General features: G+C 66.0%; 35 protein-coding genes and 1 tRNA gene (1 of these 36 only partly in view). 27 read left to right on the top strand and 9 right to left on the bottom strand.

Going from position 1 to position 42,745, the window contains the following annotated elements; translation table 11 throughout:
* The first annotated feature begins 50 nt into the window (after nucleotides 1–50).
* From FHG09_RS15820 to FHG09_RS15800, 6 genes are all read left to right on the top strand, one after another.
* The gene (locus tag FHG09_RS15820) at nucleotides 51–998 is read left to right on the top strand and encodes a metallophosphoesterase (protein WP_152348592.1); all 948 of its coding nucleotides are present in this window, start codon (nucleotides 51–53) and stop codon (nucleotides 996–998) included.
* A 55-nt stretch (nucleotides 999–1,053) separates the two neighbouring features.
* Nucleotides 1,054–3,420, top strand: a complete 2,367-nt coding sequence (locus tag FHG09_RS15815; RefSeq protein ID WP_152348591.1) for a transglycosylase domain-containing protein — start codon at nucleotides 1,054–1,056, stop codon at nucleotides 3,418–3,420.
* A gap of 279 nt (nucleotides 3,421–3,699) precedes the next feature.
* Nucleotides 3,700–3,855, top strand: a complete 156-nt coding sequence (locus tag FHG09_RS19865; protein ID WP_009883339.1) for a hypothetical protein — start codon at nucleotides 3,700–3,702, stop codon at nucleotides 3,853–3,855.
* 82 nt (nucleotides 3,856–3,937) lie between these two features.
* Nucleotides 3,938–4,411, top strand: coding sequence for a RidA family protein (locus tag FHG09_RS15810; RefSeq protein ID WP_152348590.1), 474 nt, complete (start codon nucleotides 3,938–3,940; stop codon nucleotides 4,409–4,411).
* Nucleotides 4,401–5,375 carry a hypothetical protein gene (locus FHG09_RS15805; protein ID WP_152348589.1) on the top strand — a complete coding sequence of 325 codons (975 nt, stop codon included), beginning with the start codon at nucleotides 4,401–4,403 and terminating at the stop codon, nucleotides 5,373–5,375. The genes FHG09_RS15810 and FHG09_RS15805 overlap by 11 nt, the downstream gene beginning before the upstream one ends.
* Complete coding sequence (locus FHG09_RS15800) at nucleotides 5,372–6,139, top strand: MBL fold metallo-hydrolase (RefSeq protein WP_152348588.1); 768 nt, start codon at nucleotides 5,372–5,374, stop codon at nucleotides 6,137–6,139. The genes FHG09_RS15805 and FHG09_RS15800 overlap by 4 nt, the downstream gene beginning before the upstream one ends.
* Before the next feature lie 135 nt (nucleotides 6,140–6,274).
* Here the strand turns inward: FHG09_RS15800 and FHG09_RS15795 are convergent, their stop codons facing one another.
* Nucleotides 6,275–6,952, bottom strand: coding sequence for a Crp/Fnr family transcriptional regulator (locus tag FHG09_RS15795; RefSeq protein ID WP_139907185.1), 678 nt, complete (start codon nucleotides 6,950–6,952; stop codon nucleotides 6,275–6,277).
* Between the two features lie 250 nt (nucleotides 6,953–7,202).
* On the opposite strand from FHG09_RS15795, the gene nth reads away from it, so the two are divergent.
* Both nth and FHG09_RS15785 read left to right on the top strand, forming a co-directional pair.
* Nucleotides 7,203–7,979, top strand: a complete 777-nt coding sequence (gene nth / locus FHG09_RS15790) for an endonuclease III (protein ID WP_152348587.1) — start codon at nucleotides 7,203–7,205, stop codon at nucleotides 7,977–7,979.
* On the top strand, nucleotides 7,976–8,707 hold the full coding sequence (locus FHG09_RS15785; protein ID WP_227492810.1) for an NUDIX hydrolase: 732 nt from the start codon (nucleotides 7,976–7,978) through the stop codon (nucleotides 8,705–8,707). The genes nth and FHG09_RS15785 overlap by 4 nt, the downstream gene beginning before the upstream one ends.
* A gap of 94 nt (nucleotides 8,708–8,801) precedes the next feature.
* On the opposite strand, the gene FHG09_RS15780 is transcribed toward FHG09_RS15785, so the two are convergent.
* Nucleotides 8,802–9,209 (bottom strand): phage holin family protein, encoded by a 408-nt coding sequence (locus FHG09_RS15780; protein ID WP_152348586.1) that lies wholly within the window; start codon nucleotides 9,207–9,209, stop codon nucleotides 8,802–8,804.
* Nucleotides 9,210–9,389: 180 nt separating this feature from the next.
* Nucleotides 9,390–11,327 carry an acetate--CoA ligase gene (gene acs, locus FHG09_RS15775; RefSeq protein WP_152348585.1) on the bottom strand — a complete coding sequence of 646 codons (1,938 nt, stop codon included), beginning with the start codon at nucleotides 11,325–11,327 and terminating at the stop codon, nucleotides 9,390–9,392.
* Nucleotides 11,328–11,664: 337 nt separating this feature from the next.
* Between acs and FHG09_RS15770 the strand changes: the two genes are divergently transcribed.
* The 9 genes from FHG09_RS15770 (at nucleotide 11,665) to FHG09_RS15730 (ending at nucleotide 19,661) form a co-directional block, all read left to right on the top strand.
* Nucleotides 11,665–14,181 carry a hypothetical protein gene (locus FHG09_RS15770; protein ID WP_152348584.1) on the top strand — a complete coding sequence of 839 codons (2,517 nt, stop codon included), beginning with the start codon at nucleotides 11,665–11,667 and terminating at the stop codon, nucleotides 14,179–14,181.
* Nucleotides 14,182–14,424: 243 nt separating this feature from the next.
* Nucleotides 14,425–15,432 (top strand): septum site-determining protein Ssd, encoded by a 1,008-nt coding sequence (gene ssd / locus FHG09_RS15765; RefSeq protein WP_152348583.1) that lies wholly within the window; start codon nucleotides 14,425–14,427, stop codon nucleotides 15,430–15,432.
* A complete protein-coding gene (locus FHG09_RS15760; RefSeq protein WP_152348582.1) occupies nucleotides 15,429–16,601 on the top strand; it encodes a TadA family conjugal transfer-associated ATPase in 1,173 nt (390 codons plus the stop codon). The genes ssd and FHG09_RS15760 overlap by 4 nt, the downstream gene beginning before the upstream one ends.
* The gene (locus FHG09_RS15755; protein ID WP_152348581.1) at nucleotides 16,598–17,293 is read left to right on the top strand and encodes a type II secretion system F family protein; all 696 of its coding nucleotides are present in this window, start codon (nucleotides 16,598–16,600) and stop codon (nucleotides 17,291–17,293) included. The genes FHG09_RS15760 and FHG09_RS15755 overlap by 4 nt, the downstream gene beginning before the upstream one ends.
* A 2-nt stretch (nucleotides 17,294–17,295) precedes the next feature.
* Nucleotides 17,296–17,886, top strand: coding sequence for a type II secretion system F family protein (locus FHG09_RS15750; protein ID WP_152348611.1), 591 nt, complete (start codon nucleotides 17,296–17,298; stop codon nucleotides 17,884–17,886).
* Between the two features lie 41 nt (nucleotides 17,887–17,927).
* Nucleotides 17,928–18,530, top strand: a complete 603-nt coding sequence (locus FHG09_RS15745; protein WP_152348580.1) for a GNAT family N-acetyltransferase — start codon at nucleotides 17,928–17,930, stop codon at nucleotides 18,528–18,530.
* A 178-nt stretch (nucleotides 18,531–18,708) separates the two neighbouring features.
* Nucleotides 18,709–18,954, top strand: coding sequence for a DUF4244 domain-containing protein (locus FHG09_RS15740; protein ID WP_152348579.1), 246 nt, complete (start codon nucleotides 18,709–18,711; stop codon nucleotides 18,952–18,954).
* A 6-nt stretch (nucleotides 18,955–18,960) separates the two neighbouring features.
* Nucleotides 18,961–19,347 carry a TadE family type IV pilus minor pilin gene (locus FHG09_RS15735; protein ID WP_152348578.1) on the top strand — a complete coding sequence of 129 codons (387 nt, stop codon included), beginning with the start codon at nucleotides 18,961–18,963 and terminating at the stop codon, nucleotides 19,345–19,347.
* On the top strand, nucleotides 19,344–19,661 hold the full coding sequence (locus FHG09_RS15730; RefSeq protein ID WP_152348577.1) for an Rv3654c family TadE-like protein: 318 nt from the start codon (nucleotides 19,344–19,346) through the stop codon (nucleotides 19,659–19,661). The genes FHG09_RS15735 and FHG09_RS15730 overlap by 4 nt, the downstream gene beginning before the upstream one ends.
* Nucleotides 19,662–19,687: 26 nt before the next feature.
* Here the strand turns inward: FHG09_RS15730 and FHG09_RS15725 are convergent, their stop codons facing one another.
* Nucleotides 19,688–21,964 carry a DEAD/DEAH box helicase gene (locus FHG09_RS15725; RefSeq protein WP_152348576.1) on the bottom strand — a complete coding sequence of 759 codons (2,277 nt, stop codon included), beginning with the start codon at nucleotides 21,962–21,964 and terminating at the stop codon, nucleotides 19,688–19,690.
* Between the two features lie 34 nt (nucleotides 21,965–21,998).
* Here FHG09_RS15725 and FHG09_RS15720 point away from each other — a divergent pair, with 34 nt between their 5' ends.
* Together FHG09_RS15720 and topA are read left to right on the top strand one after the other, a co-directional pair.
* Nucleotides 21,999–23,651 (top strand): methyltransferase, encoded by a 1,653-nt coding sequence (locus FHG09_RS15720; RefSeq protein WP_227492809.1) that lies wholly within the window; start codon nucleotides 21,999–22,001, stop codon nucleotides 23,649–23,651.
* Nucleotides 23,652–23,819: 168 nt separating this feature from the next.
* A complete protein-coding gene (gene topA / locus FHG09_RS15715; protein WP_152348575.1) occupies nucleotides 23,820–26,666 on the top strand; it encodes a type I DNA topoisomerase in 2,847 nt (948 codons plus the stop codon).
* A gap of 253 nt (nucleotides 26,667–26,919) precedes the next feature.
* Here topA and FHG09_RS15710 read toward each other — a convergent pair whose 3' ends face one another.
* Entirely contained in the window at nucleotides 26,920–27,414 is a 495-nt protein-coding gene (locus FHG09_RS15710) for a GNAT family N-acetyltransferase (protein ID WP_152348574.1), read from the bottom strand.
* Nucleotides 27,415–27,507: 93 nt separating this feature from the next.
* On the bottom strand, nucleotides 27,508–28,242 hold the full coding sequence (locus FHG09_RS15705; RefSeq protein ID WP_407645410.1) for a biotin/lipoate A/B protein ligase family protein: 735 nt from the start codon (nucleotides 28,240–28,242) through the stop codon (nucleotides 27,508–27,510).
* A 130-nt stretch (nucleotides 28,243–28,372) separates the two neighbouring features.
* On the opposite strand from FHG09_RS15705, the gene tmk reads away from it, so the two are divergent.
* Together tmk and FHG09_RS15695 are read left to right on the top strand one after the other, a co-directional pair.
* The gene (gene tmk, locus FHG09_RS15700; RefSeq protein WP_152348573.1) at nucleotides 28,373–31,243 is read left to right on the top strand and encodes a dTMP kinase; all 2,871 of its coding nucleotides are present in this window, start codon (nucleotides 28,373–28,375) and stop codon (nucleotides 31,241–31,243) included.
* Between the two features lies 1 nt (nucleotide 31,244).
* The gene (locus tag FHG09_RS15695; RefSeq protein ID WP_152348572.1) at nucleotides 31,245–32,402 is read left to right on the top strand and encodes a DNA polymerase III subunit delta'; all 1,158 of its coding nucleotides are present in this window, start codon (nucleotides 31,245–31,247) and stop codon (nucleotides 32,400–32,402) included.
* Nucleotides 32,403–32,441: 39 nt separating this feature from the next.
* Here FHG09_RS15695 and FHG09_RS15690 read toward each other — a convergent pair whose 3' ends face one another.
* Nucleotides 32,442–33,560, bottom strand: a complete 1,119-nt coding sequence (locus FHG09_RS15690; RefSeq protein WP_152348571.1) for a M20/M25/M40 family metallo-hydrolase — start codon at nucleotides 33,558–33,560, stop codon at nucleotides 32,442–32,444.
* A 210-nt stretch (nucleotides 33,561–33,770) separates the two neighbouring features.
* On the opposite strand from FHG09_RS15690, the gene FHG09_RS15685 reads away from it, so the two are divergent.
* A tRNA-Thr gene (locus FHG09_RS15685) sits at nucleotides 33,771–33,843 on the top strand.
* 92 nt (nucleotides 33,844–33,935) lie between these two features.
* Here FHG09_RS15685 and FHG09_RS15680 read toward each other — a convergent pair.
* Nucleotides 33,936–34,340: a hypothetical protein gene (locus tag FHG09_RS15680; RefSeq protein WP_152348570.1), complete on the bottom strand. Its 405-nt coding sequence runs from the start codon at nucleotides 34,338–34,340 to the stop codon at nucleotides 33,936–33,938.
* A 284-nt stretch (nucleotides 34,341–34,624) separates the two neighbouring features.
* Here FHG09_RS15680 and FHG09_RS15675 point away from each other — a divergent pair, with 284 nt between their 5' ends.
* The 3 genes from FHG09_RS15675 to FHG09_RS15665 all read left to right on the top strand — a co-directional run bounded on the left by FHG09_RS15675 (nucleotide 34,625) and on the right by FHG09_RS15665 (nucleotide 39,057).
* Nucleotides 34,625–35,833, top strand: coding sequence for an acetyl-CoA C-acetyltransferase (locus tag FHG09_RS15675; protein ID WP_152348569.1), 1,209 nt, complete (start codon nucleotides 34,625–34,627; stop codon nucleotides 35,831–35,833).
* A 1-nt stretch (nucleotide 35,834) separates the two neighbouring features.
* Complete coding sequence (locus tag FHG09_RS15670) at nucleotides 35,835–37,997, top strand: 3-hydroxyacyl-CoA dehydrogenase NAD-binding domain-containing protein (protein ID WP_152348568.1); 2,163 nt, start codon at nucleotides 35,835–35,837, stop codon at nucleotides 37,995–37,997.
* A gap of 139 nt (nucleotides 37,998–38,136) precedes the next feature.
* Entirely contained in the window at nucleotides 38,137–39,057 is a 921-nt protein-coding gene (locus tag FHG09_RS15665) for an NADP-dependent oxidoreductase (RefSeq protein ID WP_152348567.1), read from the top strand.
* Between the two features lie 61 nt (nucleotides 39,058–39,118).
* On the opposite strand, the gene FHG09_RS15660 is transcribed toward FHG09_RS15665, so the two are convergent.
* Complete coding sequence (locus tag FHG09_RS15660) at nucleotides 39,119–39,745, bottom strand: TetR/AcrR family transcriptional regulator (protein ID WP_152348566.1); 627 nt, start codon at nucleotides 39,743–39,745, stop codon at nucleotides 39,119–39,121.
* 134 nt (nucleotides 39,746–39,879) lie between these two features.
* Here FHG09_RS15660 and FHG09_RS15655 point away from each other — a divergent pair, with 134 nt between their 5' ends.
* A complete protein-coding gene (locus FHG09_RS15655) occupies nucleotides 39,880–41,493 on the top strand; it encodes a carboxyl transferase domain-containing protein (protein ID WP_152348565.1) in 1,614 nt (537 codons plus the stop codon).
* A 23-nt stretch (nucleotides 41,494–41,516) separates the two neighbouring features.
* A protein-coding gene (locus FHG09_RS15650) for an acetyl/propionyl/methylcrotonyl-CoA carboxylase subunit alpha (protein WP_152348608.1) crosses the window boundary here: on the top strand, nucleotides 41,517–42,745 show its 5' portion. 793 nt of this gene lie beyond the right edge of the window; 1,229 of the gene's 2,022 nt are visible here — the first part of the coding sequence; the start codon lies at nucleotides 41,517–41,519; its stop codon lies beyond the right edge, outside the window.

The following is a 42,745-nucleotide window of genomic DNA, read 5'->3' as shown; positions in this document are numbered from 1 at the left end:
GGTTGCTGAGCCGCCGTCAGGTAGCTCTGGGAGCGGATAGAGTTGGGGGAATGAAGAAGCGCGCACTCCTCGCCGGTGCTCTTGCCGTCCCCGCGGCCGCCGGAGTCTGGGGCGCGGTCATCGAACCGCACCTCTTCGCCATCCGCCGCCACACCCTGCCGATCCTGCCGGTCGGAGCCGACTCCATCCGGATACTCCACGTCGCCGACCTGCACCTGGCGCCCTGGCAGAAGCACCGTGCCTCCTGGGTCAAAGCACTCACCCGCCTCGAACCCGACCTCGTCGTCAACACCGGCGACACTCTCTCGGCCGACATCGTTCCGAGCGTCCTCGATGTCTTCTCCGGTCTGCTCGACACCCCCGGTGTCTTCGTCCTCGGATCGAATGACTTCTTCTCCCCGCAGGCGAAGAACCCCGCGAAATATCTGCGCTCACCCTCCGAGGTCAAACATCGGGTGGACCCGGACCTCGACGTCAAGGCCCTCATCCGCGGATTCGAAGAACCGGCGTGCGCTTCAGGCACCGCTGCCGGAGGGCAGGGATGGCACTTCCTCGACAACACCGAGGCGACCCTGACGATCAAGGGCACACGCATCCACTTCTCGGGGCTCGGCGACGCCCATATCGACCGTGACCGGACCCGCTGGAGTGGGGGAGACCCAGGCGAGGGCGACCTCGAGCATCCGCGGTTCGACCCCGACGCCGGTCTCAAGGTGGGCGTGACGCACGCCCCGTATTCTCGGACCTTGGAGGCGTTCGCCTCGGCGGGGGCGGACCTCATCATGGCCGGACATACACACGGCGGACAGATCCGTGTGCCCTTCTGGGGTGCACCGGTGACGAACTGCGACCTCGATCGGACACGCGCACGAGGAGTTTTCCCCTACCGGCAGAGCCTCGTCGCGATCTCCGCAGGACTCGGGTTCTCACCGTACTCACCAGTGCGTTTCGCCTGCCGACCGGAGGTCAGCGTCGTGGAACTCGTCGCAAAGGGCTAGTCCGTTCAGCGGTTTCTGAAGATTTGCACAAGGCGAATTCGTTAAACTGGCCAGCATGGTGTCTCCTGAGTCAAACGCCCCTCCCACCAAAATGGGCGCGTTCATGCAGTTCGTGGCCGTCAGCGCGGTGGCGGGCATCGTCGCCGCCGGTCTAGCCATCCCCGGAGTCGGCGTGGCCACAGCCAGTGCGAACAGTGCCGTCGAGATCTTCGATTCTCTTCCCGCCACCTTGGAGATCAAGGACTTGGGCGAGAAGTCGACGATGCTTGCCTCCGACGGTTCCGAGATCGCGGAGTTCTACTGGCAGAACCGTCAGGAGGTGCCGCTGGACAAGATCTCACAGGACATGCAGAACGCGACGATCGCCGTCGAGGACTACCGGTACTTCGAACACGGCGGCGTCGACATCGAGGGCATCGCCCGTGCAGCGGTGCACAATATGGTGTCCTCGACGACTCAGGGCGGATCGACGCTGACGCAGCAGTACGTGAAGAACGTGCTGGCAGAGAACGCGCACGCCGAGGAGAACGAAGAAGGCGTCGCAGCGGCGAAGGAATCCGAAGGCACCGCCGGTTATGCGCGTAAACTGCGCGAGGCCAAGCTCGCTGTCGCGGTTGAGAAGAAGTACGACAAGAAGGAAATCCTCAACCGCTATATGAACATCAACAACTATTCGGGCTCCCCGAACGTCTACGGCGTCGAAGCTGCCGCCTACCGGTACTGGGGAATCCACGCCAAGGATCTCAACATCCAGCAGTCGGCGATGCTCGCCGGAATCGTGCAGAACCCCTCGGCATTCAACCCCCAGCGGTTCCCCGATCAGGTCCTCAAGCGTCGCAACACCGTGCTCGGGCAGATGCTCAAGTACGATCACATCACGCAGAAGGAATACGACAAGGCGGTCAAAACCGACCTCGATCTCGATCTGCACGAGACGCCGAACGGCTGCACTGCGGCCAAGAGCCAGGCGGAGTTCTTCTGCAACTACGTCCAGAACGTCATCATGAATGACGAGACCTTCGGGGAAACGGCCGATGAGCGACTCGCTTTCCTCCAACGAGGCGGACTGACGATCAAGACCAGCCTCAACCCCGATATACAGAAGATCGCCGACAAAGAGGTCAAGAAGCGCGTCCCCGTCGGTGATCCCTCCGGTGCCGGTCACGCCCTGGTGACGATCGAACCCGGCACGGGCGAAGTCATAGCGATGGCGGAGAACCGCGAATACACCGCCGGTGACGTCAAGAGGAAGGACAAGAACAAGAAGACCTCGATCAACTACACCGTTGACAAGAAGCACAACGGCGGCGGCGGTTTCCAGGTCGGCTCGACATGGAAGCCTTTCGTGCTGACGGCCTGGCTGAAGGAAGGCAAGAGCCTCAACACCACCGTCAATGCCACGAAACGCAACTTCCCGGCCAGCTCCTGGAAGTACGACGGCTGCCCGAGCATGGCCGGAGACTGGGACCCGAACAACGCCGGAGACGGTGAAGGCAGGGGCTCGATGACCGCACTCGAGGCGACGAAGAAATCCGTCAACACAGGTTATGCGGCCATGGGCAACCAGATGAACATGTGCGACATCCTGGACACTGCGATGGATCTGGGCATCCGCTACGGCAGCGGTGAGACGTTGGACCACGAAGACAAGTCCGGCTTCATTCAGGCGCTCTCGCCCTCCTCGATCCTCGGTACGACGGAGACCACCCCGATCGCCATGGCTGCGGCGTTTGCGACCTTCGCAAATGAAGGTGAGTTCTGCGGGCCGAAGCCGATCACCGAGATCAAGGATCGCAACGGCAAGAAGCTTGATCTTCCGGGTGAAGGCTGCAAACGAGTACTCTCCAAGGAAGTGGCCAAGGGGGTCGCCTACGCACTGACGCAGACCTTCAACGGCGGCACTACCAGTCAGCTGAAGATCGGCGTTCCTGCCGGTGCGAAGACCGGTACGACGAACTTCGAAGTCGGTCACACTTGGCTGCTCGGCTTCACGAAGACGCTGTCGACGGCAGTCTGGACTGGTGATCCGGGCGGTACTCGCGACTGGCGCACGAATGGCGCGGGCGCCGTCCGCGGCCATGTCTACGGTGCGACCATCTCCGGTAAGACCTGGCAGTCGTACATGAGCCAGGCGGTCAAGGAGACCAAGGGCAACACCGGCTTCCCCAAGCCCAGCAGCAAGTACTTCTCCGGAGGCGGCTCCGGCGGTGGCGGCGGTTCCTCCACCGGCGGCGGAGGCGGCAACGGCGGAGGCGGCAACGGCGGCGGCGGCGGTGGCGGCGGAGGCGGCAACGGCGGCGGTGGCGGCGGCAACTCCGGCAACAGCGGTGGCGGTGGAAACGGCGGCAACGGCGGTGGCGGTGGAAACGGCGGCGGTGACGGCGACGGCGGCGGTGGGGCCCCGGGCCTCGGCGGCAACTGAGCCGATGAAATGCCGCTCGTGACCGGCGGCTGGAACCCACCGGACACCGGGCCGGTGAAGGCGGGGAGGACCAGAGCCTCCCCGCCTTCGCTGTCCCCTCGACCGACGGCACCGCAAGCCGAATCCCAGCGGACCGGCAGTCACGGAACGCAGGTGCCCAGCTTGCCCGGTCTGGGCTAGTGTGGGGAGCGGACCAGCGTCGTCGACCACATCAGGAGAACCCGGCACACCGGATCACCCCGGACAGCCTCGGCGACGCACCTTCAACCGAGGAGAATCATGACCAAGTGGGAATACGTCACCGTGCCGCTCATCGTCCATGCGACGAAGCAGATCCTCGACCAGTGGGGTGAGGACGGATACGAACTCGTGCAGGTCGTTCCCGGCCCGGACAACAACGGGCTCGTGGCCTACCTCAAACGTCCGAAGGAATGACCCGAATCCGGCACCGAGGCGGCTGCTGACCATCCCGGCACCGTCGTCATCCTCCTGACCACCTACGTCGAAAAGAGCAATCATGTCGAAGACCCTTGAGCGTCTTGCCGAACTCGGCCTCGAACTGCCCGAGATCGCCACACCAGCCGGTGCCTACGTTCCCGCACTGCGCACCGGTGACTATGTCTACACCTCCGGCCAGCTGCCCGTCGTCGACGGCAAGCTGCCCGCCACCGGACACCTGGGCACGGACGTCGACCTCGACACCGGCTACCAGCTGGCCCGCACCGCCGGTCTCAACGCCCTGGCCGCGATTGCCGGAGTCATCGGCGACCTCGACAATGTCGTGCGTGTCGTCAAGGTCACCGGCTTCGTCAACTCCGCCGACGACTTCACCCAGCAGCCGGCCGTCATCAACGGCGTATCCGAACTCTTCGGTGAGGTCTTCGGCGACCGTGGGCAGCACGCCCGCAGCGCCGTCGGCGTGAACACCCTGCCGCTGGGCACTCCCGTCGAGGTCGAGGTCATTGTCGAGGTCTCAGGCGATGCCGCTTAGCGGACGCACTCTTCCCGTCTCGTCGGAACTGCGGTGGCTGCTCGACCACTGGCAGTCCGACGGACGGTGGCCCGTCCCCGAAGCCCCACGTCCCACCTCGGCGATCGTGCTGATCCGGGACTCCGCGGACGGATTGGAAGTCTTCATCACCCGGCAGCTCGACGCCCGCGGCGTCGAGGATCGCAATCGGTGGGCATTTCCCACCAGCAGCCTGCGCCCGGGTGATGTGCGGAAGATGCCTTTGGCCGGATGGAATTCGGCCCGGTGCGCACGCGCGCTGAACATCGAGAACAAATCCCGCGCCCTCCACCACTTCTCCGCGGCCGCCCGCATCACGTTCGCCGCGACCGGCATTCTGCTCGCCGAGGATGTCGATCGGGAGATCGTCGCCGCACCGCAGACGGATTGGCACACCACCCGCTCGAGGCTGTTCTCGAACGAAGTGTCCTGGTCGCAGGTCTTACGCGACCGTGACCTGCGACTGCGCCCCGATCTGTGCAAACCGTGGCTGCGCTGGATCAACACACCCACCCAGCTGCACCGATTCGACACCACGTACTTCATCGCCACCGTGCCCTTCGGGCAGGAAGTCGACTTCCTGTCACCGAACGAGACCTCGGCCGGGTGGAAACGCCCCGGGCAGATCCTCGCCGAGGTGGGAGGCGACCCCGACCGCATCGGCGCGGCCGCCCGCATCATCGTCGAAAGCCTCGCCGAGGTCCCGACCGTGGGTGCTGCCATGGCGCAGATCCGCAACGTCCACCCGCTGCGTCCGGAGATCATCGACGACGACGGCGTTTGGAAAGTCGTCATCCACACGGGCAAGGACCCCCACAGCAAAGGCAGCCTGCGCGACCGTGCGGTCGCCGTCGGCGAGACCGACAACGACCAGAGCCCCGGCTTCCTGACATTCGGCGGTGACGACGATGACGAAACGACAGACGAGGAGAACGACGACTCATGAGAATCCGTGCGAAGAATCCGGGTCCGATGACCCTGACCGGAACGAACACCTACGTGCTCACGAGCCAGGATGACAATTCTGCGGTCATCATCGATCCCGGCCCGGAGATGGCCGACCACCGCCGGGCCTTCCTCGCCGAGGTGGCCGACCGTGACCTGACAGCGATCGTTCTCACCCACCAGCACGCCGACCATTCCGAGATGCTCGGAAGCATCGACCAGTGGGCACCCGAGGTGCCCGTGTACGCCGTGCTCGAACGCTTCGCCCGCCACACCGAACCGGTGGCAGACGGCGACGAGATCGCCTTCGGCACCACCCCGGCCGACGTTCTGCGCGTCATCACCACCCCAGGCCACACGAGCGACAGCATCAGCCTCATCCACGCCGGAACCCTCTACAGCGGCGACACGATCCTGGGGGAGGGGACGACGATCGTCACTCACCCCGAAGGATCCCTGCGCGACTACCTGAGCTCCCTCGACCGGTTGAAGGAGCTGCTCGACGACGGTGAGTTCGCAGTCATCGAACCGGCCCACGGTGAGCGCATCGACGCCCCCGCCGAGGTGATCGCCTACTACCGCTCCCACCGACTCGAACGCATCGAGCAGGTCAAGGCGGCATTGGAGAATGGGGTGAGCACCGCCTCGGAGGTGTGCGACATCGTCTACCACGACGTCGACCCGAGCGTGCGGTCGGCGGCCGAACAGATCGTCAAGGCCCAGCTGGCCTACCTCGACGCTCTGCCCGGCGCCGACGACGCCTGAGCGGCATCGGCCTTCACCTCCCGGTAAGCGACCAGGACTTTGAGGCGCGCATGAAAGACGCCCCAGCCGGATCAGCTGGGGCGCCTCTCATCGCGGCGTCCAGGAGGCCACAGCGGCCGGAGGTCGCTGGGAGGATCAGCGGGCGCGGTTGCGCATACGGTCCATGTCGAGGATGACGACGGAGCGAGCCTCGAGGCGGATGAACCCACGGGCGGCGAAGTCGGCCAGCGCCTTGTTCACGGTCTCACGAGAGGCACCGACGAGCTGAGCGAGCTCTTCCTGCGTGAGGTCGTGAGCGACGAGCACACCGTCGGGAGCCGGCTTCGAGAAGCGGGCTGCCAGATCGAGCAGAGCCTTGGCGACACGGCCGGGCACATCGGAGAACACGAGGTCGCCGACGGTCTCGTTCGTGCGGCGCAGACGCTGAGCGAGAGCCTTGAGCAGGTTCATCGCAGCCTGCGGGCGATCGTTGAGCCAGGTGGTGAGGTCCTCGTGCTTGAGGCTGAGCAGCTCCGACTGGGACACAGCGGTGACAGAGGTCGAGCGTGGGCCCGGATCGAAGAGACTGAGCTCGCCGATGATCTCGCCGGGACCGACCACGGACAGCAGGTTCTCACGGCCGTCGGAGGACTCACGACCGATCTTGAGCTTGCCCGAGGAGACGATGTAGAGCTCATCGCCGGCATCGCCCTCATGGAAGAGCACGGTTCCCCGACGGAGACTCCGCGGGTTCATGAACTTCATCAATGCACTGGTGGCTTCATCGTCCAGACCTGCGAAGAGCGTCGCGCCCCGCACCACTTCAATATCCACTGGTTCCTCCTTGTCGTAATAATCACACATAAATCTACCTGGTCATCTGCATCGATACCAGCAAAGACGCGGGAGTGTGGCCCATCAGTATCAAAACCTCTCCCGCATCGCCCAACACGGCTCCCGCCCGCACCATTCCCGCAGACCGCCAGATCCGACCGTGCGGACACGAAACGAACGCGCGAGCCCGAATCGAGGGTGTGACCGGCATGACTGCGGAATGACGGGGCACGGATTAGGATGGTGAGTCGTGTTGACTGTGGCAGAGAAGAGCGCGCGGAAGTTCGCGAAGGAGACCCCGCTGGGTCGGACCCGCCGGGCACGGAAGATCCATCGCATCCTCGCCGAGGTGTATCCGAACGCGAAGTGCGAACTCGATTTCGAGACCCCGTTCCAGCTGCTCATCGCCACCGTCCTGTCCGCCCAGACCACCGACATCCGCGTCAACTCGGTCACCCCGGGCCTCTTCGCGGCCTTCCCCGACGCGCACGCCTTGGCCGTGGCCAACCTCATCGAGGTCGAGGAGCACATCCGCTCCACCGGGTTCTACCGTGCGAAGGCCCGCAACATCGTCAAGCTCGCGAACGAACTCGTCGACGAGTACGACGGCGAGGTGCCGAACACACTGGACAAGCTCGTCAAGCTCGCTGGAGTCGGCCGCAAGACCGCGAATGTCGTCCTCGGCAACGCCTTCGACACCCCCGGACTGACCGTCGACACCCATATGGGTCGGCTGGCCCGCCGCTTCGGGTGGACCGAGGAGACCGACGCGGTCAAGGCCGAACATGAGATCGCGGCCCTGTTCCCGAAGAAGGACCTCACCATGCTCTCGCATCGGGTGATCTTCCACGGTCGTCGCATCTGTCATTCCCGCAGGCCCGCCTGCGGAGCCTGCCCCCTGACCGAGCTGTGCCCCTCCTTCGGGATCGGCGAACTCGACCCGGACAAGGCCCGCGCCATGCTCCGTTTCGAAATGGCACCCTTGGCCACCCCCGCCGAGGAGGCCGCCTCCGAGGACGGACAGTGAGCACCGGAATCCCGAACATTCCACCGGAATCGGCGACGATCGCCGATGGTGCCCTGCGCGGTCAGCTCGAAGACCTCGCCACTTCGCACGGTTCCCCAATGTGGCTGCGCCGGCAGAAGGGATCGGCAGAGGAGACGGTCCGTGACGCCGCCGTGCTCATGCTCTTCGGACGTGGGGGAGAAGTCCGCACCGAGGCGGGACGGGCAGAGAAGTCGCGGCTGGCCCAACTCGGTGTCGCCGATGTCGACATCGTGCTGCTGCAGCGGGCTGCGACCCTGCGCCATCACCCCGGTCAGGTCGCCTTCCCCGGAGGCGGACGTGACCCCGAAGACGATTCCATGGCGGCCGCCGCACTGCGCGAAGCCGAGGAAGAAGCAGGAATCCCCCCGGACACCGTCGAAGTGCTCGGCGAGATGGACCCGCTCTATATCCCCGTCTCGAAGTTCGAGGTCACTCCGGTGGTCGGCTATTGGCGTCAGCCGGGCCGAGTCCAGGTGATGGATCAGCGGGAGTCGTACTCCGTCTACCGAGTGGCCATCGCCGATCTCGTCGCCCCGGCCAATCGCGGGACATTCGCCCGCCCCGATCTGAAGATCTCAACTCCGGCCTTCGACGTCGGAGTCCTCAAGGTGTGGGGCTTCACCGCCGGCATCCTCGATTTCGCTCTCGAGCATCTAGGCTGGGCCGGGGGCTGGGACACGAAAGCCCCGATCGCCATCGACTTCTGAACCATCGACGTCTGAGGCAGAGACGAAGGCGGCGCCGGACATATCGTCCGGCGCCGCCTTCGCATCTGCCGTGGTTCTCAGAATCGGAGAAGTGTCAGTACCTGGGTCCCGAGGGGTTCTTCACCGCGCGTTTGATGGACGCCACCAGCGATTTGGCTGAACCGATCGCGGTGCCCGGAACCGGATTGCCCTTCTTGAACAGGGGGAGGGCGACAAGAACGAGGACGATCGCGATGACGGCGAGGATGCCGAAGACGATGAGGAAGCTGCCCCACCACGGCCAACCCAGCCCCTCATGGAATGCGGCAGCACCGGCGAAGATCACCATGAACGAGGACAGGAAGAGCAGGAAGAGAGCGACAACGGCCAGTCCTGCTCCGATGCCCAGGTTCTTCGCGCCGGCAGTGGCTTCGGCCTTGGCCAGGGCAATCTCTTCTTCGGCGATCGCTTTGGAATCGTCGCTGATGCCTTTGATCAGTTCGCTGATGGACCGTTCGGCCATGAGAGCTCCTAAATCGAGAACGAGGACAATCTAAGTTTAAGAGTAGTCTGAACGCGCCCTGCGGCCAAAGGCGAATCGGCGGAGAACCGGGAAAACCCGGCGGATCCGGACGACGGCCGCTATGCGGCAGGGTCGTCTGTCACCGACGGGTCATCCGAGCTCGGCCTCAGGGTGTGAGGTTCAGGCGCCTGAGACGGACTTTTCGATCTGGTCCATCACCGAGGAGTCGGCGAGAGTCGTCGTATTGCCGACCTCGCGGTTCTCGGCGACATCCTTGAGCAGGCGGCGCATGATCTTGCCCGAACGGGTCTTGGGCAGATCCGTGACGATGTGGACCTTCTTCGGCTTCGCGATGGGGCCGATGTCCTTGCCCACATGCTGACGCAGCTCCTCGGCGGTCTCGGGAGAGTCCTCGACGCCATTGGAGACGATGACGAATGCGACGACGGCCTGACCGGAAGTGTCGTCGGCGGCACCGACGACCGCCGCCTCGGCGACCTTGGAATGGGCGACGAGGGAGGATTCGATCTCCGCGGTGGACAGGCGGTGGCCGGACACATTCATCACATCGTCGACCCGGCCGAGGAACCAGATGTCCCCGTCCTCATCGCGGCGCGCACCGTCACCGGCGAAGTACGTGCCCTCGAAACGCGACCAGTAGGTCTCCTTGAAGCGCTCCGGGTCTTTCCAGATTCCGCGCAGCATGGCGGGCCAGGGCCGGCGGATGACGAGCAGTCCGCCTTCGGGGCCGGCCGGGTTCTCGCCCGAATCATCGACGACGTCGACGGAGATGCCGGGAATCGGACGCTGAGAGGAACCGGGCTTGGTCGAGAGCACACCGGGCATGGGCGCGATCATGTGGGCACCGGTCTCGGTCTGCCACCAGGTGTCGACGATCGGGCAGCGCTCGCCGCCGACGACGCGGTGGTACCAGCGCCAGGCCTCGGGGTTGATCGGTTCGCCGACGCTGCCGAGCAGGCGCAGACTGGACAGGTCGTACTTCGCGGGGATCTCCTCGCCCCACTTCATGAACGTGCGGATCGCCGTCGGTGCGGCGTAGAGGATCGTGGCCTTGTACTTCTCGATGATCTCCCACCAGCGGCCCTGGTGCGGGGTGTCAGGGGTGCCTTCGTAGACGATCTGAGTTGTTCCGGCGGCCAGCGGACCGTAGGTGACATAGGAGTGGCCGGTGACCCAGCCGACGTCGGCGGTGCACCAGAAGACGTCCGTCTCAGGCTTGATGTCGAAGACGGCCTTCATCGAGTACAGCACCTGAGTGAGGTAGCCGCCGGAGGTGTGGAGGATGCCCTTGGGCTTGCCGGTCGTGCCGGAGGTGTAGAGGATGAACAGCGGGTTCTCCGAGTCGAAGAACTCGCATTCGTGCTTGTCGCTGGCCTGGCCGACAGAGTCCTGCCACCACTGGTCGCGGCCGTCGACCCAGTCGACGTCCTGACCGGTGCGCTTGACGACGAGGACGTGCTCGACCGGGGTGCCGCCCTGGGTGAGCGCTTCGTCGACGGCCGGTTTGAGGCTCGTGGGCTTGGCGCGACGGTAGCTGCCGTCGGCGGTGATGACCACGCGGGCTTCGGCGTCGATGATGCGCGAGCGCAGGGCGTCGGAGGAGAAGCCGCCGAAGACGACCGAATGTGCCGCGCCGAGGCGGGCGCAGGCGAGCATCGAGATCACCGCTTCGGGGATCATCGGCAGGTAGATGGCGACCCGGTCGCCGCTTTTGACGCCGAGGTCGGTCAGCGTGTTCGCCGCCTTCGACACCTCGGCGAGGAGTTCGGCATAGGTGAAGACGCGGGAGTCGCCCGGTTCGCCTTCGAAATTGATGGCCACCCGGTCGCCGTTGCCGGCGAGGACATGTCGGTCGAGGCAGTTATAGGCGACATTGAGCTTTCCGCCGACGAACCATTCGGCGAACGGCGGGTTCGTCCAATCGAGGACTTCGCCGAAGTCTTCGTGCCAGTCGACGAGCTCACGGGACTGTTCTGCCCAGAAGCCCAGGTAGTCGGCTTCGGCGCGTTCGTACTCATCAGCCTTGATGTTGGCGGCGGCCGCGAACTGCTCAGGTGGGGCAAACGTCTCGGTGTGCTCGGCAGCGGTTTCGGTCATGCTTTCCCTCCGACTTCCTTGGTGGATCGAAAATTCTAGTTGCACTGTATACCGCTGATCGCCGGCAGCGGAGAGCAGTTTCAATCGATGAACGGGGTGATCGAGGGTAGCCATGACGCATCTGTCGTGGTATAGGTCACACGATTTCGATGATGTTGACGACAACGATGGGCCGCCTCGGCGGGAGCCGGATGGGTTCTCGACGTGCCTGAGAATGCGCATATGAGTGCACAGGGGCCCTGTGTTCTGCAAGGATGGGGTCAGAGTCTGTCGGGATCCGTCCCGCGCGGACACGGAAACACTGTTACCTTTTCCCCGAGATCGACTGGAGTCAGCGATGAGTTCGCCGCAGCATCCAACCGGGTCCGGGCCACAGCCGTGGCAGGATCAGCCCCCGCAGTACCCGGGCCAGAACGCGCAGCACCCCGGTGGGCAGCCCCCGGCCTACGGCTCGGGACCGGGGCAGTTCGGTTCGGCTCCCGGACCGGCCTATGGTTCCGCACCGGGGCCCTACGGCTCGGCACCCGGTCAGCCAGTCGCAGCACAGGGGCCCTACGGGTCTGCCCCGGGACAGTACGGGTCGGGGCCCGGCCCCTACGGGTCTGCGCCGGGCCAGTTCGGCTCGGCTCCGGGACCGTATGGTTCGGCACCTGGCCAATTCGGGCAGGCACCTGCACCGAAGCAGAAGACCGGGCCGGGAATCCTCGGACCGCTGACTCTGCGTGACCTCTTCCTTCTCTTCGCCGGTCTGCTCGCCTTCATCGCACTGTTCGTGCCTTACCGCGGTTACAGCTACGGCTTCGGACGCGAGACCACCACTCTGTGGCACTGGAACGTCGCGGACATGGGCGCGCTCGTGTTCGCGGTGCTCACGATCCTGCTCATCGTGGCGGCAGTGCTCGTCAACAAGCTCGGCAACAGCCGACTGCGGGTCGGATCCCTCAGCCTCGACCAGTTCATCTCCGTGCTCTCTGCGATCGCCTTCACCTATGGGTTCATCGACCTGCTCACCTCGGCGGTCTACTGGCATGTGGGCTCCTACCTGACGTTCTTCGCCGCGCTCATCGCGTTCTTCGCCGGAGTGTTCACGATGCTGCCGTTCTTCGCCAAGGAATTCGCCGGACGCGAGGACATCGAAACCCATCCGAAGGCTCGCCCCGTCACCAAGCACACCCCGCATCCGGCACCCGTCGCGAATGTGCCCGGTGCCGGCGGTCCGGGCGCCGGTGCACCCGGCTTCGCGCCCTATGGCTCGGCCGGTGCGGGTCAGTCGGGGCCCGGTCAGCCGGATGCCGGCCATTTCGGTCAGCCGGGTGGACCGGCACAGTCCGGTCAGCCGGCTCAGTTCGGCGCGCCCGCACAGCCGGGTCAGCCTGCACAGGCTGATCAGTCGCGTGCCGAGCAGTTCGGTCAGCCCAGCCCCTACGCTCCGCCGGAGGAGCAGGCAGCCGGGCGTTCGGCCAGCTCCTTCGCCGCACCTGCCGCTGCCGGCACTTCGGCGGAGGCGGCCTCACCGGTGCCCCAGGCCGAGACCTCGGACCAGCCCTCGGCTGACGGGCCGGTGCACAGCACCGGTGAGGGACAGACCTATCTGGGCCGTCGCGATTCCGAGGCCCCGCAGCATTCGCAGAGCGAACCGACTCAGTCATTCGGCGTCGGAGCCGGCGGGTCCCAAGCTGATGCGCTCGGCGACCAGCCCACCCGGGCCGACGGCCGGCCCGCCGAGTCGAATGCCCAAGCGGCTGAATCCGACGCCCCGTCCGCCGAATCCGACGACAAGTCAGGTGCAGCGGCCGCCGCTGCTGGTGCCGGAGTGATCGGCGCCGGGGCTGCCGGTGTCGCCGCTGCGCACTCGGACTCCGAACGTCGCCGTGGTCGTCATGCCGCTCCCGAGTCGGAGACCGGTGCGGAACCGACCGGCACCGCGTCGGCTCCGCAGAACGATGAGGCGGATGAGGACGCGTCTGCGGACAAAGCCGCGGCCGCCTCGGCGACGGAAGACGAAGCTCTGACGGTTGTGCCACCGACCGAGAGCAGCGACCTGGTCTCCAAGGTCAATGCGAAGTCCTCGGACACGAACGCCGTCGAAGGCGCGAACACCGGTGCGGACTCGGACGCGAAGCGCTCAATCGATGTCGATCAGGCGTCGGCAGGCGGCGCACCCGAGGATGCGCGTTCGAACGCTTCGCCATCAGACTCCTCGCCATCGACGGATGGATCCGCTGCACAGGGTTCGAACGACGATGCGAACGTCCGCTCCACCGACGCCACCGTCGTCAGCACTCCGGCAGACGGACAGGTCGTGGCAGGCGACGAGTCCACAGCCGACGACCAGCCCACGACCGACGACAGGGCGGCTGCGGATGACGACGAGCAGGCGACCGCTGTGATGGAGCCGGCCACCCGTGCGGAGCGGACCACCGCTGCCGAAAGCGAGGAGCCGACTCAGTACGTTCCCGTCGCCGACTACGCCAACCGGCCGGAGACCGACGGGGGCGCAGGCCGATCGAACGACGAGACCATGGCGCAGACGGCCGTCGACAGCCAGCCGGTGCCCGCCGACGCCGGGCAGAACCGGCCCGACGGTGCGCAGAACGACGGTCGGACCGCCGATCAGGACAATGGTCAGGAACAGAACCAGGATGGTGGGCGCCCCATCATCCAGGCATTCTGGTTCGCTGTTCCCGAACCGCGCGAAGCCGTGGACGAGACCACCGGAATGCCGGTGTTCACGATCTACCCCGGCGACTGGTACCTCAGCCTCGAGGACAACGGCTCCTGGTTCAAGGTCCGTGCCTCTGACGGCAGCACCACAGGTATTCTGCGCAATATCGAAGGAATCCAGCGCGGCTGATTCGGCCTGCATCCACTCGTACGCCAACCCTGTGGACAGAACCCGGCCGATCCGGTGCCCACCGGCACCACGCCATGCGACCGGCCGATGGGGCCGCTACGGCTGACCTGGACGGAGGCCGCATACTGCCGCTTGGGGCGTCTCCTGTGACTCAACCTCACAGGGGGCGCCCCTTCGTCGTCCCCTCCACAGGGCAGTGCCCGGGTCTGGCCGGTGACCGCCTGCCGGGAACAGGCTCGACGCATGCAGGTAGCCCTCATCACCGACCTCGGCGCGATCACCGAAGAATGCGCCCGAGTGGCCGAAAGCATCGGCATCTCACTCACCGTTCTGCCTCCCGACTCCGGAGGCTGGCAGTCCGCATCGCTCATCCTCCTCGGCGAGGATGTCCGCGAAGCCCCCGCCACCGACCGGGCAGACAAGATCCTCGTCGTCCTCGACGATGACGAACCCTCCTCGACCTGGGCGAAAGCCGCCCACCTCGGCGTCGACCAGCTCGCCGTGCTGCCCGCCGCCGCGGAATGGCTCAGCGGGCGGATGATCTCCGCCGTCGAACCGCCGACAGCTCCCGGAACCACGGTCGGCGTCGTCGCCGGATGCGGCGGGGCCGGTGCCTCCGTGCTCGCATGCGCACTCGCCCGACGGGCCGGAGCCGATCACAGCACCGTCCTCGTCGACGCCGACCCGCTCGGCGGGGGACTCGACCTCGTCCTCGGCGCCGAACAGGTGCCCGGACCCCGATGGACCGACCTCAGCGCCTCCCGCGGACAGCTGCGCCCCTCCACCCTGGCCGACGCACTGCCCCGCCACGACGGACTCGCCCTGCTGTCGTGGGGCCGAGACGACACCGTCGACCTCGACCCGGACGTCTTCGACGACTTCCTCGCCGCGGCCGGTCAAGCCTTCGACCTCGTCATCGTCGACCTGCCCCGCCACGCCCCACCGCAGTGGACCAGGCGCTGCCATCATGTCCTCCTCGTCTCACCGGCCCGGGTCCGGTCCGCCGTCGCTTCCTCCCAAGTCGCCAAACGCCTCTCCCACGCCCACCCTGATGTGCGCCTCGTCGTCCGCGAAACCGGGGCAGGCGGCCTCGACGCCGACCTCCTCGCCGACTCAATCGGACTGAGCCTGGCCGGGAGCATCCGTGATGACCGGGGACTGTCCGCCGCCGTCGACCGCGGAGAGGGCATACCGGGAGGAGCGCACCTCGGCCGCCTCGTCGACCGATTGCTGGGGGAGTGGGTGGAATGAGCGAATGGCTCGACGCCTCGCTGGTCGCCGACGTCCGCAAAACGCTGCTCGACAAACCGGGACCGGTGACCACGGCCGCCGTCGCCGAGGCGGTCCAACGCACCGGGCGCGTCCTCGGCTCCTCCGCCCTGCTCGAACTCGTCACCCGGCTGTCCGCGCAGCTGTCCGGGGCGGGCCCCCTGCAGTCCGTGCTCGAGGTGCCCGGCACCACGGACGTGTTCGTCAATGGGCCGCGTGAGATCTTCGCCGACACCGGCGACGGACCCCAGCTGCTCGACCTGTCACTAGGGTCCGAAGAGGAGGTGCGGTCATTGGCGGTGCGATTGGCCGCCCTCGGCGGGCGCCGCCTCGACGATTCGAGTCCCTATGTCGATGTGCGCCTGCCCGACGGGGTGCGGATGAACGCGATCGTCCCTCCGATCTCCGGAGAGACGACCACGATCAGCTTCCGCGTGCCCAAACGCTCCGGGTTCCCGTTCTCCCAACTCTGCGCCGAAGGCTTCGTCCCCGATGAGATCAGCCCCCTCATCGCCGAGGCGGTCACCTCGCGGGCGAACATCCTCATCTCCGGCGGGACGGGCACGGGAAAGACCGTGCTCCTCGGCGCTCTGCTGTCGCTGGTCGAGCCGATCCAGCGCATCGTCATCGTCGAGGACTCCCGCGAACTCATCGTCACCCACCCGCACACCGTCCAGCTCGCCTCCCGCCAGGCCAACGTCGAAGGCGGCGGCGAAGTGACGCTGACCGATCTCGTCCGCAACGCCCTGCGGATGCGGCCCGACCGCCTCGTCGTCGGGGAATGCCGCGGCGCAGAGGTCCGGGACATGCTCACCGCGCTCAACACCGGTCATGAGGGCGGGTGCGCGACCATCCACGCGAATACCGCCGATGCCGTGCCCAGCCGGGTGGCCGCGCTCGGGGCGCTGGCGAAGATGAGCCCGGACGCCGTGTATTCGCAGTTCTCCACTGCCATCGACCTCGTCATCCACCTGCGCCGGACCGGCTCCGAGCGGGGAATCACCGAATTGGCGATCCCGACGAGGACCGGAGCCGAGGGGGTGGTCATGGAACCGGTGTGGGGCCGCCCGTCACCTTCGACGACGGGCACCGTCAACCGCCGTGCCCTGGCCCGGTTCGAAGCCGTGCTCGAACAGAAGTCCGCACAATGATCGTCCTCACCGCCGCCCTCATCGCAGCCGGGATCATCCTCGCCGCACCCTCGGACCCCGGGGCCAGGCTGCGTGAACTCCTGCACCGTGCCGAGGGCGGCGAACCGGTGCGGAAGGGAATGCGCGCCTTCTTGCGCCGAGGCGGCCACACCACCGATGACCAAGCCGAACGGCTGTGGGCGATCGCCGCCGTGGAGCACTGCGCCCACCTGCTCAAAGTGGGGATGACCCCGCAGGCGGTGATGGCCACGCTGAGCCGCCACAATGACGCACTGGCCCCGATCTCACGCGCGATCTCGTTGGGTGAGGAACCCGGACGGGCCATCGCCACCCGCAGCCGCACACTGTCGGAGACCGCCGCACAGGTGCTGTCCGGAATGGCCGCCGTCTGGACGGTGTCCGAACGCTCCGGAGCCCCCGCCGCAGAGATGATCCTGCGCTATGCCGCGGCTCAGAGAGATGCGCTCGACGCCGAACGCGAACGCCGCATCGCCATGGCCGGACCGAAGTCGACGGTGCGAGTGCTCAGCTGGCTGCCGCTCATCGGCGTCGGTCTCGGCCTGCTCATCGGAGTCAGACCACTGGAACTCATCACCGGGCTGCCGGGACAGCTGAGCATCGGTCTCGGCCTCCTCCTGTACGGGGCCGGCCGATGGTGGATGCGGACGATGATGCTGCGAGCACAGGGGTGACGATGCTTCCCGTGCTCATCGGTGCCTGCGTCGGACTCGGCGTACTGCTGTGGTCCGGGTCGACCCGCGGGAGACTGCAGAACCTCCTCGGCGAGGCCGGGACCGACCCCACCGGCACCGAGGCGGCCGCCCCGGAGGCCGGGACGCCGGGGTCGTCGGCGGCGGGGGCAGTGGCCGATGATCAGCTGGCCTTCGACCTCGACCTCGTGGCGATCTGCCTGACGTCGGGGCTGCCGATCCCCGTGGCTCTGACCCTGACCGCCGAGGCGACCGACGACCGATCGGGCCTGCAGAGGATCGCTCGAGCGATGACGATCGGAGGACGCAGACTCGCTGCCGACGACCGGCTGCTGCCGGTGCTCGAGATCTTCGAATTCTCCGAACACACCGGTGTCGGCCCGGCACCTCTCATCGAGTCCGTGGCCGAGGAACTGCGCGCGTCCTCCCGCAGGCGTCGGCAGGAAGCCGCCGCCTCATTGGGCGTCCAGCTGGTGCTGCCCTTGGGCATGTGCATCCTGCCGGCGTTCCTGCTGCTCTCCGTGGTCCCGGTCGTCATCTCCCTGCTCTCCGACCTCACGACCGTGTTCTTCTGAAGCCTCCTGCAGGGTTCGGCCTCGTCCGATAGGCTCGACGCATGGCACCGGTCACACCCTTCAACCAGCTGTCCAATGTCGAACAAGCCGAGGACTACGCCGAGAACCTCTTCGTCGGCCGCTCCGTGCGACTGCGCCCGTTGAGGGAGGAAGATCTGCCTTACCTCGAACAGTGGTGGTTCGATCCCTCGATCGTCGTCCTGCAGAATCACACGGTTCTGCCGCGGCCGGAAGGGGGTGTGTCCGAGCAGTTCTCCCAGTGGAGCGCGAACACCTCGAGCGAAGCAGTCGGCTTCAGCATCGAGCTGACCGAAACCGCAGAGTTCGTCGGCCATGTCACCCTCTACGGACGCAATCCCATCAACCAGTCCGCAACTCTGGCCATCGTCCTCGGCCCCGAATTCCACGGCCGCGGCTACGGTTCGGATGCGGTGCGTCTGGCCGTGAAGTACGGGTTCCTCCAATTGGGACTCAACCGCATCGAGCTGCAGACCTGGGCGTTCAACACCCGTGGGATCGCTTCTTATACGAAGGCCGGGTTCGTCGAAGAAGGCCGTCGTCGTGAGGCCGTGTTCTTCAACGGCCGCCGCCACGACGAAGTGATCATGGCCATCCTCAGAGACGACTGGGCCAGCAACAGCTGAGGCACCGACTCACACGCCGTTTCCTGTGGACGGCGTCTCCACTCGCACACGGTGAGCCTGTGGACGCAGAACCCGTTTCCACAGGCCCGATTTCGACCCTGGACACGACAGTGCGCTCACTCCCAGGCTGAAGGTCCGCTCGCAGAGTGCGAACGGGTCTGCTGCCAAGGAGGAGAGCATGGCCACCACATCACCGCCCCCGGAGATCGAGGATCCACCGACCGGGCAGATCGAACCGGTCGACGACCACAGTGCGATCGAACAGTTCTGGGAATCGGACACCGGAGCGACCACCGCCGAATACGCGATCACCACACTGGCCGCATGCGGATTCGCCGCACTGCTCGTCGTCGTCCTCAAATCCGAACCGATCAAGGAACTCATCACCGGGGTCATCTCCTCGGCGCTCGGATTGGGAAGCTGAACCGCCATGGCCAGCGGACGCTCCCGTCAGCGGCAGCGAGGCTGGGACCGTGACGCCGGGACGGCAACGGCAGAGTTCGCCGTCGTCATGCCCGCCGTTCTGCTCCTCATCGTGCTGCTCGCGGGAGCCGCCGCGGTCGGCTTCTCACAGCTGCGAGCCTTCGACGCGGCACGGTCCGCGGCCCGGGAGATCGCCCGCGGCGAGCCCCAAGCCGCAGTCGTGTCCGAAGCGAAGAAGCACGCAGGTGACTCTTCATCGGTTCGAGTCCGAGCCGACGGCGGGTATTCGGTCGTCACCGTCACCATCGAACTGCCTGCCGCGATCTTCTTCCTCGACACCGTCGATGCGAACGCCACCGCCCGGTTCGAGGGAGACCGGACAGGACCGCCATGACGAACATCGTCGTGGGGCTGTGCTCGATCGTGCTCGTCCTCGTCACCGCCATCGGCACCCTCGGCCAAGCCTTCGTCGCCCACAGTCGGGCGCAGAGTGCCGCGGACCTGGCGGCGCTCGCCGCTGCGGACGCCGTTCGCGGACTGGCCACCGGCGAACCGTGCGAGGTTGCCGAGGAGGTGGCGAAACGCAACGGCGGTCACCTCAAGGACTGCCGTGCCTCGCTGAGCGAACAATCCGCCTATGTCGTCATCGAAGTCGACATCCCAGGGCCCCTGCCGAAGGTCAGAGAGGAGGCCGTCGCCGGGAAGTGAAACCCGGGCCGCCGTCCGGACGGCTGCTATCTGAGCACGGTGCGCAGCAGCCGCAGCGCCGCGTCCTTCTCCAGGGGTTCGTTCCCGTTGCCGCACTTCGGCGACTGCACACACGACGGGCACCCGTCGATGCACTCGCATGCGGCAATGGCGTCCCGGGTCGCACCCAACCACTCTTCGATGACTTCACTGCCGCGTTCGGCGAAACCGGCACCACCGGCCAGACCGTCATAGACGAACACCGTCGCCAGTCCGGTGTCGGCATGCAGCGCCGTCGACACACCACCGATATCCCACCGGTCACAGCCGGCGAAGAGCGGCAGCAGGCCGATCGAAGCATGTTCGGCGGCGTGGACGGCTCCGGGCAGGTCACCGGAGACGACCTCGGCTTCGTCGAGGACGCTCTGCGGGATCGTCCACCACACGGCCTTCGTCCGCAGAGTGCGTTCCGGCAGGTCGAGTTCGTGTTCGGCGATGATCGCTCCACCTCGCTTGGCCCGCATCCGGTAGGCCACGACCTGGTCCTTGACGTCGACGGTGCCGCTGCACACCGTCGCCCCGGAGAGCAGAACCCGCTGGGCCTCCGTGTCGACGATCGAGATCTCCGTCTGCGAGCGCGGCTGAGTCGTGTAGTCGACCTCGGCACGTTCGACGGCGACGATCCGGTCCTCGAGGTCGAGATCGAGGACGGTGAAATCGATGCCCTGATGCGTATACACCGCTCCTGGATGGGCGCCCGTATGGGCTCCTGATTCGTCGACCGTGCCCAGCAGAGTGCCGGTGCTCGCTTCGACCAGGCTGAACTGTCCGCCACCGGAACCGCGGATATCGGAGAGATCGGCCGCGGGCTGATCCTTGGCCCAGAACCATCCGGTCGGTCGTGCCCGCAGCAGTCTTCGCTCCACGAGGTCGTCGATGAGCTCACGCGAATCGTCCGGAAAGTGCACGAGGTCGGCCGACTTCAGAGGCACCTCGGCGGCGGCCGCACACAGGTGGCCGGAGAGCACATGCGGGTTGCCCGGGTGGATGACGCCGGCGTCGACCGGGGAGTCGAAGATGACTTCGGGATGATGGACGACGAACGTGTCGAGCGGATCATCACGGGCGATGAACACAGCCATCCACCGCTGTCCGGCTCTCCCGGCCCGTCCCGCCTGCTGCCACAGAGATGCCAGAGTTCCCGGCCAGCCGGAGATGATGACGAGGTCGAGGCCCGAGATGTCGATGCCCAACTCCAGGGCGTTCGTCGACGCCACAGCCAGCAGCTGACCCGAGCGCAGAGCGGTCTCGAGCATGCGTCGCTCCTCGGCCAGATACCCGCCCCGGTAAGCGGCGACCTTCCCCGTCAGGCTCTCATCGACCTGTCCCACCTGGTCACGGACCGTCTGCGCGAGCGCCTCGGTGCCGCGGCGGGAGGCGATGAACGTGATCGATCGAAAGCCGGCGCACATCGAATCGGTGATGACATCGGCGGCTTCGACCAGACCGCTGCGCCGATCCCCGCCCGGAGACACCGGCGGCTCCCATAGGGCGAAGCTGCCGGACGCCCGTGGGGACGAATCCTCGGTCACCGCATGCGCGGGCCGCCCGGTCAGCTTCGCGAAGGCCACATCCGGGTCTGCCATCGTCGCCGAGGCACCGATGACCACCGGTGCCGCACCGTAGTGGGCGGCGATGCGCAGCAGTCGGCGGAGGATGAGTGCGACATGGGACCCGAAGACTCCGCGGTACCGGTGGGCTTCGTCGATGACGATGAAACGCAGATTCTTGAACATCCGGGCGAAGCGCTCATGCTGGGGCAGAATGCTGCGGTGGAGCATGTCCGGGTTGGTGAAGACGATGTTCGCATGCCGCCTCGCCCAGTCCTTCGAGACCTGCGAGGTGTCCCCGTCATAGCCGGCCGGACGCATGCCCTGAACGACGAACCTCTCGAGTTTGGCCAGCTGATCGGCGGCCAGGGCCTTCGTCGGAGCGATGTAGATCGCCGAGGCGCTGCGCAGCTTCCCGCGAGTCGACTGGATCGCTTCGAGCACCGGCAGCCAGAACCCTAACGATTTGCCCGACGCGGTGGGAGTGGCGATGACGACGTCGGAACCGTCCCTGGCCGTCTGCGCCGCCTCGAGCTGGTGCTGCCACAGGGCGTCGACTCCGATGGAATGGCACGCATGCTTGAGCTCCTCATCGATCCAGTCCGGCCACTCGGCGTCCCGTTCGAAGCGCTGCGGGATGTCGCGGACATGGACGATCCGCTCATCCCGGGCACCGAAACCGGTGACGATGTCGAGAAGAGCGGAGGAGGCCATGAGTCAATTATGGCGCAGTCGTTAGGATTCTTCTGTGACTGATCAGCCGTTGGCCCACCTGGGCGAGACCCTCTACCGTGCCGGATACACCGAACCGCGACTGCGCCAGTTCTGGGGCAGCTCGACCTCGGAGGCGCTGCTGCGCAACAACGCAGCCCCCGCCATCCACCACTGCACCCGGGCGCTCGCCGACCAGTCCGCCACCGCCGCAGACCGGGCAATCGCCTGTGCGGCGCTGCTCTTCCACTTCCACCGCACCGTCCCGGTCACCGAGATCCGTACCCTGTTGGGGGAGTCCTTCGACACCGCCGCCGAGGCGGGGCTGATCATCGCCACCGACGATGAGGCGATCGCCCCATTCGCCCTGACTCCCTATGCCCTTCCGGTCGGGGTCCCGCGTGGCTTCCGTCCCGGGGACGAGAACCTCTACCTCGTGGCCGACCACGGCACCCTGACCACCCCGGATGTCCTCGACGGCGAGTTCGTGCTCGGACTCGGCGGGGCCGGCCGCACCCTGGTGTCCATCACCCCACGTGACCACGTCGGTGTGGCCGCAGACATCGGCACCGGCTGCGGAATCCAAGCCCTGCTGCTGGCCCGCCACTGTGACCGGGTCATTGCCACCGACATCTCCCACCGGGCCCTGCACCTGGCCGAACTCTCGGCCGGACTCAACGGTGTGACGACGATCGAGTTCCGGCACGGCTCTCTCCTCGAACCCCTCAGCGGACCCGTGGATCTGCTCGTGTCGAATCCGCCGTTCGTCATCACCCCGCGCAGCACGGACACCACCTTCGAATATCGGGACGGCGGCATGATCGGGGACGAACTCGTCCGGGAGCTGTTCGCCCAGATTCCGGCGAACCTCACCCCGGGAGGACGCAGCGTCTGTCTCGGAAACTGGGAGGCCGCCTCGGCGAAGGACGAGGGGCCGGAGACCTGGGTCAGCGAAGACGACACGTCGGTATTCGTCATCGAACGCGAAGCACTCGACCCCACCGCCTACGCAGAGACGTGGATCCGCGACGGCGGGATCGTCCGTGCCAGCTCCGCCTGGAACGAGGCAGTGGCCGCATGGCTCGATGACTTCGCCACCAGAGCTGTGGACGAAATCGTGTTCGGGTACGTGCTCATGAGCCGTTCCGATAACGATGTGCCAACGATTGGCTCCGAGGACTCCGCGGTCGGTGCGCCCACACCCGACCACAGAGTCTCGGGGGCGGCCGCCGGAGTGTTCAAGTCCCGGGTGAGAGTCACCTCGGCGCCGGCGAACAATCCGCGCGGACTCGCCGAGTTCCTCACCACGATCGTCGCGATCCGGTCCTGGCTGGCCGCGGCCGGGCCCGAGGAGATCGCCGCGACCGCTTTCACCCGCTCACCCGACCTCGTCGAACATCGCCATTTCGTTCCCGGACAACCGGAACCCAGCTCGATCACCCTGGAGCAGGGCATCGGTTTCGGGCAGATCTTCGACCTCGATACGGCGTTGGCCGGGTTCGTGTCCGTCGCGGATGGGACACTGACCCTGCGGCAGACGGCCGGAGCATTGGCCCAGCTTCTCGAGGTCGACCCCACAGCACTGGAAGACCAACTCGTCGCCCAGGTCAGAGCCTTGTGCGCCGCGGGTGCACTGCTGCCCGACGGCGGTTGCCTCGAGAGCTCGACGACTCGGACGACTGTGGACTAGGGATAGGATCGGAAACCGCTGACGCCGTGTCCGAGCCGAGATCGGACCAGGTCGGGGCAGTGTCCGGGTCGCATGGCCCGATGAGGAACGTGTCAGTTCAACAGTGTTACATTGGGCCGGATCGTCCGTTGCAGCGGGCAGCTGATGCCGTGAGAGGAATGTGAAAGCGTGACCACAACCGAGAAGAAGCCCCGTCGCCTCGTCATCGTCGAGTCTCCGACGAAGGCGCGAACGATTGTGGGATACCTCGGCGACGGTTATGACGTCGAGGCCTCCGTCGGCCACATCCGCGACCTGCCCACCCCCTCGGAGCTGCCCGCCGATATGAAGAAGGGGCCGTACGGAAAGTTCGCCGTCGACGTCGACAACAACTTCGACCCCTACTATCGGATCGATCCGGGCAAGAAGAAGAAAGTCACCGAACTCAAGCGTCTGCTCAAGGACGCCGACGAACTCTATCTGGCAACGGATGAGGACCGCGAGGGAGAGGCCATCGCCTGGCACCTGCTCGAAGTCCTCAAACCGAAGATCCCCGTCAAGCGCATGGTCTTCCACGAGATCACGCCCGAGGCGATCGACCGTGCCCTGGAGAACACCCGCGAGATCGACAGCTCGCTCGTCGACGCGCAGGAGACCCGCCGCATCCTCGACCGTCTCTACGGCTACGAGGTCTCACCCGTGCTGTGGCGCAAGATCCGTGCCGGACTCTCCGCAGGCCGTGTCCAGTCCGTGGCCACTCGCCTCGTCGTCGAACGCGAACGTGAACGCATGGCCTTCGTGCCCGCCGACTACTGGGACCTCGACGTCGACCTCGGACTGCCGGACGGGACGAACCCGTTCGCGGCGAACCTCACCACTGTCGACGGGTCCCGTGTGGCCACCGGCCGTGACTTCAACGACAAAGGTGAGCTGAAGAACACCTCGGCGACGATCGTCGACCAGGCTCGCGCGGAATCCCTGGCCACAGAGCTCAGTGGCACCGCCAAAGATGCCCTGACGGTGACCGCGGTGGAGTCGAAGCCGTACTCCCGCCGCCCGGCCGCCCCGTTCACGACCTCGACCCTGCAGCAGGAGGCCGGACGCAAACTGCGCATGAGCGCCCGTCAGGCGATGCGCACCGCACAGTCACTGTACGAGCACGGCTACATCACCTATATGCGCACCGACTCCTCGGCGCTGTCGGGTCAGGCCATCTCCGCCGCCCGCAAGCAGGTCACCGAACTCTACGGCCCCGAATTCGTTCCGCAGTCGCCGCGTCAGTACGCGAGCAAGCAGAAGTCGGCGCAGGAGGCCCACGAGGCAATCCGTCCCGCCGGCGACTCCTTCCGCACCCCGGCACAGGTGTCCAAGCAGCTCAATGGGGACGAATTCCGTCTCTACGACCTCATCTGGAAGCGCACCGTCGCCAGCCAGATGGCCGATGCGAAGGGAAAGACCGCGACCATCAAGGTCAGTGCCGCACTCGCTGACGGGCATGAGGCCGGATTCAGCGCCAGCGGCACCGTCATCACCTTCCGCGGATTCCTCGCCGCCTATGAAGAGGGCCAGGATGCGTCCCGCTATGACACGAAGTCCGGCGAGTCGCGGCTGCCGCAGGTCGAAGAGGGCCAGTCGCTGTCGGTCGTCAAGGCCGAAGCCGATGGCCACACCACTGCTCCGCCGCCGCGCTTCACCGAAGCCAGCCTGGTCAAGCAGCTCGAGGAGCTCGGCATCGGCCGTCCCTCGACCTATGCGGCGACGATCTCGGTCATTCAGGACCGCGGTTATGTGACCACTCGCGGCAATGCGCTCGTGCCCAGCTGGTTGGCGTTCTCCGTCGTCCGACTGCTCGAGGAGCATTTCACCGGTCTGGTCGACTATGCCTTCACCGCCGACCTCGAATCCGAACTCGACCGGATCGCGATGGGCGAAGAGGACCGCAACGACTGGTTGGCCGGCTTCTACTTCGGCGACAAGGGCCAGGACCGTGAAGGTCTCAAGGCGATCGTCGACGACCTCGGCGATATCGATGCCCGTGAGGTCAACACCGTTGCCATCAGCGAGGGCGTGAACCTGCGCGTGGGCCGATACGGTCCCTACCTCGAAGTCACCTCCGAGAAGGAAGGCGAGGACCCGAAGCGGGTCTCCGTACCCGACGATCTGGCACCCGATGAGCTGACGGCGGCGAAAGCGGCCGAACTCATCGAATCCCAGGGCGACGGTGACCGTGAGCTCGGTGTCGACCCGGAGACCGGACACACCATCGTGGCGAAGAACGGCCGCTTCGGCCCCTACGTCTCCGAGGTTCTTCCCGAGCCCGAAGAGAAGCCGAAGCGAGGCGCCAAGAAGCCCAAGCCGCGCACCGGCTCCCTGTTCAAGTCGATGGATCTGAACTCGATCGACCTCGAGACCGCGCTCAAGCTGCTCAGTCTGCCGCGTGTGGTCGGTCAGGACGAAGAGGGCACCGACATCACCGCGCAGAACGGACGCTACGGACCGTACCTGAAGAAGGGCACGGACTCACGGTCCCTGACTGACGAGGAGCAGATCTTCAACATCACCCTCGACGAGGCACTGAAGATCTACTCCGAGCCGAAGCAGCGCGGGGGCCGTCGTGCCGCGGCTCCGCTGAAGGAACTCGGTGAGGATCCCGAGACGAAGAAGCCCGTCGTCGTCAAGGACGGTCGCTTCGGACCCTATGTCACCGATGGTGAGACGAATGCGACCCTGCGCAAGGACGACTCCGTCGAAGCCGTGACCCTCGAACGCGCGGCCACCCTGCTGGCCGAGAAGCGGGCGAAGGGACCGGCGAAGAAGAAGACGACGACGCGCAAGGCACCGGCGAAGAAGGCACCCGCCAAGAAGACGACGGCTGCCAAGACGACGGCCGCGAAGAAGACCACCGCGTCCAAGTCCACGGCGTCGAAGACCGCCGCTGCGAAGACGAGGGCTTCCAAGTCGACTGCGTCGAAGGCCACGGCGTCAAAGACGACAGCGGCGAAGAAGACGAGCACGGCCAAACCGAAGACTCCTTGAGTCGACAGCCGCCGAGCCCGCGGCGTTCACCTGTCACTGCTTTCGCCACCTGCCTGATGCTCCAGGCCGGGGGCGAAAGTCGTTTCTTCTCCTGTGGCCAGTGATACCTCGTGGCCCGTGATTTTTAGGTCGATCCACGGTGATCTCTCGACGTCGAAAACACCGTGGATCGACCCCACAATCGCCGTTTGCCGACACCGGCCACGTACTCCAGTGCTTCTGGGACGAGGTCAGCAGTGCCTCAGGGGCGAGATCAGCCGCGCGACGAATCTGCGAAGTCGGTGAGCGCCTGGCCGTCAAGACGGTAAGTCTCCCATTCGTCCTGCGGCTTCGCACTCAGCGATTCGTAGAACCCGATCGACGGGGTGTTCCATTTGAGCACGCACCATTCGAGCCGCGTCAGTCCGCGCTCCTGGCAGATCTGCGCCAGCCGACCGAGCAGCGCCTTTCCGGCTCCCGAGCCGCGATGTTCGGGCAAGACGAAGAGGTCCTCGAGCCAGATGCCGTTCCTGCCCGTCCATGTCGAGAACGAATGGAACCAGATCGCAATGCCGATGACCTCGCCGCCCGCCTCGGCCACGAGACCGAACGTATTCGCATGACCATCGTCGGGGAACATCACTGCCGCGAAATCCGCCTCGGTGGCCTCCACCGCATCCGGTTCCTTCTCATAGACAGCCAGTGCGTGAACAAGCCTCAGGATGTCGGGCAGATCAGAGCGTTCTGCTTCACGAATGGTGACGGTCATGGTGTGTGCTCCCAAAGTCGTTCGGTCAAAGGAATTCAGTCTCCGCGGTTCGCGCGCTGTCCCGGCCTGTGCCGTCCACAGCTTTCGCCGACCTCACAGCCGGTGCCTGTCCGCGTGGGCGGACACCTCGGTCAGCTCCTCGGCGGTGGGGGACAGAGGCGTATGCGGATTCGCGTCGGAGTAGAAGGCGGCGAACGCCTCGGCGACGGAATCGATCGTCACTTCGGGATGGATCTCGCTGATCGATCCGCCTGTCGACGGATCCCAGTCGATTCCGAGAGCGGCTTCGACATCGGTGAGCACCGCGCGGATCGGATCCGGATCCGCGACGACGACGGACGACGAGAACAGCCAGGCACCGGAGACCACGCGCTGAGCGGTGCCGATCGCCTTGATCCGCCCGGCCACGTTGACGCTGTGCTCACCGGGACAGTATTCGCCGGGAATCTCACCGAGACGGGCATCGATGCCCAGCCCTCGCAGCACCTCGACATAGTCCTGTCCGAAACCGGTGAACCGGGCATTGGTGTTCGTGATGAATGAATCACTCGGTTCGATGTGATCGATGACCAGCGAACCCGGATGATACGCCGCCGCACGCCCGCCGAGGCTGCGCAGGGCAGGCGTGAAACCGTGGTCCCGTGCCGCTTCGACGGCGATGGCGAAACCGGGCAGGAAACGATCCCGGGCTCCGAACGCCAGAGTCGGGGCCGGCCGGTACATCCGCAGGGTCGCCCCGCGCCGTCCGGCCTTGACCGAATCGAGGAGGACGCGGGCGAACGCCAGTTCCTCCACAGGTCCCAAGCCGTCTGCGGCCACCGTGGTCATTGCCGGTCTGTCAGTGTGCACGAGTCCAAGGGTAGAGGATCGGCATGCTCCGACGGGGGCCGGGTTGTCGCAGATCGCACTCCTTTCCAAGAGATATGTCAGTCGGGGCAGATAGTGTAGGGCTGTGAGCATGTTGACGACTACAGGACACCGACTGCCCGGAGCCCCCGGCCGTTTGGTCACCGAGACCGCCGCCTGGGGCGCCCTGATCGCGCTCGTCGCGATCAGCTACGTCGTGGCAGGGACCAGCGGACTCGTCGCGACGGTGGGCGGACGTGCCTTCACCGCCATGGGGGAGTCCATCAGCGCAGGAGGATTCGACAATCAATTGGGCAGCCTGTCGCTGCTCATCGTCTTCGCCCTCTCCTGTGCCGGCCTCTTCATCCCCGCAAAGGTCTTCGCCTCCCGACCGCCCGCGGTGCGCAAGACCGCCCTGAGCATCTCCGCGATCATCGAAGCCGCACTTCTCATCGTCCTCAGCCTCGCACCCAGCGCCTGGCTGACCTGGATCGCAGCCCTGTTCCTCGGTGCCGTGGTGGGTCTGCTCATGAGCATCAACCCGTTCCGACACGAAAAGCCGTGGCGCCGCGTCGGCATTCCCGCAGCCGTCCTCGTCTTCGTCTCCTGCGCCTTCCAGATCCTCGGCGGATCCACTGCCGGCACTCAATCGCTCGGTTGGGTGACTCTGCTGGTGGGCATCGGCATGGCCGCCGGATCCGTCATCATCTTCCTCACCCCCGAACGCGCCCTGCACGCGGAGTCCGCGTCGACCGGCCAGTTCCCCGAGCTCAAAGCCCGGGTTGCCCGTCCCGCCGAGGCGATTGCGAACCCGTGGGTGTGCATCGGCCTCTTCGCCGTCCTGGGTGCCACCTTCATGCTCGCTCAGCCGACCGCGGTCGGTCACGGCTACGGTCAGGCCGGCTTCGCACTCATCATCGCCTGCTGCCTCGTCGGCTGGGCCATCGGATTCGAGATGGGACCGACCTTCGCCCCCGGAATGTCCCGTCCGCGCGTGTCCACCTTCGCTCTGCTCGTCTCGGGCGTGCTGCTGCTGGCCACCGGCGGAATCAACGAACTCTCCGGCAAGGTCGTGCTCTCGGCCGCGATCGCGTTCCTCGTCGGCATCGGCGTGCGCGCTCAGCCCTACGACTTCTCCCGCCGCTACGGTGCCGTCGCCGGGGCCGGCCTGGCACTGGTGATCAACGCACTCGACCTCGGCGGCACGGTCGAAGTCGGAGCGACCCCCGACTGGGTGCTGGCACCCAGCGACGTGGCGTTCCTCATCTTCGGCATCGCCGCCCTCATCGCCGGAATCATCGGGCTCTTCACCTTCGATCCGCACAGACTGCAGGGACTGTCGGTCGACATCGTCCACGGATTCCGCCCACCCAGCCAGCCCGAGACCGCAGCCGGCGGACTCGGCAATTCGGCCGAACGCCTCGGCTCCGGGTTCTTCATCGCCATCGAGGGCGGGGACGGTTCCGGCAAGTCCACACAGATCAAACGCATCTCCGCCGCCCTGGCCGATGACGGCTATCACGTGGAATCCACCCGCGAACCCGGCGGCACCGAACTGGGGACGAAGATCCGTTCCGTCCTCTTCGACTCGGATCCGCCGAGTCCGCGGACCGAAGCGCTGCTCTTCGCCGCCGACCGCGCCCATCATGTGGCCTCCCTGGTCGATCCCGGCCTCGACGCCGGAAACATCGTCATCACCGACCGGTACATCGATTCGACGATCGCCTATCAGTCGGCCGGTCGCAGCTTCGACGAGAAGACGATCCTCGCGCTGAGCCGGTGGGCCACCCAGGGGCTCGTGCCGAACCTGACGATCGTCCTCGACATCGAACCTGAGGTTGCGGCGGAGCGGATGGGCAAGCGCGACGAAAGCAACTACCTCGACGAGGAGAACCAGCAGTTCCACCAGCGGGTTCGCCAGACCTACCTGTCCCGTGCGCACAAGGAACTCGACCGGTACGTCGTCCTCGACGCATCGATCGACGCCGATGAGCTCACCGAGCAGATCCTCGCCGCCATCCGCGCCCGCCTTCCGCAGACCCTGGTCAAACGCGACACCGGCACCGAGGCGGCTCCCGCCTCCGCATCGAACGCTGAGTCCGACAGCGGTCCGGAACGGGGTTCTGTACCGATCGCGGCCGTGGCCGCCGGGGACTTGCCCGAAGAGGGCACTTCGGGGGCAGCCGCGGACAGCGGCGAAGACCTCTCCGATGACAGGTCCGCAGCTGCGGTCGATGACCGCGAATCTGAAGACGACGCAGTCGTCGGCAGCGCCGCGACTGCCGAAGAAGCCGCCGAGGACACAGATGACGGTGGTGCGAGCGGCGATGACGCGGTGCATAAGCGCGGACCGCGTTTCGTTCCCGCTTCCGGCGATCGCTTCGTCCCGTCTGCCGTCTCCGACGCAGAGGCTGAGATCTCGGGCACCGTCCCCACCGAACGCGTCGACCTCGGCGCCGATCTGCGGGAGAAACCGGCCGACTTCGCGAATGACCGGGGGCCCGGCGACAGGGGCGATGACTCGGGATTCGGCGGGGTCGACGAGGACGCGGCGACCACGGTGCTGTCGGACCGCGGACACACCTCGGAAGCGATCATCGATGACAGCGACGATGCCGACGGAGTGCCGACGAACCGAATCACCACGGACGAAGACGCGGAGACCCGAATCGTCAATCGAGTCGATCCCGAAGAAGCCGAAACGCGGGTGGTGCACCGGGCCGACTCGACTGACGAGACCGCTGCGGATGATTCGGCCGGCCTGAGCGTCGAATCGGCGGATGAGGGCTCGGCAGACGAGTCAGCCGACGGCTCGGGCGATGCCGGTGACGCAGAGACCACGGTTCTGCCGGCCCGCAGCGCACGAGAGATGAGCCGTGAGCGGCTGCAGGCCCAGGCGGAGATCGAACGTCAGGCTCGGGAGCGTCTGCGCAGACAACGCGAACGCAGCAACCGCCGCTTCACCAACCCGGAGGATTCCTGAAGTGAGCGTCTTCGACGGACTCGTCGGCCAGGATGACGTCATCACCCAGCTCGGCTATGCCTTGGACAATCCGGCTGCGATGACCCACGCGTGGCTGTTCACCGGCCCGCCCGGTTCGGGCCGGTCGAATGCGGCTCGTGCCTTCGCCGCCGCCCTCATCTCCGGGGGTACGGAATCGAACGATGTGACCGCTCGGGTGCTGTCGGGCCATCACGAGTCTCTGACGATCATGTCGACTCAGAAGTCGGTCATCTCGATCGAAGAGGTCCGTGAACTCGTGTCCAAGGCACAAGCCTCGCCGGTGAACTCGAAATGGCGTGTCGTCATCATCGAAGACGCCGACCGGATGATGGAGCGGACCGCGAACGTGCTCCTCAAAGCCATCGAAGAGCCGCCTCCGGGAACCGTGTGGCTGCTGTGTGCGCCGAGCCCGATCGACGTGCTCACCACCATCCGGTCGCGGTGTCGTCCGGTGCGACTGCGCATCCCCTCCAGGGACGCCGTGGCGCAGCTGCTGATGCAACGTGACAACGTAGATGAGGATCGTGCCCGATGGGCCGCGGCCGTGGCCCAGAACCACATCGGGCGCGCGAAATACCTGGCGCTCAATGAGTCGGCCGATGCCGAACGCAGACAGATCCTCGCCATCCCCGGCAAACTCACCTCGGTGGGGGCGACGATCCGCTTGGCCGGTCGCATCGTCGACGCCGCAGCGGAGACCGCGAAATCACGTGTCGAAGAACGCAATGCCGCAGAACGCACGCAGCTTCTGACCACTCTGGGTGTCGAAGGGGAGAAGGCGATCCCGCCCTCGGCCAGAGCGCAGATCAGGAAGCTCGAGGAGGAGCAGAAACGTCGCTCGGTGCGAGCCCGCAACGATGAGCTCGATCGGATCTTCCTCGAACTCATGAGTCTCTATCGCGACATCCTCTTGTATCAGCTGGGGATTCGAGACGGGTGGATCAACGCCGGCGAGGTCGATCTCATCGCCGAGCAGGCGAACCGAGACGGCCCCGACACCACACTGCTGCGCATCGACGCCATCACCGAGGCCCGGCAGCGCCTGCAGACGAACATGTCGCCGGTGCTCATCGTCGAGGCGGCCTTCGTGCTGCTGTCGAATCCGTGGCTGCAGGAAGACCGCACCGGCGCGATCTGAGAACCGACGGTCGAGCGCGCCGGGGGAGTGGCCGAGTGCTCAGCCGTCGCCGAGAAGCTCTGAGACGAGTGCCGCGGTGAGTTCGATGCGGCGGGGAATCCAGATCTGCAGAGCGTGTTCGGTCCGGGCGTGGGATCCTCCGCCGACGGTGCCGAGGCCGTCAAGGGTCGGAGTTCCGACTCCGGCGGTGAAGTTGCCGTCCGACCCTCCGCCGACAGCGACCGACCGCAGCGGGGGATGTCCGAGTCGACCGGCCAGTCGTTGGGCACGGGCGTAGAGGCCCATCGCCATGTCCTCTTCGAGGGGAGCACGGTTGATTCCGCCCTTGAGCTCGATCTTCGCGCCGGCGACTGTGGGCGTCAGAGCGCGTAGGGCGTCATCGATGCGCACCTGTTCATCCGCCGAGGCGGCTCTGGAGTCGATGCCGACAACGGCTTTGGCAGGCACAGTGTTCGTGGTCGATCCGCTGGTCATCACGGTCGGGACGACGGAGGTCCCAACCGAGGGTTTGTGCAGTGCGGCGATCTCAATGACCTGGTTGGCCACTTCGATGGTGGAGTTGATGCCCTTCTCCGGCTCGACTCCGGCATGCGATGCCAGACCGGTGACTGCGAGCTGGTAGATCGCAACACCCTTGCGAGCGATCTTGACAGCACCGTCGGCGGCGCCGCTCTCGAACACGAGAGCGGCTCTAGCCCCGCGTGCTTCGTCTTCGATGATCTGCCGGGAGCCCGGGGAACCGAGCTCTTCATCCGCGGTGATGAGGAGGCTGACACCGTCGAGAGTGCCGAGTTCGGCGCGGACCTTCGCCAGCGCGTAGACGGCGATGAGCAGTCCGCCCTTCATATCGTCCGTCCCGGGTCCGCGAACCACTCCGTCCCTGACCGAGTACGGGAAGTCTGCGAGCGTTCCCGTCGGCCAGACGGTGTCGTGGTGGCCGATGAGCACGACCTTGCGCGGGCCGTTGCCGAAGCGCCACAGGACATGCGGGTGGCCGTTGGTTTCGATGAGGCGAGGTGCCGCCCCGAGCATTCCGGTGCCGATGCGCGAGACGAGCCGGGCGCTGCGGGCCAGTGAAGGGAGGTCGTTGGAGAACGACTCGCATTCGATGAGCGCCTGGAAATCACTCATGAAGTCGTCGGAGTCGAACTCTGCCATGGATGTCTCTCCCTCTCGCCTGTGCATCAAATGTCATTTCAAGGTTAACGGGTGCCGGTTCGCGGCCCGACGGCACCCGGTCGACGACGCGTGAGGGGCTCGGTCATCGCCTGTAGAACAGGGAGTGACGAAGCTCTCTGGCGGAACCGCAGAGAAGCGCATTCTTCGTTTTGACCCCTGGCAGAGAAGTTGGCTAGAGTTGATTCGGTTGCCGCCTTAGCTCAGTCGGCAGAGCGATTCACTCGTAATGAATAGGTCGCGGGTTCGATTCCCGCAGGCGGCTCGGCAACAGCCCCTCTGATCATCAGAAATGATGATCAGAGGGGCATTTTGCATCCGTCGAGTCTGCGCCGAGGACGCGAGACCCTCAGACGCTCAGCGCTTCTTCACGGGCTTGAACGACGTCGAGCACTTCCACGTCGTCTTGCCTTTCTTTGCGGTGACGGTCACGGAAACCTTCTTGCCCGGTGTCGCCCCGGAAATGTAGTACTTCAGAGAGGCCTTGCCCTTCTTCGATGCGGTGGCCTTCTTTTTCGTCTTCGTCGTCTTGTAGTGAGCGATGGTCTCAACCTTGGCCTTCGATCCGACCTTCGAGACGTTGACATAGGTGTTCGAGTACTGGCGCGGCTTCGAGTTCGACATCTTCACCGCGCACTTCTTCGTCGCAGCCTCGGCAGGAGCCGCGTCGACGGCGATGGGGCCGGCGAGAAGGCCGACGGCCAGAGTGAGTGCCAAGAGTTTCGAGCCCGTCTTCGTGCGGGCAGGGGTGGTCAAGGACATGATTCTCCAAGGGGATCAGAACTGATGAGTCGAGCTATCTTAACCACTCCTGCTGTCTCCGAGCGCTGCCGAAACGACTCCGCCGAAGATCTGTTACCAGTTCGAAGGTCGGAGGAGGCGATCACCTCACCCGTGCCACTTCGGTCCACGGCCGTGCCATGCCCCGGACGGGGCCAGCGTGTGTTGCTCGTCACCAGAAACTGATACACAATGGAACGTGCGAATGTTACTGAACGATCGATCAGATCTTGTGGTCGGTCTTCCACCCAGACTGTGAGGAACACATGAGCGAAGCGTTCATCTATGACGCAGTGCGCACCCCACGCGGTAAGAACCGCGGAGGTGCGCTGCACAGCGTCAAACCCATCGATCTCGTGACCGGGCTCATCGACGCAATTCGTGAGCGCAACCCCGATCTCGACGACAAGGCCATCGACGACATGGTCCTCGGCGTCGTCTCGCCTGTCGGTGAACAGGGCGGGGACATCGCCCGAACTGCGGCGCTCGTGGCGGGACTCGACGAGTCCGTTGCCGGTGTCCAGGTCAACCGTTTCTGCGCCTCCGGGCTCGAAGCGGTCAACCTCGCCGCGCAGAAGGTCGGCAGCGGTTTCGAGAGCCTCGTCCTCGCCGGCGGCGTCGAGTCGATGTCGCGCGTACCGCTGGGATCCGATGGCGGAGCGTGGGCGCAGGACCCGACGACGAACTACGACACATACTTCGTTCCCCAGGGCATCGGTGCCGATCTCATTGCCACCACCGAAGGCTTCTCTCGCACTGACGTCGACGCCTTTGCCGCCGAGTCTCAGGCCCGTGCCGCGACTGCCTGGGAGAACGGGTACTTCGAGAAGTCGATCATCCCCGTCAAGGACATCAACGGAGTGACTCTCCTCGACACCGATGAGCACATGCGCCCGGGATCGACCGTGGAATCGCTGTCCTCGTTGAACCCGGCGTTCACCAAGGTCGCCGCCCAAGCCGGATTCGACGAGGTGGCGCTGCAGAAGTACCACTGGGTCGAGGCCATCGATCACGTCCACACCGCAGCGAACTCCTCGGGCATCGTCGACGGCGCCAGCCTCGTCATCGTCGGCGACGGTGAGGTGGGCAAGACGATGGGCATGAAGCCGCGTGCCCGCGTGGTCGCCACCGCAGTGACCGGTTCTGAACCGACTATCATGCTCACTGGTCCGACTCCCGCCACCCGGAAGGTCCTCGACAAGGCCGGGCTGACCGTGGACGACATCGACCTGTTCGAGCTCAACGAGGCCTTCGCCGCCGTCGTGCTCAAATGGATGCGGGATCTCAACATCCCCCACCAGAAGGTCAACGTCAACGGCGGCGCCATCGCTATGGGGCACCCGCTCGGAGCCACCGGAGCCATGATTCTGGGCACCGTTCTCGACGAACTCGAACGGCGCGACCTGGAGCGCGGACTCGTCACCCTGTGCATCGGTGGCGGCATGGGCATCGCGACGATCATCGAAAGGGTCTGACATGACGAACACCGAATATTCCCACACCACTGACTCCGACGGTATCGTCACAGTCGTGATCGACGATCCGAACGCCAAGGTCAACACCATGAACGACCACTTCACGGCTGCCCTCGAGGGCACCGTGAACTGGCTCGAGGCCCACGTCGATGACATCACAGGCGTCATCATCACCTCCGCGAAGAAGACCTTCTTCGCGGGAGGCGACCTCAACAAACTGCGCGCGGCAGACTCGGAGAACTCCGCGGCCGAGGCGGCGCAGACCAACCACGTGAAGTCGCTCCTGCGCCGGCTCGAGACCTTGGGCAAGCCGGTCGTGGCCGCCGTCAACGGCGCAGCCCTGGGCGGCGGGCTAGAGCTCGCACTCGCCACCCACCATCGGATCGCAGCTGAGGATGTCTCGAGCCTGCGCGTGGGCTTCCCCGAAGTCTCACTCGGACTGCTTCCCGGGGGCGGCGGCGTCGCGAGGACCGTTCGTCTCATCGGGCTCCAGAACGCACTCCAGAAGGCGATTCTGCCTTCGACGAAGTTCAAGGCGGCTGATGCCCTCGAACTGGGACTCGTCGATGAGCTGGCACCGGCCGATGAGCTCGTCGACCGCGCCAAGTCCTGGGTCAATGCCAATCCCGAGGCGGCTCAGCCCTGGGACGTCAAAGGCTTCAAGATCCCCGGCGGATCACCGGCATCCCCCTCGCTGGGAGCCATGCTTCCCGCTCTGCCGGCTCTGCTGCGCCGCCAGACCAAGGGCGCACCGATGCCGGCCCCGCGTGCTGCCGTCGCCGCGGCGGTCGAAGGCGCCTATGTCGACATCGACACGGCCCTGGACGTCGAGACCCGCTATTTCGTCCATCTCACCCACACCCCGGTGGCGAAGAACATGATCAAGGCGTTCTTCTTCGACCTCGGCCACATCAACTCCGGCGGTTCGCGCCCCGACGGCTTCGAACCTCGACAGGTGAAGAAGCTCGGTGTGATCGGTGCCGGCATGATGGGAGCTGCGATCGCCTACAGCGCCGCGAAATCAGGCATCGAGGTCGTGCTCAAAGACGTCGAACTCGCCAACGCGGAGAAGGGCAAGGCCTACGCCGCCAAGCGTGAGGAGTCGGCCCTGGCCAAGGGCAAGACCACCGAGGCCAAGTCGCAGGCCGTCCTCGAACGGATCACACCGAGCGCCTCGGCCGAGGACTTCTCCGGAGTCGACTTCGTCATCGAAGCGGTCTTCGAATCCGTCGACCTCAAGCAGAAGGTGTTCCAGGAGATCCAGGACATCGTCGAACCCGACGCGATTCTGGGCTCGAACACCTCGACCCTGCCGATCACGGAACTGGCCAAGGGGGTCGACCGGGACAAGGACTTCATCGGCGTCCATTTCTTCTCGCCCGCCGACAAGATGCCGCTGGTCGAGATCATCTGCGGAGAGAACACCTCCGATGAGGTCCTCGCCCGCACCTTCGACCTCGTGCAGCAGATCAAGAAGACTCCGATCGTCGTCAACGACTCGCGCGGATTCTTCACCTCCCGGGTCATCGGCACCTTCATCGCCGAGGCGGTCGCCGCCGTCGGCGAAGGCGTGGAGCCAGCCAGCGTGGAACAGGCAGCCCTGCAGGCCGGATACCCCACCGGTGCCCTGCAGCTGCTCGACGAGTTGACGCTGACGCTGTCGCAGAAGATCAATCAGGAGACCCGCGACGCGGTCGAGGCCGCAGGCGGCACCTGGGTCGCCCACCCCTCCGAGGTCGTCTTCGACTGGATGGTCGCGCAGGGACGGACAGGACGCAAGGACGGCGCCGGCTTCTACGACTACGACGAGAGCGGCAAGCGCACCGCGCTGTGGCAGGGAGTGCGCGAGAAGTACGAGTCCGGGTCGAACGATCAGCCCTTCGCCGATCTGCAGGAGCGGATGCTCTTCGCCGAGGCGATCGAGACGATCAGATGCCTCGACGAGGGGGTGCTCACCTCGGTGCCGGATGCGAACATCGGTTCGATCTTCGGCATCGGATTCCCCGCCTGGACCGGCGGTGTGCTCCAGTACGTCAACCAGTACGAAGGCGGACTGCAGGGCTTCGTCGACCGGGCGAATGATCTGGCCGCGAAGTACGGCGAGCACTTCACCCCGCCGGCCTCGCTGGTCGAGCGTGCGAAGACCGGTCAGACCTACGAGTAGGTCGCCGGTCAGCTAGGCCCCTCCTGCCCCGACGGTCGCCGAGGCGGGGCAGGCACCTGGAATAGCCCGATGGTCTTCCGGTGTTGTGCAGTCACGCTGACAACTCAGTGTCACTGACATCTACCGGAAGGCCATTGCTATGCGCGCCGCCGTCTATGACGCCTACACCGAGAACTTCGACGACATCACGGTCCGGGAGCTGCCCGACCCGAAGGTGCCCCCGGCCTCAGTGCTCATCGAGGTCAGAGCTGCAGGGGTCAACCCTGTGGACTGGAAGCTCGTCGGCGGCCACCTCGATCCGATCATGCCCACACAGTTCCCCGTCACCCCGGGTTGGGACGTCGCCGGCGTCGTCGTCGGCCTCGGATTCGACACCCCGGAATTCTCGATCGGTGATGAGGTCGTCGCGTACGCGCGCAAGGACGTGCTGAGCGGCGGAACCTTTGCCGAGAAGGTCGCGGTCCCGGTCCATTCCGTGGCCGCGAAGCCGAAGAGCCTGAGCTGGGAACAGGCAGGCGGTCTGCCCCTGGCCGGCGGAACAGCTCTGCGCACTCTCGAATCGCTCGGCGAGCTCGAGGGCCGCACGGTGCTCATCCACGGAGCATCCGGGGGAGTGGGCAGCTTCGCCGTGCAGATCGCCCGGGCCGCCGGAGCGCGCGTCATCGGCACCGCCTCTGAGGCCAATCACGAATACCTGCGCGGACTCGGCGCCGAACCCGTGACCTACGGCGACGGTCTGGTCGAGCGTGTGCTCGAGGCAGTCGGAGGACAGGTCGACGCAGTCGCGGACTTCGTCGGGGCCGTCCTCGAAGACACCCTGGGCGTGCTCGCCGAGGGCGGCAGCCACGCCTCCGTGGCCGATCCCAGCGTCGCCGAGCACGGCGGGCGATACATCTGGGTGCGTCCCGACGGCTCAGAGACCGCTCGGCTCGGCCTCCTCGTCGACGAAGGCAAACTCACCGTCGAGATCGCCGGCACCTACGGTCTCGACCAGGTTCCGCAGGCCTTCAAGGACAGCGCCGCCGGCCATGTGCGCGGCAAACTCGTCATCGTTCCGTGATCAGGGCCGACCTCTGCGATCGGAATATCGCCGAGGCGGGGCTCGGCTGATCCGTTGAGACTCAGTCGATCCCCAGCGCCGCTGATGCGGCGGCGCGCAGTTCGACCCCGACCACCTCGGCGCTGGAGCGTCGGGCTTGGTGCGGGGTCGAATTCATCATTCCGAACGTCGCGTGGACGCGCACCGTGGACGCCTCAAGAGTCCACGCCGGGTGGGCGGCTTCGACGACCTCTGCCCACCGGCTGACATAGGCGCGCTGCAGGCGGCGCACGGTCCGCCGCGATTCGTCCGGCAGCGCCTCGAGATCGCGGTCCTGGATGCGGATGAGCTCGGGCTCGCTCATGGCGAAGTCGACGTGGAAGTCGATGAGGCGACGCAGGGTCCGGGCCGCCTCGGTGGGGGAGATCCCCGAGGCGGTGTCGCAGGCCGCGGCGACGATCTCCTCGCCTCCGGACTGCAGATAGGCGGAGATGCCGACGAGCAGCTCTTCGAGCACGGCCTCCTTCGACGAGAAGTGCCGGTACACCGCCGGGGCCGAGATCCCCGCACCCTTGCCCAGGTCGTCGAGACGCACCCCGTGGAAGCCGTGTCGGGCATAGAGCGTCTTCGCGACCTCGAGCAGCTGCTCGCGTCTGGCCGCCTTCGCCGCCGCCCGCGCCGTCGGCCTGGCCGCGTCCGGACTCGACATCCGGCCTCCTTCCCTGAGCCTGTCGCTCACCGTCGCAGAAGCGATCGGTCCCGCCTGGCTCGTGCATTGTCAGTTCTGCCTGTGAGCAGTATCATAGCAGTCAGTTAAGAATCATTAACTGAAATGAGGATGGAATGAGAGCAGTGGGAACTGCGGTCAGTCCGGCGACGGGGCAGGTCAACTCCGAGGCCCACGCCGAACTCATCGCCGAACTCCGGGAGCGCATCGCGGCCACGGCCCGCGGCGGTTCCGAGAAGTCCAGGCAGCGCCATATCGATCGCGGAAAGCTTCTGCCCCGTGATCGTGTCGAGCATCTCCTCGACCCCGGCACGCCCTTCCTCGAACTCTCCCCGCTGGCTGCCAACGGCATGTACGATGACGCCAGCCCCGGAGCCGGAATCATCACCGGCATCGGTCGAGTCGCCGGCCGCGAATGCGTGATCGTGGCCAATGACGCCACCGTCAAGGGCGGCACCTACTATCCGGTGACGGTGAAGAAGCACCTGCGTGCGCAGGAAGTCGCGAAGGAGAACGACCTCCCCTGCATCTACCTCGTCGACTCGGGCGGAGCGAATCTGCCGAACCAGGACGATGTGTTCCCCGACCGTGAGCACTTCGGCCGCATCTTCTTCAATCAGGCCACTCTCTCGGCCGCGGGGATCCCGCAGCTGGCCGCCGTCATGGGCTCCTGCACGGCCGGCGGTGCCTACGTCCCGGCCATGGCCGACGAATCGATCATCGTCTCCGAACAGGGCACGATCTTCCTCGGCGGCCCGCCCCTGGTCAAGGCCGCCACTGGTGAGGAAGTCACGGCCGAAGAGCTCGGCGGCGGCGCGCTGCACTCACGCACCTCCGGCGTCACCGACCACCTCGCAGCCAACGACCCCCACGCCCTGGAGGTCATGCGCGATATCGTCTCCACGCTCGGGCCGAAGAACACTCCGAACTGGGACGTCGTCGAACCGCGCGAGCCCGCGCATTCACCGGAGGAGCTCACCTCCGTCGTGCCCGTCGATTCGCGCACCCCCTACGATGTCCGCGAAGTCATCGCCCGCCTCGTCGACGGATCCGAATTCCACGAGTTCAAGGCCGAATACGGCACGAGCCTCGTCACCGGATTCGCTCACCTGAACGGCCACCCGGTGGGCATCGTCGCCAACAACGGCATCCTCTTCGGCGAATCCGCGCAGAAGGGCGCCCACTTCATCGAGCTCTGCGATCAGCGCAGCGTGCCCCTGGTCTTCCTGCAGAACATCTCCGGCTTCATGGTCGGCCGCGACTACGAGGCCGGTGGAATCGCCAAACACGGAGCGAAGATGGTCAACGCCGTCGCCACCGCCCGTGTGCCGAAGTTCACCGTCGTCATCGGCGGCTCCTTCGGCGCAGGAAACTACTCGATGTGCGGCCGCGCCTACTCGCCGAGGTTCCTGTGGATGTGGCCCAACGCCCGCATCTCCGTGATGGGCGGCGAGCAGGCGGCCAGCGTGCTCTCCACCGTCAGACGCGACCAGCTCGAAGCCCGCGGGGAAGAGTGGTCCGCTGCGGACGAAGACGCATTCAAACAGCCCATCCGCGACCAGTACGAAGCCCAGGGCAACCCGTACTATTCGACGGCACGCCTCTGGGACGACGGAATCATCGAGCCCGGTGACACCCGCCAGGTCCTGGCCCTGGCCCTCGAAATCGCCCGCTTCGGACCGATGGAACGCCCGCTGAACGCCAGCGGCTACGGCGTTTTCAGAATGTGAGCCCCGCAATGTCGACACCACGAATGTTCACAACCGTCCTCATCGCCAACCGCGGCGAGATCGCCCTGCGCGTCATCCGCACCTGCCGCCGCCTGGGCATCCGCACCGTTGCCGTCTACTCCGACGCCGATGCCCACGCCGCCCACGTCAAGGCCGCCGACGTCGCCGTCCGCCTCGGACCGGCGGCGGCCTCCGAGTCCTACCTGCGCATCGACAAGGTCATCGACGCCGCTCAGTCGACCGGGGCCGAGGCCATCCACCCCGGCTACGGCTTCCTGTCGGAGAACGCCGAGTTCTCCGCCGCCTGCGCCGAGGCCGGAATCGTCTTCCTCGGTCCCGGTGCCGACGCGATCCGGACGATGGGTGACAAGATCACCGCGAAGCAGGCCGTGTCCTCTCACGGAGTGCCCCTGGTGCCCGGCACGAAGGACGCCGCCATGAGCGATGACGCCCTCATCGCCGCGTCGGACGACATCGGCTTCCCCGTGCTCATCAAACCCTCTGCCGGCGGCGGCGGCAAAGGCATGCACGCGGTCTTCGAAGCAGACAAGCTGGCCGAAGCGCTGAAGACCGCGCGGCGCGAAGCCGCGAGCTCCTTCGGTGACGACACACTGTTCCTCGAACGCCTGGTCGCCACCCCGCGTCATATCGAAGTCCAGATCATGGCCGATGCGCACGGCAACGTCATCCACCTCGGTGAACGCGAATGCTCCCTGCAGCGCCGCCACCAGAAAGTCATCGAGGAGGCCCCCTCGGCCCTGCTCGACGAAGAGACCCGCGCCCGGATCGGCAAGGCCGCCTGCGAGACCGCGAAGTCCGTCGGCTACGTCGGAGCCGGCACCGTCGAGTTCATCGTCGGCGCCGACCGACCCGACGAGTTCTTCTTCATGGAGATGAACACGCGCCTGCAGGTCGAACACCCCGTCACCGAGGAGGTCACCGGGGTCGACCTCGTCGAACTCCAGCTGCTCGTCGGCGCCGGTGCGCCGCTGCCGCTGACCCAGGACGACATCACGATGACCGGGCATTCGATCGAGGCCCGCATCTATGCCGAGGATCCCTCGCGCGGGTTCCTGCCCACCGGCGGCCGCGCACTCGACGTCGTCTTCCCCGCGGGGGAGGGCATCCGCGTCGACGCCGGACTCGAAGCCGGGCAGACCATCGCCTCGGACTACGACCCGATGATCGCCAAGCTCATCGTCCGCGCCGACGACCGCGCCCAGGCCATCGCCCGCCTCGATACCGCGCTCGC

Source organism: Brevibacterium sp. CFH 10365 (genome assembly GCF_009299785.1).
Lineage (GTDB): Bacteria > Actinomycetota > Actinomycetes > Actinomycetales > Brevibacteriaceae > Brevibacterium > Brevibacterium limosum.
The sequence above is the reverse complement of the archived record's forward strand: the minus strand, read 5'-3'. Positions and strand labels throughout refer to the sequence as shown.

What these genes read in the sequence shown, in the direction of transcription:
- FHG09_RS15675 (WP_152348569.1), top strand. Translation starts at nt 34,625, where the DNA reads ATGAGCGAAGCGTTCATCTATGACGCAGTGCGCACCCCACGCGGTAAG.
- FHG09_RS15760 (WP_152348582.1), top strand. Translation starts at nt 15,429, where the DNA reads ATGAGCGAATGGCTCGACGCCTCGCTGGTCGCCGACGTCCGCAAAACG.
- FHG09_RS15770 (WP_152348584.1), top strand. Translation starts at nt 11,665, where the DNA reads ATGAGTTCGCCGCAGCATCCAACCGGGTCCGGGCCACAGCCGTGGCAG.
- acs (WP_152348585.1), bottom strand. Translation starts at nt 11,327, where the DNA reads ATGACCGAAACCGCTGCCGAGCACACCGAGACGTTTGCCCCACCTGAG.
- FHG09_RS15660 (WP_152348566.1), bottom strand. Translation starts at nt 39,745, where the DNA reads ATGTCGAGTCCGGACGCGGCCAGGCCGACGGCGCGGGCGGCGGCGAAG.
- FHG09_RS15680 (WP_152348570.1), bottom strand. Translation starts at nt 34,340, where the DNA reads ATGTCCTTGACCACCCCTGCCCGCACGAAGACGGGCTCGAAACTCTTG.
- FHG09_RS15665 (WP_152348567.1), top strand. Translation starts at nt 38,137, where the DNA reads ATGCGCGCCGCCGTCTATGACGCCTACACCGAGAACTTCGACGACATC.
- FHG09_RS15780 (WP_152348586.1), bottom strand. Translation starts at nt 9,209, where the DNA reads ATGGCCGAACGGTCCATCAGCGAACTGATCAAAGGCATCAGCGACGAT.
- FHG09_RS15815 (WP_152348591.1), top strand. Translation starts at nt 1,054, where the DNA reads ATGGTGTCTCCTGAGTCAAACGCCCCTCCCACCAAAATGGGCGCGTTC.
- FHG09_RS15800 (WP_152348588.1), top strand. Translation starts at nt 5,372, where the DNA reads ATGAGAATCCGTGCGAAGAATCCGGGTCCGATGACCCTGACCGGAACG.
- FHG09_RS15810 (WP_152348590.1), top strand. Translation starts at nt 3,938, where the DNA reads ATGTCGAAGACCCTTGAGCGTCTTGCCGAACTCGGCCTCGAACTGCCC.
- ssd (WP_152348583.1), top strand. Translation starts at nt 14,425, where the DNA reads ATGCAGGTAGCCCTCATCACCGACCTCGGCGCGATCACCGAAGAATGC.
- FHG09_RS19865 (WP_009883339.1), top strand. Translation starts at nt 3,700, where the DNA reads ATGACCAAGTGGGAATACGTCACCGTGCCGCTCATCGTCCATGCGACG.
- FHG09_RS15710 (WP_152348574.1), bottom strand. Translation starts at nt 27,414, where the DNA reads ATGACCGTCACCATTCGTGAAGCAGAACGCTCTGATCTGCCCGACATC.
- FHG09_RS15690 (WP_152348571.1), bottom strand. Translation starts at nt 33,560, where the DNA reads ATGGCAGAGTTCGACTCCGACGACTTCATGAGTGATTTCCAGGCGCTC.
- FHG09_RS15655 (WP_152348565.1), top strand. Translation starts at nt 39,880, where the DNA reads ATGAGAGCAGTGGGAACTGCGGTCAGTCCGGCGACGGGGCAGGTCAAC.
- FHG09_RS15750 (WP_152348611.1), top strand. Translation starts at nt 17,296, where the DNA reads ATGCTTCCCGTGCTCATCGGTGCCTGCGTCGGACTCGGCGTACTGCTG.
- FHG09_RS15755 (WP_152348581.1), top strand. Translation starts at nt 16,598, where the DNA reads ATGATCGTCCTCACCGCCGCCCTCATCGCAGCCGGGATCATCCTCGCC.
- tmk (WP_152348573.1), top strand. Translation starts at nt 28,373, where the DNA reads ATGTTGACGACTACAGGACACCGACTGCCCGGAGCCCCCGGCCGTTTG.
- FHG09_RS15740 (WP_152348579.1), top strand. Translation starts at nt 18,709, where the DNA reads ATGGCCACCACATCACCGCCCCCGGAGATCGAGGATCCACCGACCGGG.
- FHG09_RS15805 (WP_152348589.1), top strand. Translation starts at nt 4,401, where the DNA reads ATGCCGCTTAGCGGACGCACTCTTCCCGTCTCGTCGGAACTGCGGTGG.
- FHG09_RS15735 (WP_152348578.1), top strand. Translation starts at nt 18,961, where the DNA reads ATGGCCAGCGGACGCTCCCGTCAGCGGCAGCGAGGCTGGGACCGTGAC.
- FHG09_RS15745 (WP_152348580.1), top strand. Translation starts at nt 17,928, where the DNA reads ATGGCACCGGTCACACCCTTCAACCAGCTGTCCAATGTCGAACAAGCC.
- FHG09_RS15705 (WP_407645410.1), bottom strand. Translation starts at nt 28,242, where the DNA reads ATGACCACGGTGGCCGCAGACGGCTTGGGACCTGTGGAGGAACTGGCG.
- FHG09_RS15730 (WP_152348577.1), top strand. Translation starts at nt 19,344, where the DNA reads ATGACGAACATCGTCGTGGGGCTGTGCTCGATCGTGCTCGTCCTCGTC.
- FHG09_RS15820 (WP_152348592.1), top strand. Translation starts at nt 51, where the DNA reads ATGAAGAAGCGCGCACTCCTCGCCGGTGCTCTTGCCGTCCCCGCGGCC.
- FHG09_RS15725 (WP_152348576.1), bottom strand. Translation starts at nt 21,964, where the DNA reads ATGGCCTCCTCCGCTCTTCTCGACATCGTCACCGGTTTCGGTGCCCGG.
- FHG09_RS15670 (WP_152348568.1), top strand. Translation starts at nt 35,835, where the DNA reads ATGACGAACACCGAATATTCCCACACCACTGACTCCGACGGTATCGTC.